The following is a 55,663-nucleotide window of genomic DNA, read 5'->3' as shown; positions in this document are numbered from 1 at the left end:
GGCGAAGTCCTTTGCGTCTAAAGATGAGAACGGTACGCGTTGCGCGTGTGAAACCGCGACATAATGCGAAAGATTTGCATTTTGTGCAAAGGGCCAGCGCGGCTATTTGTTCTTATAGGGCGTGCGCCAGTTCTGCTCTGCACGACGCGGTGCCGCTAGAATGCCGGCATCCTCAGTTCTTATGGAGAAGCCTGCATGAGCCTGACCAGCGTCGCGGTCTTGGTTGTTTTGTTCCTTCTCGCCGCTTATGCGGTGATTCTCTACAACGCCTTGGTGCGTCTGAAGCATGGGCTGAGCAAGGCCTGGGCGAACATCGAGGTACTGCTCAAGCAGCGCCACGATGAGCTGCCCAAGCTGGTGGAGACCTGCAAGCACTACATGCAGCACGAACGCGGCACCCTGGAACAGGTGATCCGCGCCCGTAACGCGGTGGCCAGCGCCCGCGAGCAGGGCGATGTGGGCGCCCTGGGGCTGGCGGAAAGCGGCCTGCGGGCCGGGCTCGGGCAGTTGTTCGCCTTGGCCGAGAACTATCCGCAGCTGAAAGCCAACGAGAGCTTCCAGTTTCTCCAGCAGCGCATCAGCGGCCTGGAGAACGGCATCGCCGACCGGCGTGAGCTGTACAACGAAGCGGTCAACCTGAACAACGTGCGCATCGAGCAGTTTCCCGACCTGATCATCGCCGGCCTGTTTGGCTTCAAGGCCGCCGAGTTGCTGGAGTTCAGCGAGGCCCAAAAGGCCGACATCGACCTCAAAGCCTTGTTCGGTTAAGTCGTGGAGATTCAAGAACTGGCGTTAAGCCTGGCGTTCAGCGTCGGCGCCTGCGCAGGCGGTGCCTGGTGGTGTTTGCGGCGCTTGGCCGAAGCCCGCCATTTGCTGGATACCCCGACCTCGAAGATCCGCTCGGCGGCGCAAGGCTATGTCGAGTTTTACGGTGTGCTGGAGCCGCTGCCGGAGGCACCGATCCATGGCCCGCTGACGGGTAAAGCTTGCCTGTGGTGGCGCTTCAAGATCGAGGAATACAGCAGCAACGGCAAGGGCCGCTCGTGGCGTCAGGTCGAGAGCGGTAGCAGTGAAGCTTGGCTGCGGATGGCCGATGCAACCGGTGACTGCCTGATCGATCCGCTAGGGGCGCAGGTGAGCCCGGCGACGCGTGAGGTCTGGAAGGGTAACCTGCGGCACCCCCGTAGCCTGACCCAAGGTGGGATATTCGGCTGGTTGGCCAGCGACAAGGATTACCGCTACACCGAGGAGCGCCTGCACGTGGGCGAGCCGTTGTATGCCATCGGCGACTTCTGCACCTCCGGCGGCGGCCGTCAGGGCTTCGATCCGAGTGCCGCGCAGAGCAGCGTGATCCGTGAATGGAAGGGCGACTTCGCCGGCCTCTTGCAGCGCTTCGATAGCGACCGCGACGGTCAGTTGGATGAGCATGAGTGGAATCGCGTGCGCCTGGCCGCGCAGTTGGAAGCCGAGGATCGGCATCGGCAGGTGAGCGTGCAACCGGCACAGAACCATCTGGCCCGGCCGCGGGAAGCGCAGCCGTTTATCCTGTCCAGCTATGGTGAGGACGACTTGGCCCGGCGCTTCTATTGGCAGGCCGCCGCGGCGGCTGTGCTGTGTCTGCTCGGCGCGCTGGCGACGGCGTATTTGCTGGGCATTGCCGCTTTATAAGCGCGAGCAGAACGCGCTCCCGCGCAAAGCCGTAAATAAAAAAACGCCGATTCAGACTGGGTGAAAACCTAGCAGTCTGAGCCGTGGATGAAGACAATGCCCGTCTCGAGCGATACGGGCATTGTCGTTTCTGGGCTATAGCCAGGGCGAAGCACGCAACCAAGGCCGTGTGTTTCCGATTTCACTGGACGAACTGATTCCCGCGGAGCATCTGGTGCGGGTGGATGATGGCCAGGCGGCGCGCCACCGTCGAACACCCCGTCGGCAAGCGGAAGCAGTGGCTGTTCGGCACCGGCCGCGTCCTGTTGCGCCAGTTAAAGGGCGCTCGCACCGAAAAGGCCTTGGCCGTGCCAGCCTACAACCTCAAATGGGCGGTCAAGGTGCTGGGGGAGCTGAACGCATCGCGCCGATGGGCTCAAACGCCGCTTTTCCCATCATCATCCGCACAAAAGCAAACGCCCCGAACAGGTCGGAGCGTTTGCTTGGCCCACTCTCAGCGAGTTTTCACAGGGTCTGAGTTAGCGGGTTTTTCTGGGCTTAGAGGCCGGTCTTAGGCGGCGTAGTTTTTCGCTACGAAGTCCCAGTTGACCAGGTTCCAGAACGCTTCGACATACTTCGGACGCAGGTTGCGGTAGTCGATGTAGTAGGCGTGTTCCCACACGTCGCAGGTCAGCAGCGGGGTGTCGCCGCTGGTCAGCGGGCAGCCGGCGCCGATGGTGCTGGCCAGGGCCAGGGAGCCGTCGGCCTTCTTCACCAGCCAGCCCCAGCCGGAGCCGAAGGTGCCGATGGAGGTCTTGCTGAACTCTTCCTTGAACTTGTCGAAGGAGCCGAACGCCGCGTTGATGGCCTCAGCCAGTGCACCAGTCGGTTGGCCGCCGGCGTTTGGCGCCATGCAGTTCCAGTAGAAGGTGTGGTTCCACACTTGCGCGGCGTTGTTGAAGATGCCGCCCGCAGAGGTCTTGACGATCTCTTCCAGGGTTTTGCCTTCGAACTCGGTGCCCGGCACCAGGTTGTTCAGGTTCACGACGTAGGTGTTGTGATGCTTGTCGTGGTGGTATTCGAGGGTTTCAGCAGAAATGTGCGGCTCGAGGGCGTTTTTCGCGTACGGCAGCGGTGGCAATTCGAAAGCCATGGTCTATCTCCTACTCAGGTCAGGTGCGGTCAGGTCAGGTGCGGTGAGCGCGAGGCCGTTCACGGGCGGCCAGATATACGGCGGGGAGTTTGTACTCTTTGCGCCGTGGACTCGGGATCATAGCACCGGGTCTGTGGCATAACCACGCAACAACTGTGTGGAAAAGGCCGTGCAGGCCGAGTGCAGAGGCCGATGCCAGGGCCATCGCCGCGGCGCAAGGGCCTTAGAGTGCCGGCTTGAGCTGACCCCTCAGTCAGTGATCAGTTGCCCGGCCACGGCAAACATCATCAGCGCGACGCTCAGGTCGAGCAGGCGCCAGGTCGTGGGGCGGGCCAGCCAGGGCGCGAGCCAGGCTGCGCCGAGGGCCAGGGTGAAAAACCAGAGCAAGGAGGCGCTGGCGGCGCCCAGGGCATAGGCGCCGGGGACGCTTTGCTGGGCGCCGAGCGAGCCGATCAGCAGCACGGTGTCCAGGTACACATGGGGATTGAGCAGGGTCACCGCCAGGGCTGTCAGCAGCACCGCACGACGCGAACGCGGGCCGGCTTTGGTGGCTTCGCTCAAGGCCTGTGGGTTGAGGGCGCGGCGCAAGGCTTTGACCCCATACCAGAGCAGGAAGGCTGCACCGCCCCAGCGGGCGCCCCCTAGCAGCACGGGATTTTGCGCGAGCAGGGTGGCCAGGCCGAATACCCCGGCGGCGACCAGCAGCGCATCACAGAGTACACAAAGCGCCGCCACCGGCAGGTGATGCTCGCGGCGCAGGCTCTGGGCCAGGACAAACGCATTTTGCGCACCTAGGGCGACGATCAGCCCGGCGGCCACCAGCAAACCATTCAGATAACTTTGCCACATGAGGCATCTCCTCTTCGATGCTGGCGAGTCTGCTGTTGCTGGCTGTATAAGGAAAACAAATCCTGCTGATCGCTCATTAGGAGAATTGATTTTGTTCGATTACAAACTGTTGTCTGCCTTGGCCGCCGTGGTGGAGCAGGCCGGGTTTGAACGGGCCGCGCAGGTGCTGGGCTTGTCGCAGTCGGCGGTGTCGCAGCGGATCAAGTTGCTCGAGGCGCGCGTCGGCCAGCCGGTGCTGGTACGGGCCACGCCGCCGGCACCGACGGAAATCGGCCGGCGGCTGCTTAACCATGTGCAGCAGGTGCGGCTGCTCGAGCGCGACTTGCAGGGCCAGGTGCCGGCGCTGGACGAAGGCGGTCTGCCGGAGCGCCTGCGCATCGCCTTGAATGCCGACAGCCTGGCGACCTGGTGGGCGCAGGCGGTCGCTGAGTTTTGCGCGAGCCATCGGGTGCTGCTGGATCTGGTGGTGGAGGACCAGGACGTCGGCCTCAAGCGCATGCGCGCCGGTGAGGTGGCCGCCTGTGTCTGCGCCAGTGACCGCCCGGTCTCCGGGGCGCGCAGCCTGGCGTTGGGGGCGATGCGTTATCGAGCCTTGGCCAGCCCGGGGTTTCTCGCCCGGCATTTTCCTACCGAGGTGACGCCGGCGGCCCTGGCGCGGGCGCCGGCCATCGTCTTCGGCCCGGACGATCTGTTGCAGCATCGCTATCTGGCGGCGCTCGGTGTCGAGGGCGGTTTTATCCACCACCTCTGCCCCTCCTCGGAGGGGTTTATCCGCCTGGCCGAAGCCGGGCTGGGCTGGGGGCTGGTGCCAGAGCTACAGGTGCAGCGGGAACTGGCGCGGGGCGAGTTGGTTGAGCTGTTGCCGCAGCAGCCGATCGATGTGCCGCTGTATTGGCACCACTGGCGTAATGGCGGTGAATTGCTCGGCGAACTCACCGCCCATCTGCTCCGCACGGCCGCCCGGACTCTGGTGCCGGCCGCTGTGTAGGCTGGGTAGAGCCTGCGCAAGCCAGCTCCTGTCGCTGCTGGGTTTCGCCTAAAAACGGCGCTACCCAGCCTACGAAACCAGGCTCTTGCCCGAGCCCTGCATACTCCAGCAGATGCCGCACGGCCATGCCTGGCGCCAAGTCGAATGCACAAGGCTGCTGCCCCATGTTCGGCGTCGTAAGTCAGAGGCTTGGCTCGCGACGCCACGGCACAAGGCTGCGGCTCCTTGCTACAGTCGTGGGCATAATCACCACGACAACCACGGGGGCGGGTAATGAAGATTCTGGTGACCGGCGCGAGCGGCTTTATCGGTGGGCGCTTCGCCCGTTTCGCCCTGGAGCAGGGGCTGACGGTGCGGATCAACGGCCGGCGGCCGGAGGCGGTGGAGCATCTGGTCAAGCGGGGTGCCGAGTTTGTCCAGGGCGATCTGGCCGACCCTCTGTTGGTCCAGCGGCTCTGTCAGGGTGTCGAGGCCGTGGTGCATTGCGCCGGTGCCGTGGGCGTCTGGGGTGACTACCAGCACTTCTATCAGGCGAATGTCGCGGTCACCGAAAACGTCGTCGAGGGCTGCCTGAAACAGCAGGTGCGGCGGTTGCTGCATCTGTCCTCGCCGTCGATCTATTTCGATGGCCAGGCGCATGTCGGGATCAAGGAAGAGCAGGTACCCAAGCGCTTTTCCGATCATTACGGCGCGACCAAGTATCTGGCCGAGCAAAAGGTCTTCGGCGCCGAGGAGTTTGGCCTGGAGGTGATTGCCTACCGCCCGCGCTTCGTCACCGGCGCCGGCGACACCAGCATCTTCCCGCGGTTGATCGAGATGCAGCGCAAGGGCCGGTTGTCGATCATCGGCAACGGCCTGAACCGGGTCGACTTCACCAGCATGCAAAACCTCAACGATGCGCTGTTCAGTGGCCTGCTGGCCGCCGGGCCGGCGCTGGGCAAGGTCTACAACATCAGCAACGGCGCGCCGGTGCCACTCTGGGATGTGGTCAATTACGTGCTGCGCCAACTCGAGCTGCCGCCCGTCACCCGGCATCTACCCTATGGCGTGGCGTACGCGGCGGCAGCGCTGAACGAAGCGTTCTGCAAGGTGTTGCCGGGGCGTCCGGAACCCAGCCTGTTCCGCCTCGGGGTGGCGGTGATGGCCAAGGACTTCTCGCTGGATATCGGCCGCGCGCAACAGTACTTGGACTATGACCCGCAGGTCAGTGTATGGGCCGCGTTGGACGAGTTCTGCCAATGGTGGAAAGCGCTGCAGCAACCCTGAGTGAGCCCGCGAGTCAGCCGCGCAGCGGGCCGGCGTACTGGGTGTATTTGGCGATCAACTCCGCTTCGCTCAGCACCGGCGGCGGAGGTGGCGCCAAGCGCAGGCCGCTGAGTTGGCTCAGGCGCGCGCCCAGCTCCCGGGTTTCATCGACTGTCGAGTCGGCGCAGGCCGTCAGCATGCTGATTATTGCGCCAGGCTGGCTCAGGCGGATATCCAGCGCCTGTTCCTGGCGTATGCGGCGGCGCAGCAGTTGCATGCAGTCGAGTACAGCCTTGGTCAGTTCCATGCGATCTCTCCCCCAATGACGTGAGCTCCAGCGAGCTCGAAGCCGGCTGACTCGGTGACCGGCAGCTCTTTGGCCGGTAACGCCTGGCCCGGCAAAGAGGCGGCGTAGACACTTTGTCAGCTCCCCTACGGGATTTAGCAAATGCTGTACCAGTTCACCGAATGAGGAACTGCGCGGCCTGGGGATGGTCACTGGACAGGTTCGCGCGCCTCGTCGGTGCGCCGCGCACTGGCTTGGCGCGCCGCTGAAGCGCTGCGCGCGAACCGGTATACTGCGCGTCATCCCGCCCTCTTTGTGTGCCCCTGAAGGTTTACCCATGCGTAACGATGCCCTCGACGAACTGGATAGCGTGCCCAGCCTGACCACCGATGCTCGCGATCGAGACTTCGCTCATGAGCCGGAGCCGGCCGAGCGCAGCCCCGCCTATGGCCGCGGCAATGGGCCGGTGGTGGTGAAAGGTGCCAGTACCGGACCGTTATGGGCGCTGGTGGGGGCTCTGGTGATAGCCCTGGGCGGCCTCGGTTGGTGGAGCCACCAGCAGATCGAGCTGATGAGCCAGCAACTGGTGGCCACCCAGGAAAGCTTCGCGCGGATCAGTGAGGAAGCGGCTGGGCGAATTCAGGACATCTCCGGCAAGGTGGTGGCCACCGAGTCCAGCGTGACCAGCGGCAGCGAAGCGCTCCGGCTCAAGGTCAAGCAGTTGGAGAACAAGGTGGCTGAGCTGAGCAAGCAGCAGCAAAGCGTCAGCACCCAGCAAAACGGGCAAGGCAAGCGTGTCGAGCAACTGGCCGTCGACCTGAAGGCTCAGCAGGACTCCGCCAGCCAGTTGGACGGCAAGCTGAAAAGCCTGGCCGGCGAGCAGATTGCGCTGAAGGCCGCGCAAGACGAGCAAGCCAAGCTGGACAGCCAGCTCAAGAGCCTGGGCGGCGAGGTTGCGGCGCTGAAAAAGCTCGGTAACCCGAACCCGGCCATCAGCCGCCTGGAGCAGGATCTGCTGGTGCTCAAGAGCGAGCAGGAAAACCGTCCGGCAGCCAACAGCACCAGCGAGTTCGATGCCTTCCGCGCGCAGATGACGCGCAACATCAGCACCCTGCAGAGCCAGGTGCTGAACCTGCAGCAGCAGCTCAACGCACGGTAGGTTGGTGCTGAGCACCGCGATGCCCAACCTGTAGGAGCGGATTTATCCGCGAACAGGAGCGACTCGGTGCTGCCCCCATCGCAAATAAATTCGCTCCTACAGTCGCGGGTAGTCGAGGTAGCCGACCGGGCCGGTGCCGTAGAAGCTCTCCGGGCGCGGCTCGTTCAGCGGCGCGTCCTGCGCCAGGCGCGCCGGCAGGTCCGGGTTGGCGATGAAAGGAATGCCGAAGGCCACGGCATCCGCCGCGCCGCTGGCCAGCAGGGCATTGGCGCTGTCCTTGGTGAAGCGTTCGTTGGCGATAAACACGCCGCCAAAGGCTTCTTTCAGTTCGGCGCTGATGCTGTCTTCGCCTTGCTTCTCGCGGGTGCAGATAAAGGCGATGCCGCGCTTGCCCAGCTCGCGTGCCACGTAGCCGAAGGTCGCCGAGCGATTGGAGTCGCCCATATCGTGACTATCGGCACGCGGCGCCAGGTGCATGCCCACGCGGCCGGCGTCCCACACCGAGAGCACGGCGTCGGTCACTTCCAGCAGCAAGCGGGCACGGTTCTCCAGCGAGCCACCGTACTGGTCGCTGCGCCGGTTGGTGCTGTCCTGCAGGAACTGGTCGAGCAGGTAGCCGTTGGCGCCGTGGATTTCCACGCCGTCGAAGCCGGCGGCCTTGGCATTCTCGGCAGCGTGGCGGTAGGCCTCGACTATGTCGGCGATTTCCTCGGTCTCCAGGGCACGCGGGGTGGGGTACTCACGCAATGGCCGTAGCAGGCTGACATGGCCTTTGGCGGCGATGGCGCTGGGTGCGACCGGGGCTTCACCGTCGAGGAACGACGGGTCGGAGATCCGCCCGACGTGCCACAGCTGCAGGAAGATCCGCCCGCCGTTGGCATGCACGGCCTTGGTGATGTTGCTCCAGCCGCGCACCTGCGCAGCGGACCAGATGCCGGGGGTGTTGGGGTAGCCGACACCCATGGGCGTCACCGAGGTGGCTTCGCTGAGGATCAGCCCGGCCGATGCGCGTTGGGCGTAGTACTCGGCCATCAAGGCATTTGGCACGCGGCCTTCGTCGGCGCGGCAGCGGGTCAGCGGCGCCATGATGATGCGGTTTTTCAGTTGCAGATCGCCAATAGTTATGGGGTCGAAAAGGCTAGTCATGGGGTGGATCCTCCGGTCTGGGTACTGCATGAAGTCATAGGTCGAGTAGCGGTTCGAGCTCGGTTCTTTGCCCGGCCGCGAAGCCCAGTAGGCTGGGGCTCAGGGCCAGTACGGCCAGCACAGCGGCGGCCACCTCGGGCAGCAGGCCCAGGATCACGAATGCCGTGGTGCCGATGGCCAGCGCGGACACAGCGCGGACGAGAAGCGCAGTAGGCATGTGCCTGCTCCTTGAATCGGCTGGCTATGGCGGGAGGCCGTGAGTTACAGCTCTTCGCTCAGCTGGCGAAGGAATTCGGTGATGAGCGCTTCATTGCGTTTGAAGAAACTCCATTGGCCGACTTTGTGGCTGGTCACCAGCCCGGCGCGCTGCAAGGTCGCCAGATGCGCCGAGACGGTGGACTGCGAGAGGCCGGTGCGCTGGTCGAACTTGCCGGCGCAGACGCCGATCTCGAACGGATGCTCCTGCTCGACGAAGTACTTCTCCGGGTCCTTCAGCCAATGCAGCATGTCGCGGCGCACCGGGTGCGCCAGGGCTTTGATGATTTCGTCGAGGTCGATGGTCATGTTCGGGCACCTGTGCGGCTGTACCGCTAAATCGCAATGGAGCGGACTGTATATCGTCACTTCACGATATACAGATTGTTTGCGCCGATACTGACTATCGATGGCTTCGATGCCGGGCAACCTGGGACTCACCGGCCATGGCCGGCCGCCGATACCCAGGATGGCCGTCCGGCAGTAAGCTGGATGCCATGAACTATCTCGCACACCTTCATCTCGGCGGTTCGCAACCGGCGCAATTGCTCGGCAGCCTGTACGGCGACTTCGTCAAAGGCCCCTTGGTTGGGCACTATCCGGCGGATATCGAGGCGGCGATCCGTCTGCATCGGCGCATCGATGTATTTACCGACAGTCATCCGCGTGTGTTGCAGGCCAAGGCGCGCTTCCCTGCGGAGCGGCGGCGTACGGCGGGGATTCTGCTCGACCTGTTCTTCGATCATTGCCTGGCGCAGCACTGGCAAGATTATGCCGACGAGCCGTTGCCGTGCTTTACCTCGCGGGTTTATCGGGTGCTGGCGGCGGAGCCGGCGTTGCCTGCGCGGCTGGCGCGCATCGCCCCGCGCATGGCGGCGCAGGACTGGCTGGGCAGCTATCAGGAGTTTGCGGTGCTCGAGCAGGTGCTGCAGGGGATGCGTCGGCGGCTGTCACGGCCGCAGCTGCTGGATGGCGCGCTGGATGAACTGGCAGCCTTGTACCAGCCGCTCAGCGAGGACTTCCGGCAGTTTTACCCGGATGTGCAGGCGTTTGCGCGCAGGCAAATCGATGCGCCATGATGCGCCGAATCTGACCCTTTCCAAGCGCAGTTCAAGCGGCGCTGCGCAACGGTTCGGCTTCACCGTAGAGCGCGTTGCCGACGGCCAGATGCGCCTGTTTGGCCAGCTCGCTGCGCGACAGTCCGGCGGTCGCGATGGGTGTCAGCAGCTGCACCTGGACGGCGGCCAAGTCGCTGGAAAGCAGGCGAATCAGGTGCGAGAGCAGGTCATCCTCGCCGATAAAGGGCGCAATCGCGCAGTCCAGCTGGCCGTCGCGCAGGTAACGAATCGCCACCGGTTGCAAGGGCACGCCGGCCTCGATGGCACTGTTCAATAACCGCCCGTGAAAGTTGCGCAACGCGCTGCCATCGGTGGTGGTGCCTTCCGGAAAGATCAGCAGGTCGCGGCCTTGCTGCAGATGCTCCGCCAGTTGCCGGTTGAGCAGGCCGCTATCGCCCGAGCCGCGGCGGATGAACAAGGTGCCGGCCTTCTTCGCCAGCCAGCCCGCCACCGGCCAGCTACGCACTTCGGCCTTGGACAGGAAGGACAGCGGCGCCAACATCCCCAGCAGCGGGATATCGGTCCAGGACACATGGTTGCTGAGCCAGAGCATCGGCTGGCGCGGCAGTTCGCCCTGGACCTCGACCTGGAAGGGCAGCGCCGCGCTCAGCCGCAGCAGATACCAGCGGGTCAGGCGTTGCCGGGTGTGGCGCAGATCGCGCAGTTTCAGGCGCTCCAGCAGGCTCATCCAACTGGCCAGCAGCAGGCCCAGTCCGATCACCGCCAGCAGACGGGCGATGCGCAGCCACAGCCGCAGCTTGCCCATCACACGGCGGCCTTGAAGTGGCGGGCGTAGCGCGGGCACAGCTCGTCGCGCTTGAGCAGGATGAACACGTCGGCGACCTGGAAGTCCGGGTCCCAGCAGGGCTCGCCGCAGATCTTCGCGCCCAGGCGCATATAGGCCTTGAGCAGCGGCGGCATCTCGGCGATGACGTTGCCCGGTAGATCCAGCGCCGGCAGCGGGGTTTTCGGCTCGGCACGCAGGTGTTCGGTGCACAGGTAACGCTCGCGCAGGCGCTGCATGATCGCCTGGGCCTGGATGCCGCCGTCCTGCATGGAGATGCTGGCGCAGCCCATCAGGTAGCTGTAGCCGCCCTCATTCAAGACTTCGGCCAGCTCGCCCCAGAGCACGGCGATGGTGCCGCCGTTGCGGTAAGCCGGGTCGACACAGGTGCGGCCGATCTCCAGCACCGGGCCTTGCAGATGGGCGAGGCCGTGCAGGCTGAACTCCTCTTCGCTGTAGAAGCGACCGAGGCTGCGGGCGGCCTGATGATCGAGCAGACGGGTGGTGGCGACCAGGCGCCCGCTGTTCAGGTCGCGCACGCCGATGTGCGCGCAGTGGCTGTCGTAGTCATCCATGTCCAGGCCGAGTTCGGCGCCTTTCAGTTTGGCGTCGAACTCTGTGCTGAATACGCTGAAGCGCAGTGCCTGGGCTTCCCGTAGTGCGCGCGGGCCAATCAGGCGTTCGGCCTGCAGGCGGCGTTCCTGGGTGTTGTGGTCACGAGTGCGGGCAATCTGGGTCATCTATGAGCCTCCGTTACAGGCCGTGTGAAACCTACTGCGGGCTTCGCGCGTTATACGGCCTGGTTAGCCAGCCTTATGCGGGTTGCGGCCAAGCGACTTTGTTGTGCAAGCTCACCTTAGGTAGCCCCGGTGTCACCTCCATTAAGCTTTGGTGATGCTTGTATGACAGCGAACAAGGAACCCCCCATGCACTGGCAACGACTGCTCGAAACCCGCGAGCGCCTGCCCGCACTGCCCGCCCTGGAAGATTGGTACGCCGCGCTGCTGGCGCAGCTCGAGGAGGGCGTCAGCCCGTTCGAGTTGGCGCTGCTCGGCGGGCGCTTGGCGGCCACGCCGGGCTTGGCCTTTCTCGCGGGCTATCAGGGGGCGCTGCGGGCATTGTGGCCGTCGGCGCCTTGGACCCTCGGCGCACTGTGCGTGACCGAGAACAAAAGCGTGCGCCCGGCGGATATGCACACGCGCCTGGACGGGCTGACGCTGCACGGGCGCAAGGATTTCGTCACCGCCGCCGAGGCCGCCGACTGGTTGCTGGTGGCCGCGCGCAGCGAGATGAACGGTGCCGCGCCGCAGTTGGCCTTATGCGTGACCCACAGCGGCGCGCCGGGCGTGCGTATCGAGCCCTTGCCGGCGCTGTCTTTGATGCCGGATATCGGCCACGCCCGTTTGCATCTGGACGGCGCCCAGTGCGAACGCCTGGCGGGCGATGGCTGGGCTGCTTACGTGAAACCTTTCCGCAGCCTCGAAGACCTGCACGTGCTCAGTGCCATCGGCGCCTGGCTGTATGGCATAGGTCAGGAGCACGGCTGGCCACTGGCGCTCAGATTGCGCTTGCTCGGTGTGCTCGGCGGTTGCGCCGAAGTGGCGCGGCAGGGCGCCACGGCGCCGGCCAGCCATCTGTTGTTGGCCGGCGTATTCGCTCAGTTCGGCGCGCTGAAAACCGAACTGACGGCGGCATTTGCCGCTGGCCCGGCGGAGTTGGCGGCACTCTGGCAGCGCGATAGCACGCTGTTGGAAATCGCCCGGGGGCCAAGGCTCAAGCGCTTGGAAAACGCGCTGGCGGCGTTGGCGCTGGCTTGAGTCCCGCGCCTGTTTGAGTACGTGCGCGCGTGGATGAACATTTAGGCTGCGTGCGGGTCGCTCTGGCCGCTGACAAAGCGCGCCGAATGCCCCGCATATGCGGCGTGTTAGGCGCTGTTTTCCGTCATCTGGCCCGTGCTAGGGTTTGCTTCTTCTGCCAATCAGAGGCCGCTCAATGCCCGCTCACCTGTTCCGCCGCCTATGCCTCGCCAGCTGCCTGAGTGCCACGGCCAGCCTGGTTCACGCCGAAACCTGGCCCGCCGCCGATTGGGCGAGCGCACCCAGCGCGCCCAGCCCGGCCATCGAGGCCCTGGAGGCCTACGCCTTTCCCGTCCGCGATGACGCGACCCGAAAGGGTGTCCGCACCGATGCGCTGCTGGTGATCCGCGACGGGGAAATCGTCTACGAGCGCTATGCCAGCCCGACCAAGGCCGAGACTCCGCACCTGACCTGGTCGGTGAGCAAGAGCCTGATGGCCGCCACCCTGGGTACGGCCTATGGCAACGGGCGCTTCAAGCTGGATGACCCGGTGGCCAAGTTCTACCCGCCGTTCGCCGGGCATCCGGACGTCAAGCTCGGCCATCTGCTGAACTGGGCCTCCGGTCTGGCCTGGGAGGAGGGGTACGAATATGCGCCGCTGAAATCCACCGTGGTGGCGATGCTCTACACCCGTGGCCGCGCCGATATGGCGGCGTATGCGGCGAGCATCGATCAGGAAGTCACGCCCGGCACCCGCTTTCGCTACTCCAGTGGCGACAGCAACCTGCTCTCGGCCGCCTTGAAGGGTGCGGTCGGCGAGCCGGCGTACAAGCATTACCCCTGGACCGCGCTGTTCGAGCCGCTTGGAATCACCAGTGCGGTATGGGAAGCCGATGCCAGCGGCACCTTCGTCGCGTCCTCCTACGCGTATATGACCGCCCGCGATCTGGGCCGGGTCGGCCTGCTGATGCAGCGCGACGGGCGTTGGGGCGAGCGCCAGCTGTTGCCGAAGGCCTGGATTGCGTTCAACCGCACGCCGTTCGCCAATTACCAGCCGTCTGCCGAGACCGCCGGTGACGCGGTGCCGGGTGGTCAGTGGTGGCTGAACGCGGCGCTGGCGGGTGCCGCCAAGCCTTGGCCCGATGTGCCGGAAGATACCTTCGCCGCGCTCGGCCACTGGGGGCAGGCGCTCTATGTGTTGCCGAGCGAGAAACTGGTGATAGTCCGCTATGGCGATGATCGCGACACAAGCTACCAGCACAACCAACTGCTGAAACTCGCGCAGGCGGCTTTCGCTGTGGAGGTCAACCCATGAGCGCCTTTATCAGACGTCGCCCGTTCACCAGCCTGTTGCTGCTGATCGTCATCGGGCTGGCCTTGCTCGGCTGGCAGAATCGCGTTCATCTCGTGGCGTTCCCCGGCATCATCGGGGCTTACTCGGCCAAGGAATACTGTTCCTGTCGCTATGTGATGGATAACCCGGCGGACTACTGTCTGGGCTACGTCAAACAGTATGTGCCCACCAGCGGCTTCTTCGATGATGCGGCCCACAAGCGGGTCACCGCGCGTGGCCTCGGTAGCAGCCAAACGGCCGCCTGGCTCGGCCCGCGCCAGGGGTGCCAGTTGCTGCCGGTCGCGGCGGCGCTGCCAGAGTCCTGAGAAGCTGTTCATGATCTGCTGCGCGTCGGCCATGCCGCGTTGAAATCGGGCTCAAAATGCGCATTTACTACTCGTGAACTGCGCTTCTTCGCCTGTCTTGACTCGCTGGCGCTCGTCCTTCGGGCCAGCCTGCGGCTGTTACTCCGGTTCGCTGCGTTGCGCCTTGCCTGATCTTCGCTCGGCGACTTTCCGCACGGAACCTCGCAACATTGCTGGTGTAGGCCAGGGAATAGGGAGAAATGTTTGGCCAGTGCAACTGAACAACGACTAGTGCCGCAATGCGCCGCCTTCTTGCGCGGGAAGTCCGCCTGATGGCCGGCGCGGTCTTCCCGTGGCGCAGTGCTAATCGCTTCGACCTCTTGATCGACGGCCCGGCGTTCTTTTCGCGCATGTTCGAGGTGATTGCGCGGGCCGAGCGGCAGGTCGAACTGGAGTTGTATCTGCTCGAGGCGGGGGCCTGTGTCGAGGCGCTGGTGCAGGTGCTCTGCGCGGCCGCCGAGCGCGGCGTGCAGGTGCGCTGCCTGTTCGATGACTATGGCAGCCTGGGGCTTCTCGCGCGTGAGCGTGGGCGCCTGCTCAAGGCCGGGGTACAGCTGCGTTTCTACAACCCGATCAGCCTGCGCCGGGGCCTGCGCAATCTGTACCGGGACCATCGCAAGCTGCTGTTGGTGGATGGTCAGCGGGCGTTTGTCGGCGGCACCGGGGTCACCGACGAGTTTTGGACGCCCGGCCAAGACAGCAGCGCCTGGCATGAGGTCATGGTGGAAATGGCCGGGCCGCTGGTGGCCGACTGGCAGCGCTTGTTCGACCGGCAATGGCAGGCCTGTCTGACACGTTTTGCCTGGAAATCACCCCAGGAGGCCGGGCTGGCGCGTTTGCCGCCGTGCCCGCCCGTGGGCGCAGGCCTGGGCCGTGTGGCTTATGCCAATGCCCGGCAGCATCGGGACATTGTGCAATCGCTGGTGCGTGCGCTACAGGGCGCGCGACAACGGGTCTGGCTGGCGACGCCGTATTTCCTGCCGACCTGGAAAGTCCGCCGCGCGCTGCGCAAGGCCGCCGCGCGGGGCGTGGAGGTGCACTTGTTGCTGACCGGGCGGCGCACCGATCACCCCCCGGTGCGTTTCGCCGGTCAGCGTTACTACCCGCGCTTGCTCAAGGCCGGGGTACGGATCTTCGAGTACCAGCCAGGCTTCCTACATTTGAAGATGGTGCTGATCGACGATTGGGTCAGTCTGGGTTCCTGCAACTTCGATCATTGGGGCCTGCGGTTTAACCTCGAGGCTAATCTCGAGGCGCTGGATCCGGCGCTGGCCAAGGCGGTCGCCGCCAGCTTTGTCACGGACTTTGCCCGTAGCCGTGAAATCACCCTGGAGCTCTGGAAGGCGCGGCCCTGGTGGCGGCGCGTGCAACAGCGGGTGTGGGGCTGGTTGGATCGGCTGGTGGTGAACCTGCTCGATAAGCGCCGCTAAGCCACAAGGCCGGTGCTGCCCAGCCTTTTGTCGGGTGCTGCGCGCCAGCCAGCTGGCTATGCTCGGCCAATAACCACCAGAGGGATGCGCGCATGCGCCGCCACCAACACCTGTTCGTCCTGATGCTGCTGGCCGCCCTGGCTGGTTGCTCCACGCCTGGCGCGTTCTTCGGCGCCAGCGCTGGCGCGGCGTTCAGCAAACACGCGATGAGCGACGAGAACCACGCCCTGGTCTACCTCTACCGTCCGCAAAGCGACTGGGCCGATCAGGAATTGGAGGCGCCGGGCCTGTTCCTCAACCATCAACTGATCGGCAGCCTGCCGAGTAACGCTTATCTGCTGCTGGAGTTCGAGATCGCCAGTTATCAGTTGGAAATGCGCCGGCCGCTATTCGGCAGCTACTGGACGCTATTGGCCGACGGGCCGTTGGACTTCACCCGTATCGCCAGCTTCGCCCTGGATGCGCAGGCCGGCGGTATTTACTACCTGCGTTACGACGAATTGAATCCTCCGCCCGCCAGCAATGGCGCGCCGAGCGCGGGGGATGGGCCGCTGCAACTGGTCCCGCAAAGCCTGGCGCAAGAGGAAATCGGCGCCACCCGTGAAGTGCAGCCGTTCGCGCAGATTGCCGCGAGTGGCGAGCGTGTCCGAGCCCAGCGGGGCTTCTGGCGTGGGGTGGGTAGAGCACTGGATAAAATCGGCATCTAAAGTGCTGCGGGCCTGTTGCCAAGACCGGCTTTCAGCCGGCGACCCTTGGGTGCGGCCACTCGCACGAAGCTCTGGTCATCTCTGCCAAGGTGGGTAGAATGCGCGCCCCTTTTCAGTCGCAGGAGTGCTCGATGAGCTTCAACTTGGCCAATAAACCCGGTGACGCGCGGTCCTCCATCGAGGAGCAGAAGTCGCGTCTGTACGAGATGTGGCAGGCCAACCTGTCGCGCTCGAAGATCGAGGCTGGACGAATTTTCGGCGAAAAGGCGAAGCGAAAAGGCAAGTGGGACGAGTGGATGCGTGCTCAGCTCAGCACGCTGTCACCGCCCGAGTACGCCAGCATGGTACGCAGTGAGCTCAAACGGTTGGCGAAGTGATCCATGGCTGTAGTGGCTTTTTCGCGCTAGCACTCACGAGAGGTCTAGGGGCCGACGCAGTGGCGCGCTCAAAGCGTGCAGGTAGTACTAGCCTATTACCTGTGCGCTCTGGACCGGCGGGATACTTAGCCGGCCCCCAACCTTAGCCAGGAGAAACCCGATGGCCGCGAAAAAGATTCTGATGCTGGTCGGCGACTATGTCGAAGATTACGAAGCCATGGTGCCTTTCCAGGCGCTGCAGATGGTTGGTCATACCGTGCATGCGGTCTGCCCGGACAAGATCGCCGGGCAGACGGTGCGCACCGCGATCCATGATTTCGACGGCGATCAGACCTACAGCGAAAAACCGGGGCATAACTTCGCCCTGAATTTCGACTTCGCCAAGGTCAAGGCGAAAGACTATGACGGCCTGGTCATTCCCGGTGGCCGCTCGCCGGAATACCTGCGCTTGAACAAGAAAGTGCTGGAGCTGGTAAAAGCCTTCGATAAGGCCAAAAAGCCGATTGCCTCGGTCTGCCATGGGGCGCAATTGCTGGCGGCGGCGGGCCTGCTCAAGGGGCGTGAGTGCAGCGCCTATCCGGCCTGCGCGCCGGAAGTACGGTTGGCCGGTGGCGAGTATGTCGATATCGAAGTCAGCCATGCGCATGTCGAGGGTAACCTGGTTAGCGCCCCGGCCTGGCCGGCACACCCGAACTGGCTGGCCGGGTTCCTGATGCTGCTGGGCACCACGATCAGTCCCTAGGTTGTCCGAATACCGCATCACACAGGACTTCAGCATGTGCGAGCTCTACGTCAAAGCCGACCCGATTCTCTACGAGTCGCGTTCACGCTCGCTGCGCATCTGTGGCGTGGTCACCACCCTGAGGTTGGAAAACCAGTTCTGGGACCTCCTCGCGGAAATCGCCGCAGTCGACGGCATGACCACCAACCAGCTGATCGGCAAGCTGTACGAGGAGGTCATGGACTACCGCGGCGAGGTGGTCAACTTCGCCTCCTTCCTGCGGGTGAGCTGTACCCGCTTCCTCGCCCAGCGCCGCGATAGGGTCGGCGAATTGAGCCTGGTGCCGGGGCGCGTCTCCTAGGGCGGACCTAGCGCGGCAGCGGTTGCGCTGTGTTGCTGGACAAGCTGCGCCCGTCCACCCAACAAGAAGCCCGGCACTGGTCCGGGCCCACCACTTCGTCGCCGACCGGATCGACCGGGCCGACGTAGTAGATAAAGCGGCCTTTGAGATCGACCGGGAGCGGCTCGCCCTTGTTCAGCATCTCGACCATGCGTTTGTGCGCGGCGTCGCGGCCGGTGAGCATCTTGCCGTTGAGCAGGATGGTTTCGCCGGGCTGCCAGCTCTGCACGTCTTCCGCGGTCAGGCTGTCGAGGTCGACGCGGCGGGCCGACGGGCCGGCCTCCCAGACGATCTCCGGGTAGGCATCCAGCGGCGGCGCTTCCAGGCTGGCCGGGCCAGTACCGTCGAGGACGAAGTGGGCGTGACGGGTGGCGGCGCAGTTGGGGATCATGCACACCGGCAGGGAGGCGGCGTGGGTCGGGTAGTCCATGATCTTGACGTCGAGCACGGTGGTCAGACCACCCAGGCCCTGGGCGCCGATGCCCAGCTGGTTAACCTTCTCGAACAGCTCCAGACGCAGCTCTTCGATACGGTTCTGCGGGCCGCGGGCTTTCAGCTCGTGGATGTCGATGGACGCCATCAACACTTCCTTGGCCATCAGCGCGGCTTTCTCGGCGGTGCCGCCGATGCCGATGCCGAGCATGCCCGGCGGGCACCAGCCGGCGCCCATTTCCGGCACGGTCTTGAGCACCCAGTCGACGATCGAGTCGGAGGGGTTGAGCATGGCCATCTTCGATTTGTTCTCGGAGCCGCCGCCCTTGGCCGCCACGTCCACCTCGACCTTGTCGCCGGGGACGATGCTGTAGTCACCCGGCGGGACTGGTCGGAGCAGTTCGCGGCGGGACGTCTGCGGCTGCTCTGAAAAGCGGCGCGCTGGCCTGCCGTCAGTACTCGATGGTCACCGCCCCCGTCACCCGGGAGCAGCAGCTCAGCACGTAGCCCTCGTCGATATCTTCCTCGCTGATGCCGCCGTTGTGCTCCATGGCCGCCGCGCCGTTCACGACACGCACCCTGCAGGTGCCGCAGATGCCCATGCCACAGGCCTTGGGAATGGTCAGGCCGGCACTGGCGGCGGCTTCATAGAGGGTCGTGCCCAGTTCGACCTGGACCGACTTGCCGGACTCGCTGAAGGTCACCCAGTGGCTGGCGTGTGGCTCCTCTGCCTGGGCCACCGCGGCCTGTTCTTTCGCTGCGGCGATGTCCTCTTCCGGCGTCGCGCCGAAGGATTCCTCGTGGTAGCGCGACATATCGTAGCCGGCCTCGCCGAGGATGCGCCGCACCGCGCGCATATAGGGTGTCGGGCCGCAGCAGAACACCTCGCGTTCGAGGAAGTCCGGGGCGATCAGCTGCAGCATCGCGCGGCTGAGAAAGCCCCGGTAGCCGCCCCAGATCTGCCCGGTTTCGCTGCGCTCGCAGATCAGGTGCAGCTTGAAGTTGTCGATGCGCGTGGACATGTAGTCCAGTTCGGCGCGGTAGATGATGTCCGCCGGGGTGCGCGCGCTGTGGGCGAACACCATGTCGACCTCGGTGTTGGTGTTGAAGTACCAGCGGGCCATGGACATCACCGGGGTGATGCCGACGCCGCCGGACAGCAGCAATACCTTGTCGGCCGGAAAGTCGATGCAGTTGAACTGGCCGACCGGGCCGTGCACGGCGATCAGCTCGCCCTCCTTGAGGTGCTCGTGCAGCCAGTTGGAGACCCTTCCGCCGGGTACGCGCTTGACCGTGATGGAGAAGCTGTAGGGAATCGAGGGTGCGCTGGAGATGGTGTAGGAGCGCATTACCTGCTCGCCGTCGATCTCCAGTTCCAGGGTGACGAATTGCCCCGGTTTGAAGAAGAACAGCACCGGCTCCTGCATGCTGAAACAGTAGGTTATGACATCCGCGGTTTCCCGGATGACCTTGAGGCAGCGCACCAGGTGGCGGCCGTTGGCCCAGGTCTGGGTGTTGACCGGATTGAGGTATTCGCTGCTGCTGATGCTGCTCATGGTTGTTCTCTGTATCAGGGACGCGGCCCGACAGTTGTCGGCCGGACCGGGTCGGACTCAGGACAGCTGAATCCAGGTGGTCTTCAGCTCGCAGTACTGGTCATGGGCATAGACCGACTTGTCGCGGCCGCCGAAGCCAGACTGCTTGTAGCCGCCGAACGGGGTGCTGATGTCGCCCTCGGAGAAGCAGTTGACCGACACGGTGCCGGCGCGGATCGCAGCGGCCATGCGGTGGGCGCAGTTGATGTTGTCGGTCCACAGCGAGGCGGCCAGGCCGTAGCAGGTGTCGTTGGCGATGGCGATGGCTTGTTCCTCTGTGTCGAAGGCGATCACCGCCAGCACCGGGCCGAAGATCTCCTCGCGGGCCACCGAGGCGGCGTTGGAGGTGGCCTCGAAGATGGTCGGTGCGACGAAATAGCCGCCACTCTGTGCATGCAGACGCACGCCGCCGGTGACCAGCTTGCAGCCTTCGGCCTTGGCCTGCTCGATATGCGCCAGGACTTTTTCCATGTGCGCCTGTTCGATCAGCGCGCCGAGGCGCACGGCCGGGTCCAGCGGGTCGCCGGTGGCCCAGTCCTCGAGCTGGCGTAGCATTTCCTCGAGCAGGGCATCCTTGATCGAACGATGGACGATCAGCCGCGAGCCGGCCGAGCAGTTCTCGCCCATGTTCCAGAACGCCGCGCTGAGCACGTTGCTGGCCACCGCCTGGAGGTCGCCGGCATCGCCCATGACCACCTGCGGGTTTTTGCCGCCGCATTCGAGCACCACGCGCTTGAGGTTGCTCTTGGCCGAGTATTCGAGGAACAGCCGGCCGACCTCGGTGGAGCCGGTGAAGGCCGCCATGTCGATGTCCGGGTGCAGGCCGATGGCCTTGCCGGCGGTGTGGCCCAGGCCCGGCACCACGTTGAGCACGCCAGCCGGGATGCCGGCCTCGAAGGCCAGCTCGGCCAGGCGCAGGGTGGCCAGCGAAGTCAGCTCGGCGGGCTTGAGGATCACGCTGTTGCCGGTGATCAGCGCCGGGCCCAGCTTCCAGCCGGCCATCATGCAGGGGAAGTTCCACGGCAGCACGGCACCGACCACGCCGATCGGCTCGCGCCTGATCATGCCGATGTTGCGCGGGTTGGACGGCGACAGGCTGTCGTACAGCTTGTCGCCGGCCTCGGCGTGCCAGCGGATGGTCGCGGCGGTGTCGGGGATGTCGATGCCGTAGCACTCACCGACCGGCTTGCCGGCCTCCAGCGATTCCAGCACCGCCAGCTCCAGACGGCTGGCGTCGATCAGGTCGGCGAAACGCAGCATGATCGCCTTGCGCGCGGCCGGCGCCAGTCCAGACCAGACCCCGGCGTCGAAGGCGGAGCGAGCGGCCTGCACGGCCAGGTCGATGTCTTCGGCGTCACAGGCGGCCACCTCGGTCAGTACCTGGCCGGTGGCCGGGTTGAGGGTGCTGAAGGTGGCGCCCGAGTGGGCAGCCACGAAGCGGCCGTTGATAAAGGCCTGGTTGCGGTATTCCAGGCGCTCGAGCTGTTGGTCGATGGCGCTGCGGGTGAGGGTGTCAGTCATGGGGGTTCTCCTGAAGGTTGAGGCAATCTCAGAGTTCTACGCCGGCGGTCCACTCTTTCCAGGCGATGGATGAGCGCACACCGAGACCCAAAAAGGGCTCCGGCGGATTGCTGCAGGGTTTCGGTTGTTCCAGCATGATGCGCAGCAGGTCGCTGTCCATGCCCAGGGCGTACTCGGCGATCAACTTGCCGGAGATGGTGCCGCGGGTCAGGCCCAGGCCGTTGCAGCACACGGCGCTGAACACGCCGGGGGCGATCTGGCCGAATACCGAGCCTGAGTTGCGCGAGATGCACAGGGCGCCGCCCCAGGTGTATTCGAACTCGACGCCAGGGAGCATCGGGAAACGGTTGTCGAATGAGTGGCGGTGCGCCCGCTTGACCCGCTCCAGGGTGCTGGCACTGGCCTGGACCCGGGGGTTGTAGGTAAAGGAGTTGCGCACGCAGATGCGCCCGTTGGCCAGGCGGCGCACGGTGGAACCCAGCGGATCGGCCGGAATCAGTCCCCAGCTTTCCTCGCCGCCCAGGCGCGCCAGTTCCTCTGCGGTCAGTTGGCGGGTCATGCTGGCGTAGGTGTAGATCGGCAGCAGGCGGCCCTTGAGGCCGAGTTGGCCGAAGTTCGAGGCATAGGCGTTGTTGGCCAGTACCAGGCGCGGCGCCTGCACACAGCCCTGGGCGGTGGTCAGGGTATGCACCTTGCCAATTTCGATATTCAGCACCGGGCTGTCTTCGAACAGCCGCACGTTCTCCGGCAGGGTCTGCCCCAGCCCGCGCGTCAGCGCCGCCGGCTGTACCAGCACCGCGCCGGGCGCATGCAGGCCGGCCCGGTAGAAGTCGCTGCCGGTGACGGCCTTCATCTCCTGGGCGCTGAGCAGGCGATAGGGCTCGCCGAGCGAGGAGAGGCCCTTGGCGAATGACTCCAGGGCGTGGATACCCCGGGCATTGGCCGCGCCATGCAGCTTGCCCTGCTCGCGCCAGTCGCAGTCGATGCCATGGCGCTGGACGATCTCACGGGTGTAATCGATCGCGCCGCGGCTGAGGCGGATGATCTTGTGATCGGCCTCGTGGCTGCTGGTATAGCTGTGCGAGGTCAGATCATGGGGCAGGTCGACCATGAACCCGGAGTTGCGCCCGGCGGCACCGAAACCGACGCGTTTGGCATCGATCAGCGCGACCGAGGCGTCCGGCTGCAGTTCGGCCAGGCGCCGGGCGGCGGCCAGGCCGGCCAGGCCGGCTCCGAGTACCACCCAGTCGGCCTGCACAGTGCCGCGCAACGGCGTACTCGGCGGCGCGGGCGGCAGGATTTCATACCAACCGCAGCGACCATCGTCCTGGGGCAGGAAGTTGCATTGCAGTTGCATAGAAGGTGCCTCCACGCCAGGTGGTTTAGCCACGGTGGGCGATCAACTGCTCGTAGGTCTGCTTGAAGGCGGCCTGTTCGGCCGGGCTCAGTGGCAGCAGCGGACGACGGGTCGGGCCCACTGGCATACCGGCCAGCTCGCAGCCGGCCTTGATGTACTGGCAGAACTTGCCGCCACCTTCCAGCAGGTTGAGCATCGGCAGCAGGCGCTGGGCCAGCTGGCGGCCTTTGAGCATGTCCTGCTCGACCACGCAGGCCTGATACAAGGCGACGTGCTCGGGGGCGAGGAAGTTGGAGGCACCACAGACCCAGCTGCGCGCGCCCCAGGCGAAGAACTCCAGCACCTGGTCATCCATGCCGCAGCTGACCTGCAGCTGGTCGGCATAGTCCTGGGTCAGGTGATGCATGCGCTCGATCGAGCCGGTACTTTCCTTGATCGCCTGGAAGTTCGGCCGCCCCTTGAGCGCATCGATGAACTCGAAGCTCATCGGCGTGCCGGTACGTGCGGGGAAGTTGTAGAGCATGATCGGCAGGTTCAGGGCGTCGTCCACGCACAGGGCATGGGCGAGCAGTTCGTCCTGGGTCGGCTGGCAGTAGTAGGGGGCGGCCAGGAGGATGCAGTCGAAGCCGACGGCCTTGGCGTAGCGGCCCAGGTCGAGGCTTTCCTCGGTGCTGGTGGCGTTGATACCCGCCATCAGTGGAATGCGGCCCTTGGCCTGCTCGGCGACGGCGTCAAATAACTGCTTACGCTCGGCGTTGCTCTGGGCATAGTACTCGCCGGTGGTACCACCGATGATCAGGCCGTTGACGCCTTGACCGATCAGCGTGTCGACGACCTTGGCCAAGGCCTCGAAGTCAATAGCGCCAGCGGCGTTGAAGGGCGTTACCACGGGAGTCCAAATGCCATCGAAATTCATGTGTTCACCTGATTGTAAGAGGTTGAATGTGTGGTGGATTTGAATAAAAGGGTAAGAGCCTTTTCCCTTGGGTAATAAGCAACATTTACGGCCGTTAATTAATAATCAATGGTTATGGATTGGTGTCAGAGGCAAATTGCGGGCATAAAAAAACCTACCGACGGTAGGTTTATTGATAAGCAATCTTGCAAGTGTGCAAGGCGTAATTAGCGGCTATTCAACTATGCATAACTGGAAGTGCCGGAAAACAATAACCCTGGGTAATCAAAACTGCTGCATCAGCCAATCGCGCAGGCTGCAGCAGGCCTCATCGCCTTCCTTGTCCTCGCTGAACGTCAGGTAGTGCAGGCTCTCTCGATGCACGACTTCCTCGGCGACCGGGCGCACCAGCAGCCCTTGTTCGACCAGATGGCCGACCAAGTGCTGCCAGCCCAGCGCCACGCCCTGATGGCTGAGCACCATCTGGATCAGCATGTTGTAGTCATTGGCGTTGAAGAAGTGTGGGCTGTCATGGGCGCGGGTCGCGATATCGACATTATGGAAGGCCAGCCAGACGCCCCAGTCGACGTGCTCGGCGACCTGGGAGCGGCCATAGGGGCTGAGGTTGAGCAGCACGCTGTCGCGCAGACCTTCCAGGCTGCTCAGCTCCGGGTGCTGCGCGAGATACTGTGGCGTACAGACCGGATAGATGACGTCATGGAACAGCGGCGTACTGCGGTAGCCCTCGCGCACCTTGGCCATCTTGGTGATGAAGATGTCGGGGCGCACGCCCGGCTCCATCGACAGGAAGTTCTGCGTGGTGATCAGGTTGAGGTCGATACCCGGGTTGGCGCTGAAGAAGCTCGGCAGACGATGCGCCAGCCAGAGCGCGGAAAACGCTGGCGAGCAGCACAGCGTCAGTATCCGCTTGCCGGCGTTGTGGCTGCGAATACGTTCGGCCGCCTGGGCGATGTTGACGAAGGACAGCTGCACCGCATCGAAGAAAATCGAGCCGGCGACGGTCAGCTCCACCGCACGGCCCGCGCGGGTGAACAGCTCGGCGCCGAGGTAGGTTTCCAGTTCGCGAATCTGCCGGCTGATGGCCGCCTGGGTCACGCACAAGGCTTCGGCAGCGCGAGTGAAATTCTGGTATTTGGCGGCCGCCACGAAAGATTTAACGGCGCGCAGCGACGGCATCTTGATCAGCGTTTGATCGGGTTCGGTATGTATAACCATAACAACAGGTATTCAATATCCTGAATAAAAAGTCGGTTCTGTCGACTATAGCTGCGCAATAGACTTCCAGTGTCGGCGATTGCATTGATACGGTCTGACGCTCGAGCTCGGAGAGTAGTCGAAAGCGCCACCGAACAATAGCCCTGTCGCCTAGGTCGAACCTGTGGGTTCCCGTAGATTTGTGCAGTTCGAATAATGCCTGCGCAATTAACTGGATAACTGTTGGAGTGCATATAAGCGTGAACAAAAAAGCAGCGGTGGCAGGCTTCATCCAGCAACGTAAACCGCGACATGCGCTGCCGAGTGCGCTCTATGGCGATGTCGAGGTGTATCGCCAGGATCTCCAACAGATCTGGCACAAAGAGTGGATCTTTGCCGGGCACACCTTCGAGCTGGAAAAGCCGGGCCAGTACCTGACCCTGCAGATCGGCGACTACCCGGTGATCGTGGTGCGCGGCGCCGACGGTCAGGTTCGCGCCCTGCACAACGCCTGCCGCCATCGCGGCTCCAAGGTCTGCACCGAGCACAGCGGCAAGGTCGCCAAGCTGGTCTGCCCCTACCACAAGTGGACCTTCGAGCTGGACGGCAAGCTGCTGTTCGCCGGCAACATGGGCGAGGACTTCGACAAGGCCGACTACGGCCTCAGGCCGGCCCACTGCCAGGTGGTCAACAGCTATATCTATGTCTGCGTGGCCGAGCAGGCCCCGGACTTCGAGAAGTTCCGCGCTGCCGTGTCGCCCTTCATCGCCCCGCACAACCTCGAAGACTGCAAGGTGGCGTTCGAGTCCAACCTGGTGGAGAAGGGCAACTGGAAGCTGGTGTTCGAGAACAACCGCGAGTGCTACCACTGCGACGGCACCCACCCGGAGCTGCTCAACTCCTACGTCGAGAACCTCTCGGTGGCGGGGGTCGGCGGTGCCGAGGACCCCGAGCTGGTCGCTCACTGGGATCGCTGCGAGGCCGCCGGCCTGCCCAGTCGCCTGGTGATGGACGAGGCCGGGCAGTTCCGCATGACCCGTATTCCGCTGTCGGCCGGTGCCGTCAGCTACACCATGAACGGCAAGCCGGCGGTGGCGCGGCGCCTGGACAAGAGTGGCGAGGAGAACATCGGCGCACTGCTCTACTTCAACTACCCCTCGACCTGGAACCACTTCCTCGGCGACCACGCCCTGAGTTTCCGCGTGCTGCCGCAGGGGCCGAACGAAACCCTGGTGACCACCAAGTGGCTGGTGCCCAAGGATGCCCAGGAAGGCCTCGACTACGACCTGGAAACCCTGACCAGGGTGTGGTTGGCGACCAACGACCAGGACCGCCGTCTGGTCGAGGGCACCCAGGCCGGGGTCAACTCGCCGGCCTATCAGCCGGGACCCTACTCGGACATCGCCGAGAACGGTGTCTGCCAGTTCGATGACTGGTATTGCGCGACCATGGTGCGCAAGCTCGCCGACTAGCTGTGATCTCTCAGTAGCGGAAGAATCGCCCCGTATGACCGCTGATGGTCATGCGGGGTTTGCGTGTCAGCGCAATCCTCATGGCAGGTATCTAAATCATGCACAGTGCGCCTCCTCTTGTCCGGCACAGCGGCTACGCCAGAGGCTTCATCTTGGTGTTGCTGGCGGGTTTTTGTTATGGCCTGCAGCCGCTCTTCGCCCAGTATGCCTATGCCGGCGGTGCGGACCCGGTAGGGCTGCTGCTGGCGCGTTTTCTGATCGCCGCGTCGATCCTGCTGCTGTTTCTGCGCCTGCGCGGGATCGCCTTGCCCGGCTGGAAGCTGACCGGGCAGAATTTGCTGCTGGGGATCGGCTATGGCTTGTCCGCGCTGGGCTACTACAGCGCCAGCCATTCCACCTCGGTGAGCCTGGCGGTGATCCTGACGTTTTCCTTCCCGGCCTTCGTCACCGCCCTGTCGATCGTCTATCTGGGCGAACGCACCAGTCCGTTGAAATTGCTCAGCCTGGTGCTGGCGCTGGCGGGCGTGCTGCTGGCCACCGGGTTGAGTTTTCATGGCGAGGTCAGTGGCGTGCTCTGGGCGTTGTTCTCTGCCTTGGCCTACGGCACGGCGATTCTCTACGGCACTCATCGGGTTCGTCACGTGCAGCCGCTGGCCTCGGCGGCCATTCTCCTGCTGGGCTGCGCCCTGACCTTCGCCGTGGCCGCGCTCTATTGGGGCGCGGCACTGCCTTCCGGCTATTCCGCCTGGTGGGCGACCCTGGGCCTGGCGCTGTTCGCCACCATCCTGCCGGTGGCCGCCTTCCTCGCCGGCTCGCCGCGTATAGGTTCGTCCTCGGCGGCGACCCTGTCGACCCTGGAACCGGTGGTGGCGGTGAGCATCGCCGTGCTGGTGATCGGCGAGCCTATGAGTGCCGGCATGCTGGGCGGCGGTCTGCTGGTGGTGGTCGCCACGATCATTCTGGCACGGCAGGACCACGGGCAGCCGGGGGTGGCAGTGGTGGAGCCGGTGACGGTCAAGCTGGACGCGAACGAGGGGGCATAGGAGCCTGTCGGACTTAACACTGTCCTACTGCGGAAAAGCCGGATTCGGCCATTTTTGCCGCTCTTTCTCGTTAAATAGCTAGCTATTCGCCTCGAAAGATCAACAAAACTGACTCGAACCGGACTTTTCCTCGCTACGGACGGTCAAGTCCGACAGGCTCCTAGGGGCCCGTCGCCAGGTCGGGGGGCGAGGTTTATCAGATGCAAGATTTTATATGCACATGGCATCAACGCCGACCTGGCCGCGCCCGGCTCAGCCTCCAACCGCATTTATGAAACATCCGGGTTAGGTATCGCGTCGATACAATAGGGCCCGGCATACATAACAAGACTCTAGCCTATGCTTTTATCGTTTCCTTAAGCAGAGGAAATGGCCACCATGCCAATACAGTCGCATCAGTGTGATACAAAACGCGTTGGGTTTGTTCTGGTACCCGGGTTTGCCCTGACTTCTTTTTCTTTGGCTATCGAAGCGCTTAGCGTCGCAAATTTCCTTTGGGGGGCAGCGGCATATGAATACCGCTTGTACAGCGGTGATGTCGATCCAGCGGCTACTGAGGTCTGTACCTCAAACGGCGTTTCCATCAAGGTCTCTGGGCACTGTAGTGAAATCGAAGACAGTAACTTGTTATTTATTTGTGCTTACAAGAATGCGGCTGTTTATGATGGTGCGGCGCTTTTCTCAAAGTTGAAGGCTCTGAAAAAGAAAGGCTGCAGATTTGCGTCTTTGTCAAGTGGCAGCTTTATCTTGGCCAAGGCGGGCGTTTTGGGGGCAAATCCCTGTACGCTGCTTAGTGAACAAATGACGACGTTCAAGGAGCTCTATCCTACTGTCACGGTCGATGAGAGTATCTATACCGTGGGGGATGGTGTTTTTACCTGTCAGGGCGGAACTACCGCGCTCGATATGTTGCTTTATATCGTCGGTCAAGACCATGGCGCCGAATTCGCATTAAAAGTTTCGCATCAGTTTTGTCAGGACAGAATCAGAACGCGGGATGAAATACAAAATAGTCGCCGCTATCTTGAATTAAGAATGAAGTCGCTTTGTTTGGGGGCGGCAATTGAGGTGATGGAAAACAATATAGATGCGCCCTATCCCATCGAAGTGTTGGCCGGAAAAATTGGCACGACGGTGCGCACGCTGGAGCATGTCTTCCGGGTTCATGAAAATACCACTCCAGTTAATTACTATCTTCAGCTTCGACTGAGGCGCGCCAGGACCATGATTGAGGATACCCTGCTACCCATTGCGACTGTTGCTCAGGCGACGGGGTTCGCGTCACAGAGTTACTTCACCAAGCGTTTCAGGGAGGCCTATGGCTTTTCCCCGAGTCGGTTGCGAAACGACAAAAAATTATAAATTTCTTCGGTTTTGTTATATCTCTGAACCGCCGGTGAGCAGAGGCTAATGGCTAACTTCACTCCACCGAAATTGAGGTACAGAGCATGACGCAAGTAATCGAAAACTGCCTTTCCAGCAAATCAACCTCTTTCAGTGAGATCCCTATTGTTGATATCGGTCCGTTGTTGGACGGCAGAGATGCGAATTCGGTGGCTCGCGAAATTGGAAATATTTGTGAGAATGTTGGGTTTCTATATATTAAAAATCATGGGGTCCCCGCTTCTCTAATAAGTGATGTGTATCGGCTCTCTCGGAAGTTTTTTGATTTGCCCTTCGAAGTCAAGAACCAGCTGAATATCGTCAATTCCGGTCCGACGTTGCGCGGCTATATTCCAATGTACGGCGAAAATGTTGACCCAAAAAACACCAAGGATTTTAAAGAGTGTTTTGATTATGGCGAGTACGAAGAGGAAGTTTCACCTTTTTTCGGCCCTAACCTGATGCCGGAGGATTTTCAAGAGTTCAAGCAAGTCATGGAGACTTATCATGCCGTAATGCTAGGGCTTGCACGTAAATTAATCAGTGCGATTGCCTTGAGTCTGAATCTGCCGGCAGGTTATTTTGAGAAATTGCAGAAGAGGCCGATTACGATTCAGCGCTTGCTGCATTATCCACCCCAGTTCGGCCATATAACTTTGAAAGAAATTGGTATTGGTGCTCACACCGATTATGGCTTTCTGACCATCCTCTCGCAGGATTCGAATGGCGGCTTGCAAGTGCAGAATAGAAACGGCGAATGGGTCAGCGCGCCACCCGTGGCGGATACCTTTGTTGTCAATATTGGCGACTTGGTACAGACATTCACCAATGACCGCTATATCTCCACCATGCACCGCGTGATCAATACCAGCGGTGTGGATCGTTACTCGGTTCCGTTCTTCATCGACCTTGATTTCGATGCGGTGGTTGATGTGGTTCCTACCTGCATCAGTGCAGACAAACCCAGTAAATACCAGCCATACACCAGTGGTCAGCACAAATATAAGCGTTTCGTAGACAGCTACACCCACTTGCAGGATGTGGTCATCGGCGGGTAGAGCAGGGCCTGGGCAACAATTGGGTGCATGACCACTCCCTCTTGTCGTCTGGCGCCCCAGAATGGGGCTTGCGCCCCTTGACTGATTGCTCCTAGCTCCAAAGCGTTACCTACGGAGAGCACCACCATTCGACCCTGAGCAAACCTCAGGGCTAGGTGTGTAAACCCAGTACGTTGTTCAGTGAAGGCGGAACACGACTGATGGGTGGTTTGTAGCCGAGGCTGGCGTGCGGTCGGTGCCAATTGTAGTGATGCAGCCAAGGCATCAGATGCTGCACTCGCTGCTCGGAGCTTGCGTAGCTACGGACATAGGCCCACTCACGTAGGCTGGTCTGCATGAAGCGCTCGGCCTTGCCGTTAGTACGTGGCGTGCAAGGCTTGGTGCGCAGATGACGCAGCCCCAATCGCCCGACCAGGCGCCGAAACGTGCGGGAACGATAGCCACTGCCGTTGTCGGTCATGATGCGGGTGAAACGGATGCCCAGGCTGCGGTAGTAGCGCAGCGTCTGGAGCAAGACCTGACAAGCACTGGGGCCACGCTCATCGGGATGCAAACTGCTGAAGGCGATTCGGCTGGCATCATCGATGGCCACATGGACGAGTTCCCAGCCGTCGCCGTCGGAGTGTTGCTGGCGATCGCCGGTGACCCGCGGGTGCACCGCGATCCGGTGCCGGTGGTGTTCGTGACCGGCCTGGGCGACAGGGCGGTCGACCTGTCGCTGCGGGTGTGGGTGGACACGGCGGACTACTGGCCGGTGACCTTCGCGTTCACCGAACCGGCCAAGGAACGCCTGACCGAAGCCGGCATCGGCATCCCCTTCCCGCAATGGGTGGTGCATCTGGTGCAAGCCAGCTAAGGCGCGCAATGCAACCGCCGGCCTGAAGAATCCCAAGCACGCTGAGCTCATCGCGGCGTTCAACAAAGGACTGCAGACCATCAAGGCGAATGGCACCTTCGATGAAATCCTGCAACGTAACGGGATCAAGTAGAGGCTAGCCGCAAGGCATGGACGACAGGCACGCCCGGCACCAAGGCTGTGCCTGTCTGGCGCAGGCGCTAACGGCATTGACCTAACGGGGCCACGACGCCAACACCCGCAAATGGCCGGCTTGTGCCCCAGGTGTTCCCCAGGGGTGAGGCGGCGAGGGCCGTTTCTATGGATCGACCACCTCGTGCTGCCACGATGCTGTGACCCCGATGTGCTAGCAAGCTCTCCGGGCTGGCGGCGAACAAGACCGTCGGTTGCCTCTGCGCACGTACCCCCGCGACGTACTCGGCGACCTCGTCCTGCGTGAGGCCGGCCATGTTTAGCGCGACTCCGCAAACCACCGCCTGTTGATGGCCAAGGTGGTGCATGCTCGCCCGGACCCCCGCAGGCGTTGCGGTAGTCAATTGCCTACCAATTGGCAGGAATGGCCAGCCCCGCTCGCCCCTTTGCTAGAGGTCCTTGACCAGGCGCAGGGCGTCAAACAAGCCATCGACGCTGGGCTGGAAGCTGCCGAAGCCGCCGCGCAGCGGATGAAAAGCCGCTATTCGCAGGACTCGAACTAAACAACTGGCAGATGGGTTCGATAGGGTCTGCTGGCAATGCTCTCAGTATTCAATCCGGCGGGGCCGCCGGCCGCCCCGTCTGTTCGCCCAGTTGGTCAACAGATTCGCCTGCCTCTCGATCCCCTTGCAGGCCGTCATAACCCTTCTATTGCAAGCTTTCTGGCCCAGGCACCGAACCCGGATCGGTCGCCTTCAGCTCGTCGCCCGCCCGTGAGTCCCCGGCTCAACCAATAACATCAAGTTATGGTTTGGGCCGAACAAATGTCGTTGGACGCTATAACCGCCAATCTCTACTTTTATTCCATAGGAAAGCGGCACTTGCAGCGTGTGTGCCGAGTGGGATTTAGGCGGTACAGCGGCTAATCGAGTGCCTGCCGCCGTTCATTAAATAGTCCAGTTTTCGAAAGGCGTGGTCGCCGACAGTCATGGCTTGAGTTCGACCGCTCGCCGATTGATCACAGATATAAGAAGAGGACGCTATGACCCAGGCTGACGAGATACTCTCGGTCAAGCATGTATTCAAGGTATTCGGTGCGCAGCCGCACCTTGCCATGGATATGCTGCGCAAAGGCGCGGACAAGGACGAGATTTTCCGGAAGACCGGCCAGGTAGTGGGTGTGTTCGACGCCAGCTTCTCGGTCAGGCGTGGCGAGATCTTCGTCATCATGGGCCTGTCCGGTTCGGGCAAGTCGACCATGGTGCGCCTGTTCAATCGCTTGATCGAGCCCACTTCCGGCAGCATCCACCTCAATGGCCGGGAAATCACCGGGTTGTCCGACAAGGATCTGCTCAATGTGCGGCGCAAGGAAATGGGCATGGTGTTCCAGTCCTTCGCCTTGATGCCGCACATGAGCGTGCTGGAGAACGCCGCGTTCGGCCTGGAAATTTCCGGGGTCGGCGAGCAGGAGCGCAAGGCCCGGGCGATCGAGGCGTTGCGCCAGGTGGGTCTGGCCGGGCACGAGAACAGCTACCCGCACCAGTTGTCCGGCGGCATGCAGCAGCGTGTCGGGCTGGCCCGGGCGCTGGCCAACGACCCGACCATCCTGCTGATGGACGAGGCCTTCTCCGCCCTCGACCCGCTGATCCGCAGCGAGATGCAGGGCGAGCTGATCCGCCTGCAGGCCGAGCAGCAGCGCACCATCATCTTCATCTCCCACGATATCGAAGAGGCGATCCGCATCGGTCACCGCATCGCGATCATGGAGGGCGGCCGGGTGGTGCAGATCGGCACGCCCCAGGAGTTGCTGTGCAATCCGGCCAACGAGTACGTCGAGAACTTCTTTCACGGCTTCGACAGTTCCCGGGTGCTCAATGCCGGCGATGTGGCGCAGTTGGACCCCGCTGCTGTGTGCCGGGTCAACGGCCAGGTGCCGGGCTTCCAAGCGGGCGTGCCCTTCGGCTACCTGATCGGCGAGGGCGATCGGCTGCTCGGCGTGGTCGAGCCAGATGCGCTTAACGGCAGTGCCGCCGGGTTGCAGCGGCTGGAGCAGATACGCCTGGATCACCATCAACCGATCTATGTCGATACACCGCTACACGACGTGCTCGATTTGGTGGCCTCAGTGCCTTACCCGGTGCCGGTGCTGGATCATGGCGGTGCCTTCAAGGGCACCATTTCCAAGAATCTGCTGCTGCAGACCCTGAGTCGCCACTGAGTGGCTAGCCAGCCCTAGCAGCATCCCTTCCAGCAGAATCGAAGAGCAGGTATCCACATGTCAGAGTTCAGTTTCCTCGACCCCTTCCAGACCTTGGCCATTCCCCTAGGGGATTGGGTAGAAAGCACCCTGAATTATCTGGTGCACAACTTCCGTGGATTCTTCCGCGCCATCCGCTGGCCGATCGATCAGGTGCTCAACGGCTTCGAGTTTATTTTGCAGAGCATTCCGCCATCGATCGGCATTCTCTTGTCCTCGTTGCTCGGCTGGCAGGTGGCCGGCGCGCGCATGGGCTGGTTGTGCGCCATTACCCTGACCCTGCTGGGGATGATTGGGGTCTGGTCGGAGGCCATGACCACCTTGTCGCTGGTGCTCACCTCGGTGTTCTTCTGTGCGCTGATCGGCGTGCCGCTGGGCATTCTCTCGGCCCGTAGCGACCATATGGAGCGAATCGTACGGCCGATTCTGGATGCCATGCAGACCCTGCCGGCGTTCGTCTATCTGGTGCCGGTGGTGATGTTGTTCGGCATCGGCAACGTCCCGGGCGTGCTGGTCACCATCGTCTTCGCCGTACCGCCGCTGGTACGTCTGACCAATCTGGGCATACGCCAGGTGCCGGAAGACAAGATCGAAGCGGCCCGGGCGTTCGGCTGTACCCCGCGGCAGATGCTGATGCGCGTGCAGTTGCCGTTGGCCGGGCCGACCATCATGGCGGGTGTCAACCAGACCCTGATGCTCTCGCTGTCGATGGTGGTGATCGCCTCGATGATCTCGGTCGGTGGCCTGGGGCAGATGGTGTTGCGCGGCATCGGCCGCCTGGACATGGGCCTGGCCACGGTCGGCGGTGTCGGTCTGGTACTGCTGGCGATCTTCCTCGACCGCCTGACTCAGGCGATGGGCGAGCTCGGCAGGGCCGACCCGAGTACGCGCTGGTATCACAGCGGTCCCGTAGGCCTGTTGCTGCGCCTCTTCGGTAGCCGCCCGCAGACGGCCAAGGCCAGCTCCTGAAATCTGTCCACCCGTTAAACCGACAAGAAAACCACAAGAGGTAGATGACGATGACGTTGCACAAGCGTGGATTCACCCAGAAGCTGTTGCACTGCGCCGCAGTTGCATCCCTTGGCCTGCTGCCGCTCTACGGCCAGGCCGCCTCGGCCGAGAAGCCGGGGCAGGGGGTGGCGGTGACGCCGATCTTCCCGAGCATCGCCGAGGAGCGTTTCCGCGGCGAGCTGGCCATGGCCGGCCTGCGCGAGCTGGGCTACGAGGTCAAGGAGCCCAAGGAAACCGAATACGCCACCATGATGCTGGCGTTGTCCTACGGCGATGCGGATTTCAGCGTGCACCTGTGGGACAAGCTGCACGACACCTTCTATAAGAAGGCCGGCGGCGATGACACCATGGTCAAGGCCGGCGATGTGATCCCCGGCGTGCTGCAGGGCTACCTGATCGACAAGAAGACCGCCGATGCGCACAACATCAAGTACCTCACCGACCTGAAGAAGCCGGAGATCGCCAAGCTGTTCGACACCAATGGCGACGGCAAGGCCGACCTCACCGGTTGCAACCCGGGCTGGGGCTGCGAGCTGGTGATCGACCATCACATGAAGGCCTATGACCTGGAGAAGAGCGTCAGCCACAACCGCGGCTCCTACTTCGCCCTGATGGCCGACACCATCGCCCGCTACAAGGAGGGCCAGCCGATTCTCTACTTCACCTGGGTGCCGCAGTGGATCGCCGGCGTGCTGGTCGAAGGCCAGGATGTGGTCTGGCTGGAGGTGCCGCATACCGACCTGCCGGGCGGCGACAATACCGTCAACACCAGCTTCAACGGCAAGAACCTGGGCTTCGCCGTGGATACCGTGAAGGCCGTGCTGAACAAGGACTTCGCCGAAGAGAATCCGGCGGCCCTGAAGTTCCTCTCCCTGGTGCAGATCACCACCGACGACGAGAGCGCACAGAACCTGAAGATGCAGAACGGCGAGAACAGCACCGCCGATATCGAGCGGCATGCCGCCGAGTGGGTCGCCGCGCACCGCGAGCAGTTCGATGCCTGGCTGGCTGCTTCCCGCGCCGCCGCCAACTGAGTCCTAGGCTCAGGCTACAAACCTTTTTGGCGCCCCTGATGGGCGCCTTTTTTTCTGTTGATTCGAGCCTCGTCTGTGGAGTAGCCGCATGTCGCTCTATTCATTCGTCCGTGATTTCAATTTCAGCCAGGCGCCACGGCATACCCGCGAGCTGCTGCAGACCTGTCTGCTGGATATCCTCGGGGTCGCCGCCGGCGCCCGCGACAACCAGACCAGCCAGATTCTCAGGCAGTACGCCGTCGACCACTACCCGGCCGGCGCCCTGGCCAGCCGCCTGTTGTTCGACGGCCGCCCGGTGCATCCGCTGGGCGCGGGCTGGGCCGGCGGCTTCAGCGTGGATAGCCTGGATGCCCATGAGGGCCACTTCACCTCCAAGGGCCATGCCGGCGCCACCGTGGTGCCGGCGGTGCTGGCATTGGTCGACGCCTGTCGCCAGCAGGGTCGGGCCATCAGTGGCGAGGAGCTGCTCGGTGCGCTGTGCATCGGCTACGAGACGGCGCTGCGCGCCGGGGCCGCGCTGATGGCCACGGCGCCCGAGTACCATGCCTCCGGTTCCTTCTCCGGGCTTGGCGTGGTCTGTGCCGGCGCCCGCTTGCTGGGGCTGGACGAGCAGACCTTTCGCCATGCCCTGGGCATCGCCGAGTACTTCGGTCCGCGCTGCCCGATGATGCGCCTGGTCGATCACCCCTCGATGCTGCGCGATGCCCACGGCGCCGGCGCCTATGCCGGGCTCAACGCCCTGCTGTTGGCCCAGGCCGGGGTCACCGGCGCGCCGGCCGAAACCGTCGAAAGCACGGCCGTGGCCGCCCAGTGGCACGACCTCGGCCAGCGCTGGGAGATCGACGCGCAGTACTTCAAGCCCTGGCCGGTGTGCCGCTGGGCGCAGCCGGCGCTGACCGCTATGACCTTGCTGTTGGCCGAGCACCCGCAGATTGGCGGCGCGGCCGTCGAACGCATTCGGGTCGAGACCTTCCACGAGTCCATGCGCCTGCAGGGCCACACCCCGGCCAACGCCGACGAGGCGCAGTACGCCCTGGCCTTTCCGCTGGCGGCGCTGGTGGCCCGGGGCCAGGTCGGTCCGCTGGAGGTCACCGGTGCGGCGATCCAGGCCGCCGACATCCTCGCCGTCAGCCGGCGCATCGAGATCGTCGAGGCCGACGATCTGTCGGCGCGCTTCCCCAACGAGATCCTCTCGCGGGTTTCGCTGTGGCTCAAGGACGACCAGCACTTCGTGAGTCCGATCACCGCGGCCAAGGGCGACCCGGCCACGGCCATGAGCCGGGCCGAATTTAGCGCCAAGTTCCATTTGCTGGCCGGCGTCAGCCTGAGCGAGCCGCAGCGCCAGGCCATCGAGCGAGCAGTTGCCGAGCTGGCTGCCAGCCCCAGCTGTGAAGCCTTGTTCGACTTGTTGTTCGTTGCTCCAGGTACCGCGCTGGTGCCTGGTCAATCCCGGCAGAAGGAGTCAGTCCAATGAAGTTCGCGCAGAAAGTAACCCTGATCACCGGCGCCGCCGGTGGCGTCGGCCAGGCCTTGGCCCTGCTGTTTGCCCGCGAGGGCGCACGGCTGATGCTCTCCGATCGAGAAGAGGCTGGCTGTGCGCGAATCGCCGAACAGGCCCGTGCCCTGGGCGCCGAGGTCGGCTACCTGGCCGGCGACCTGCGCGAGAAGAGCTATTGCGAGACCCTGGTGAGCACCGCCGTGGAATCCTTTGGAGGCCTCGACATAGTGCTGAACAACGCCGGCATCATCCCGCGCGGCACCATCGAGGAGACCACCGACGAGATGTGGTTCGACGCCATGGGCGTGAACCTCAATGCGGTCTTCTACATCTGCCGCGCGGCCATCCCGCATATGAAGGGGCGGCCGGGCGCTGCCATCGTTAATACGTCCTCAGTGTGGGGCGTGTATCCGGGGCCGGGGCATGTCGCCTATTGCACCAGCAAGGGCGCGGTGGCAGCACTAAGTAAGAACCTCGGTCGTGACTGCGCGCCCCTGGGCATCCGCGTCAACGCCGTGTGCCCGCACGAGATCAATACGCCGATGATCCGCACCGGCTTCATCCGCCGCGGCCTGGACCCGGACAAGGCGGTCGAGGAACTGAACAAGAGCGTGCCCCTGGGGCGTATCGCCGAGCCGGAAGACATCGCCGACGTGATCGCCTTCCTGGCCTCGGACGAGGCCCGTTACATCGCCGGTGAAACCCTCGAGGTCACTGGTGCCAAGCCGGTATCGGGTTGAGGAGACGATTATGTTACTGACTGGAAAAAATGCACTGGTAACCGGTGGCGGCCGTGGCATCGGCCGTGGCATCACCGAGAAACTCCTGGCCGCCGGCGCGCGAGTACTGGTGGCCCAGCGTCAGGCACTGGACACCGAGCTGGCGGCCCATCCCGATGTGTTCTTCGTCGAGGCGGATCTGGCTGAGTCCGGCGCCCCGCGCCGGATCGCCCAGGCCGCGGCCGAGTTGCTCGGCGGCATCGATGTGCTGGTGAACAACGCCGGCTTCATGTTCGAACAGCCGATCGAGGCGATGAGCGAGCAGGACTGGGACTGCATGATGGCGGTCAACCTGCGCGCGCCGGTATTCCTCGCTCGCGAACTGCTGGCGCAGATGCGCCAACGTGGCGGTGGCAGCATCATCAATATCGGCTCGATCGAGGGCCTCGGCGCCAACCCCGAGCATGCCGCCTACTGCGCGTCCAAGGCCGGGATACATGGCTTGACCCGGGCGCTGGCGGTGGATCTGGGGCGTGACGGGGTGCGCTGCAATGCCATTGCCCCGGGCTGGATCGACTCCGACCTGAGCGACGCCTACATCGATGCCCAGGACGATCCTATCGGCGCCCGCAAGGGGCTGCTGGCCATGCACCCGGCGGGCCGTACCGGCACCCCCCGGGACGTCGGCGGAGCGGTGGTGTTCCTCGCCTCTGACGAAGCGGCGTTCATCACGGGCCAGGTATTGGTGGTCGACGGTGGGCGCACCGCCAAGCTGCCCTTGCCGTTCTGAGTCATCGGCCGCGACGGCGCGCTGCTTTGCACCGCCATCGCCGGCCGTCCAGGCTTTACCATGGGTTGGAATCTTCCCGCTTGAGAGTTGCCAGATGAGATCGTCGTTCGAGAGCGTCCTGAAGGACAAGAACCGACTGCACCTCGACCGGGTGCTGCGTGACGAGCCGGCCATGGCTGTGCACCGGGTTGCCTTCGTGCTGCTGGATAATTTCTCGATGATGGCGTTTACCGGCGCCGTGGATGCCCTGGTCACGGCCAACCTGATGAGCGCCGTGCCGCTCTATGAAATACTGGTAGTCGGTGGTCGCGAGGACGCGGTTGTCAGCGACCTGGGTATCGCCATCTCGGCGGGCTGTCGCCTGGTCGATCTGGAGGAGCGCCGGCAACACCTGATCGTGGTCTGTGGCGGCTTTCGCGTGCAGTTGCAGGCCGACCCGCTGCTCAGGGCCAAGCTGCGCTCGGCCGACAGCACCGGTGCCATGCTCGGCGGGCTGTGGAACGGTGCCTATTTTCTGGCCGAAGCGGGGCTGCTGGATGGCTACGACTGTGCCTTTCACCCCGACGGCCGGGCAATGATGGCCGAGCTGTTTCCCAAAGTCAGGTTGTCCAGCCACGCCTTCGTGCTGGACCGCGAGCGGATAGGTTGCGCCGGGGCGAACAGTTCGCTGGGCATGATGCTGGAGGTGGTCAAGCGCGATTGCGGCGACAGCCTGGTCCACGCGGTAGAGGAGGTGCTGAGCTGCGACAAGATGCAGGAGGTCATGGACGTGTCGGTGGTGGCAGTCGACTGCGACCCGACCCTGCCGCAGCCCCTTAAGCTGGCGCTGGAGCTGATGCACAACAATATCGACGAGCCGCTGACGGCCGATGAGATCGCCGCTTGCGCGGATATCTCCCGGCGCCAGCTCGAGCGCCAATTCTGTCGTCACGTCAAAGCCACGCCTTCGCGCTATTACCTGGAGTTGCGCCTGACTCGCGCACGCCAACTGCTGCAGCAGACCAACAAATCCCTCGCCGATATTGCCGTAGCCTGTGGCTTCGTCAGCATCTCGCACTTTTATCGCTGCTTTCGCGAGTTCTTCGACGTGGCCCCGGGGCGCTTTCGTACCGGCGTGCGCAAGGGGCGCTGAAGCGCTCGCGACCGCTTGCCTGCCTCCCGAAAACGCAGAAGCCCGGCACAGGGCCGGGCTTCTGCAGTGACGCGACAGCGCTTACTTCACTTCCACCGCCAGGCTGTCATGGATCTTCTTCTGCCAGATCGCCGGGCCGGTGATATGCACCGACTCGCCCTTGGCATCGACCGCGACGGTCACCGGCATGTCCTTCACTTCGAACTCGTAGATGGCTTCCATACCCAGTTCGGCGAAGGCCAGCACCTTGGACTTCTTGATCGCCTGGGCGACCAGGTAGGCGGCGCCGCCGACGGCCATCAGGTAGACGGCCTTGTTGTCCTTGATCGCCTCGATGGCGATCGGCCCGCGTTCGGACTTGCCGATCATGCCCAGCAGGCCGGTCTGCTCGAGGATCTGCCGGGTGAACTTGTCCATCCGCGTCGCGGTGGTCGGGCCGGCCGGGCCAACCACCTCGTCGCCTACCGGGTCGACCGGGCCGACGTAGTAGATGAAGCGACCCTTGAGGTCCACCGGCAAGGTTTCGCCCTGGTTCAGCATCTCGACCATGCGCTTGTGCGCGGCGTCGCGGCCGGTGAGCATCTTGCCGTTGAGCAGGATGGTCTCGCCCGGCTGCCAACTCTGCACGTCTTCCGGGGTGATGCTGTCGAGGTCGACACGGCGGGCCGAGGGGCCGGCTTCCCAGACGATCTCCGGGTAGGCATCCAGCGGCGGCGCTTCCAGGCTGGCCGGGCCAGTACCGTCGAGCACGAAGTGGGCGTGACGAGTGGCGGCGCAGTTGGGGATCATGCACACCGGCAGGGAGGCGGCGTGGGTCGGGTAGTCCATGATCTTGACGTCGAGCACGGTGGTCAGACCGCCCAGGCCCTGGGCGCCGATGCCCAACTGGTTGACCTTGTCGAACAGCTCGAGGCGCATTTCCTCGATCTTGTTCTGCGGGCCGCGGGCCTTCAGCTCGTGGATGTCGATGGATTCCATCAACACTTCCTTGGCCATCACCGCGGCTTTCTCGGCGGTGCCGCCGATGCCGATGCCGAGCATGCCCGGCGGGCACCAGCCGGCGCCCATCTCCGGCACGGTCTTGAGCACCCAGTCGACGATCGAGTCGGACGGGTTGAGCATGGCCATCTTCGATTTGTTTTCGGAGCCGCCGCCCTTGGCCGCGACGTCCACCTCGACCTTATCGCCGGGGACGATGCTGTAGTGGATCACCGCCGGGGTGTTGTCCTTGGTGTTCTTGCGGGCGCCGGCCGGGTCGGCCAGGATCGAGGCGCGCAGGACGTTTTCCGGCAGGTTGTAGGCGCGCCGTACGCCTTCGTTGATCATGTCGTCGAGACCCATGGTGGCGCCATCCCAGCGCACGTCCATGCCGACCCGAACGAAGACGGTGACTATGCCGGTGTCCTGGCAGATCGGCCGATGGCCGGTGGCGCACATGCGCGAGTTGATCAGGATCTGCGCCATGGAGTCGCGTGCGGCCGGCGACTCTTCACGCAGATAGGCCTCATGCATGGCTTGAATAAAATCTACCGGGTGGTAGTAGGAGATAAACTGTAAGGCGTCGGCGACGCTCTGAATTAGGTCGTCTTGCTTGATCACGGTCATGCGGCGCGCTCCTCTATAAACACGGGAACATCAAGGCGCGCCGGACCACGACCCGGCGCAGGCTCTCAAGGTAAAAAGGCAAGGCAAAAAAGGCGCGGCAGTATAACGCGGCGTTTGCCCCCGGCGCACCCGCCGACAATAGACCTTGGTCGGTTAATGCAGCAGTCAGCGTACTAGGCATTCTGTGATCACAGCGGTAGAGTGGCGGCAAGATGCCAGTACGGGATGAAACCCATGAGCACCGCGAGTGAAAGGGTCACGCATAGAGCCCTGCAAAGCCTGTTGCTGAAGCGTTTCGGCATGGCGGTAGCGACCTACGGCCTCAGCTTGTTGTTGTTCTGGATCACGCTGCTCAGCGATCTGTACCGTGCGCCATTGTCCACCGCGCTGATCGGCTGCGCTCTGGTGGTACTCAGCCAGGTCGTGCTGTTTGTCGTGTTTATCAGTGGCTACAACCTGCGGTTCCGCGACCCCAGCCTGACCGAGCCGCAGGTGCTGTTAGCCCTGGTTTGGCAGACCTACCTGCTTTCCCAGCTCGATAGCGCCCGTGGCACCCTGCTGGTGATCTATGTGCTGATTCTGCTGTTTGGCGTATTTCAGCTGCAGCCCCGGGTCTTTGCCCGCTGCGCGGCCCTGGCTTTTTTCGGCTTCGCCGGTATCAACCTCTGGGAGGCCTACCAGCTGCGCCTGGCCGAGCCGGGGCTGGTGTTGTTGCAAGTCTGTGCCTTGTTGTTTGTGCTGGTTTGGTTGAGCCTGTTTGCCGGTTATATGCAGGCGCTGCGCCAGCGCATGCGCCAGCGGCGCTTCGCGTTGCAGGCGCACCAGGACACCCTGCGCGGCATGATGCGCCAACTGGAAGATCTGGTCGCAACCGATGAACTGACCGGCCTGTTCAATCGCCGGCATTTCCTCCGGCTTGCCGCGCGGGAGCTGGATAGCCTTCGACCGGGGCGCCAGCATGGTCTGGCGCTGATCGACCTGGATCACTTCAAACGGATCAATGATGTTTATGGCCATGCGGTCGGCGATCGCGTGCTGCAGACCTTGGCCGCGGTGGCGCGCGCCTGCCTGCGCGATGGCGATGTATTGGCGCGCTATGGCGGCGAGGAGTTTGTGTTGTTGTTACCCAATACCGATGCCGATCAGTTCACCGCCTGCTGCGAGCGCCTGCGTGAAGCCTTTGCCAGTGCCGAGCCGGTCGGGGTGCAGGTGGATAGCATCAGTTTGTCGGCCGGCCTGACCTTGCTGGCCATGGGCGACGATCTCGACGAGGCGCTGCAACGGGCCGACCAGGCACTCTACCGGGCCAAGCGTGGCGGGCGTAACCGCTGCGATGCGGCGTGGGCGGGCAGCGGTGCCTGAGCTCTGTGTCGCCGGCCGGCGTTGCACTGTGGCCCCGGCCAGTAACCTATTGGATGCCCTGCACGGCGCGGGTATCGCGGTGCCCTACAGCTGCCGCGCGGGTAGTTGTCATGCCTGCCTGGTGCGTTGTGTGCGTGGCGAACCGCTGGATGCCAAACCCGAGGCGCTGGCGGCGCAGCGGCGTGAGGAGGGCTGGCGTCTGGCGTGCCAATGCCGCGTGGTCGAAGACCTGAGCGTCGAGGTGTTCGACCCCCTGCGCGATGGCTTGCCGGCACGGGTCGAGAGTTGTACCTGGCTCAGCCCCAGTGTGCTGCGTCTGCGCTTGCTGCCCGAGCGGCCGTTGCGCTATCAGGCGGGTCAGCACCTGGTGTTGTGGAGCGCGACGGGCGTGGCGCGGCCCTATTCCCTGGCCAGCCTGCCGGATGAAGATCCCTGGCTGGAATTTCATCTGGATTGCCGCCACAGCGGCGCCTTTAGCGATGCGGCGCGCCAGCTCAAGGCCGGGGCTGGGCTGCGCCTAGGCGAGTTGCGTGGTGGCGCCCTGCATTACGACCCGGACTGGCAGGTGCGGCCGCTCTGGCTGCTGGCCGCCGGCACCGGTTTGGCGCCGCTGTACGGGGTGCTGCGCGAAGCCTTGCGGCAGGATCATCGGGGCGCTATTCGGCTGATCCATCTGGCTCACGACGCGTCCGAGCATTACCTCGCCGCCGAACTCAGCGAGTTGGCCCGCCGCAACCCGCAACTGCAGGTCGAACTGCTCGACGCGGCCGAGTTGCCAGCGGCTTTGGCCGAACTGCGCCTTGTTTCAAGGCAAACCCTCGCCTTACTCTGCGGCCACCCGGCCCGCGTCGAAACTTTCGCCCGCCGGCTGTATTTGGCCGGTCTGCCGCGCAACCAGATGCTCGCTGACCTGTTTTTGCCCCACGCGCGCTAAAAACCTGTTCAGGCTCCGATCGAGCGCTGCCCAGGCAGATGTTGAACAGGTTCTGAGCCCGTGCGCTACCCGAGGATCGATATGAGCGAGCATGTAGTCGTTGAGCGCGAAGAGGGCCTGCTGACCCTGCGCCTGAATCGCCTGGATAAGAAGAATGCACTGACCCGCGCAATGTACAGCCGCATGGCCGAGGAGCTGGAAGCCGCCGATGCCGACCCGAGCGTGCGCGCGGTGCTGATCAGCGGCGGCAGTGAGTGTTTCACCAGTGGCAACGATGTCGCCGACTTTCTCCAGGCGCCGCCAACCGGGCTGGATAGCCCGGTGTTCTGCTTTATGCGCGCCTTGTTCGAGCTGAACAAGCCGGTAGTCGCAGCCGTCGCTGGTGCCGCAGTCGGCATCGGCACCACGCTGCTGCTGCATTGTGATCTGGTCTATGTCAGTCGCGATGCCAGGCTGAAAATGCCTTTCGTCAGCCTCGGCCTGTGCCCGGAGTTCGGCTCCAGCCTGATCCTGCCGCAGCTGCTCGGCCAAGCCAAAGCGGCTGAGCTGCTGCTGCTGGGTGAAGCCTTCAATGGCGAGCAGGCGGCTGCCTGGGGTATCGCCACTGCGGCTTTGGCGGATGGCGCGGCCACCTTGGCCAAAGCCCGGGAGATGGCGCTGCGCTTCCTGCAATTGCCGCCCTCGGCAGTGGAGGTCAGCAAGCGCTTGATGAAGGCCCCGGGCCGCGAAGCGCTACGGCGGGTGATTGCCGAAGAGGCCGAGTTGTTCGGTCAGCGCCTGCGTTCGCCGGAGGCCGTCGAGGCGTTGTCGGCCTTTATGCAGCGGCGCAAAGCGGTTTTCTCGTAGGGTGGATTAGTGCAGCGTAATCCACCAATGCCGCCATAGGCGGCACCTTGCGGTGTCGATGGCGGGCTTCTCCCAACCAATGCAAAAGGCCGCTCACTGAGCGGCCTTTTGCATTAACGGCTGCGCTTAAACCAGCGGATCGCCGACATGCAGGATCTTCATGGTGTTGGTGCCGCCGGTGGTGTGATAGCTGTCGCCCTTGGTCAGGATCACCCAGTCGCCTTTCTGCACCACGCCACGCTTGAGCAGTTCGTCGACCGCCGCCTGGCTGACCTTGTCCGCCGGCAGTGCCGCGGGGTCGAAGGGCACGGTGTAGACGCCGCGGAACAGGGCGACACGGGCCTGGGTTGCGCGGTGCGGGGAGAAGGCGAAAATCGGGATCTCGGAACGGATGCGCGACATGATCAGCGGGCTGTAGCCGCTTTCGGTCAGGCTGATGATCGCCTTCACGCCGGGGAAGTGGTTGGCGGTGTACATCGCCGCCAGGGCGACGCTTTCATCGCAGCGCTCGAAGGTCTGGCCCAGGCGATGGCTGGAGCGTTTGTTGGTCGGGTGCTTTTCGGCACCGACACAAATGCGTGCCATGGCGGTCACCGCTTCGACCGGGTACAGGCCGGCGGCACTTTCGGCCGAGAGCATCACCGCATCGGTGAAGTCCAGCGCGGCGTTGGCGACGTCGGAGACTTCCGCGCGAGTCGGCATCGGGCTACTGATCATCGACTCCATCATCTGCGTCGCGGTGATCACCGCTTTGTTGAGGCGGCGCGCGTGGAGGATGATTTTCTTCTGGATGCCGACCAGTTCGGCGTCGCCAATTTCCACGCCGAGATCGCCGCGGGCGACCATCACCGCGTCGCTGGCGCGAATCAGCCCGTCCAGGGTTTCGTCGTCGGCCACCGCCTCGGCGCGCTCGATCTTCGCCACCAGCCAGGCAGTACCACCGGCCTCGTCGCGCAGGCGGCGGGCCAGTTGCATATCGGCGGCATCGCGCGGAAAGGACACCGCCAGGTAGTCCAGCTCCATCTCCGCGGCGAGCTTGATGTCGGCCTTGTCTTTGGCGGTCAGCGCTGGCGCCGTGAGGCCACCGCCACGGCGGTTGATGCCCTTATGGTCGGACAGCGGTCCGCCGATCAGGACCTTGCAATGCAGTTCGTCGGCAGTCGTCGACTCGACGCGCATCACCACGCGGCCATCGTCGAGCAACAGTTCGTCGCCGGTTTTGCAGTCCTTGATCAGGTCCGGGTAGTCGATACCGACCACGTCCTGGGTGCCGGCATCGCGCGGATGGGTGACGGAGAAACGAAAGCTGTCGCCTTCCTTCAGCTCGATGCGTTTATCGGCAAATTTGGCGATGCGAATCTTCGGTCCTTGCAGGTCGCCGAGCAGCGCGACGAAGCGGCCATGCTTGGCGGCGATCTCGCGAACCAGGCGCGCACGCGCCTTGTGCTCGTCCGGGGAACCGTGGGAGAAGTTCAGGCGGGCGACGTCCAGGCCAGCGAGGATCAGCTGTTCCAGCACTTCGGGGGAGTTGCTGGACGGGCCGAGGGTGGCGACGATTTTAGTGCGACGGAAGGTCATGCGGGGGACTCCAGGGTTCGAGCAGAGTGCGAGGCTACTATGCTGCGGCGCTGTAGTCATTGTTCCGCTGCACTACCTAACGCAACGGTTCGCAGTTCCGGCAGGACGTCGCATTTCGCCGCAAAAGTGCGTCGCGAGCTTGCCGATTGGTTTTCTGCAAAGGCTTGAGTTCGCTTGCCTCGGTGCGCAAGAAGGTGACGGCTTAGGGGCTCGCCTGGTTCAGCGCCTGATCCAAATGGCGCGCCGCTTGGCTGGCCTGCGCGCTGCTCGGGAACTGCGCCAGCAACTGCCGCAGGTAGGCGATGGCCTTGTCGCGATCGGCGTGGGGGTTGTCGGCGGCGAGGTACATCAAGGCTAACTGGTAGAGCGCCTTTGCCTTGATGTCCGCCTGTACGCCGCTATCGCTGAGGGCCAGTCGGTAGAAGTCTTCGGCTTCGGCAACCCGATCCTTGAGCACCGCGCGACGTGACAGCAGGGTCATGTCCGGGTCGAGACTGGCTTGGTAGAGGTCGAGACTTTGGCTGGGTTGCCAATGGGCCAGCAGCTCGCGCGAGGTTTTCTGCACCGGCTCCTGGGTGCGCTGGCGGATCAACTGGATGCGCGCGTCGCTGCGGGTCGCGGCGCGCGTCCCCGGAAATTCGTTCTGTATCTGATAGAAGTCGTTGAGCGCCTTAGGGTCGTTGCGCTCATCGTTGTAGCGGCTCATATAGATCAGGCCAATCTGGTACAGCGCTATGGCGCGTACTTCTGGGCTGAGTTTTTTGTCGTGGTAACCGGCCAGGTAGGTGTGCTCGGCCTGGGCGCTTTTCGCATCGCGGATGGCCATGGCGCTGTAAGTCAGCAGGTCGCCTTCCTCTTCTACCGCCGCCGTCATGCGGTTGCTCTTCAGCGTCTTGTACTCGACCACCTCTTGGGTGGTGACTTGGGCAATAAACAAGGGCGTGGTAGGCGCGCAGGCGACCAGTAAGGCCGAGCAGAGCAACAGCGCGAGGCGAGTGGGCATGAGGTTTCCTTGGCTCCTGGGCCGGGTGCGGCCAGTCTAGTCAGCGCCAGTGCTGCGAGCCAAGCGCTGCGGTGCAGTTCCAATCGGAGGATATGCTGCAGTCTGGAATTTGCAGTTTTTGCCGTGACAGTCGATAAACTGCACCGCGGAGGATACGCCCAGGCGAATTTTACCGGTGCCGGCCTTGGCCCTGAGTGCCGCCGGCTGCACCCGGTGGTCGCTCGATTAGCATCTGAATAACGCCTAAACTCAAGTTTCATTTCAGGGAGGAAAGCCATGCGTTACCTGTTGTGCTCTGTGCTGTTGTGGTCGGGATTGGCCGCAGCGGAGATCTACCGTTGGATCGATGCCCAGGGGCAGGTGCACTTCGACCAGCGCCCGGCTGCGGGTGCCGAACAGATCGAGGTCAAGCCGCAGGTGGTCGAGCGCGATGCCGCCACCCGCGAGCGGGAGGCGCGCACCGAGAAGTTTTACGAGGCGCGTCGGCAGGAGCAGGAACAGGCTTCGACCCAAGCGGCAGAGCGCCAGAGCAAGCGTGAACAAGAGTGCCGCGAGCTACGCAATAGGCTGGCGCAGCTAGCCGATGGCGGGCGTTACTACTCAACCGATGCACAGGGCCAGCGGGTCTATTACAGCGATACCCAGATAGACACCGCTCGTCGCCAACTGACCGAGCGCGTGGCCGAACGCTGTGGTTGAGGCTGGCTTGGTGGTGAGAGTGCGACCATACTCAGTCGTCATTTGTAGCGATTTGCCATCATGCGAATTGAACGCCGAATCGAACGCCATCAGTTGCCTTACTACCTGAAGGTCTTCAACCGCATCACCGATAAGCCGATGGGTTACCTCGGCAACGTCTCGTTGGATGGTTTGCTGCTGATCAGCCAACTGCCGATGCTGGTGGGCGCGCGTTTCGAGATGTGCTTGAAGATTCCCGGGCAGGATGGCCAACGCCTCATCGACTTCTCGGCCACCTGCCAGTGGTGCCGCGAAGATGTCACACCGGGCGGCTACGACTCCGGTTTCGCCTTGGTCGCGCCACCGGCGGACTATGTCGAGATGGTCGATGCCCTACGTCAGTATTTCAGCTTCCGCTCGTTGGCCGCGTCGCTGTAACGCTGCGCTGGCTCTTCGTAGGAGCGGGCCTGGCCCACTCCTACGGGTTTTGTGCTGCGGTTCTCGATCAAAACACCCCAGCCTTCTTCCACGCGAGATAACGCCCGACCAGCTGCGGGCCGAGTTCGCTTGGCCGTGCATCCAGGACCGGCACCCCGTGGGCGGCCAGGCGTTCGTGCAGACCGGCGCGGGCATTCAGGTAATCCACCGTGCCGCAGTAGGTCAAGGCATTCTCGTAGCCTTGCACCGGCACCTGACGCAGCTTGTCGAGGACTTCTTCGCGCAGGCTGGTGAGCAGTACGCGATGCTGGCGACCCAGGCGTTTGAGCGCAGCGAGCAACTCCTCGTCGTCTTCGTCGCGCAAATTGCTCACCAGTACGACGAGCGCGCGGCGGCGTTGGCGGGCGAGCAGGCTGTCCACGGCAGCGGCGAAATCGGCCGGGCGCTGGCTGCTCTCCAGGTCGTAGACGGCGTTGAGCAAGACGCTGAGCTGTGCCGGGCCTTTGACCGGGGCCACGAAACGCGGCTGCTCGCCGGCAAAGGTCGCCAGCCCCACCGCATCGCCCTGGCGCAGGGCCACATAGCTGAGCAGCAGGCAGGCGTTGAGGGCGTGGTCGAAGTGCGAGAGATCGCCATCCTGGCTGCGCATCCGCCGACCGCAGTCGAGCAGGAAGATGATCTGCTGGTCGCGTTCGTCCTGGTACTCACGGGCGATCGGCGTGCGTTTGCGCGCGGTGGCTTTCCAGTCGATCTGCCGCAGCGTGTCGCCGTCGCGGAACTCGCGCAGTTGATGGAATTCTAGACCCAGGCCGCGGCGTGGGCGCTGGCGCACCCCGAGCTGGCTGAGCCAGTCGTCCACCGCCAGCAACTGGGCGCCGTAGAGGCGGGCGAAGTCCGGATAGACGCGGGTCTCGGCGGCGAGTTCGAGGTGGCGTCGGCCCTGCCACAGGCGCAGTGGGCTGGGCAGGCTGAGTTCGCAGCGGGGAAAGCTGAAGTGTCCGCGCACCAGTGGGCGCACGCGGTAGCTGAATTGCGTCCGCTCGCCGGGGTGCAGTTCGATGCGTTGCGGCAGCTGCTCGAACTCCATGCCGGCGGGCACGTGGTCGAACACCTCCAGCCTTTGCACCTGGTTGAAGCGGTGGTGGGCCGTCAGCTGGACCTCGCCCCAGCGGCCCAGCGACAGCTTGCCCGGTAGTTGACGTTCCAGCTGCGGTGAAGGCAGGCGCCGCAGCCAGAACGCGTCCGTCGCGGCGATCAGCGCCAGGGCCAGCAGCAGGCCCCACCAGAGTGGCTGCAGAGTCGCGGGCAGCTTGATTCCCAGCGCCGCTAAAGCGCCGAGCAGGATGGCTGCGCCGAGCAGGCCGCCGAGCAGCACTAACAGCATGCGGGACGGTTTCATGCGGGGCGCTTCATAGGCGCGGCGCCGCGACCTGCTCGAGCAACTGCTGGAGCACCTGATCGACCGACAGGCCTTCGATATCCAGTTCCGGCGAGAGCCGCACGCGGTGGCGCAACACGGCCAGGGCGCAGCCCTTGATATCGTCCGGGAGCACGAAGTCGCCACCGCGCAACAGCGCCCGCGCCCGACCGCCGCGCACCAGGGCGATCGAGGCGCGCGGCCCCGCGCCTATGGCCAGGCCCGGCCAACTACGGGTGGCGCGGGCCAGGCGCACGGCGTAGTCGAGCACCTGCTCATCCAGCGACAGCTCACTGGCGATCCTCTGCAGGGCCTGCACATCTTTGGCTTGCAGCAGGGTGCGTAGCGCCGTGACTTCCAGCATGTCGGCCTTGGATGAGCGGCTCACCTGGCGAACCAGGCTCAGCTCCTCATCGACCGCTGGGTAGTCCATGCGTAGCTTGAGCATAAAGCGGTCGAGTTCGGCTTCCGGCAGCGGGTAAGTGCCTTCCTGCTCGATGGGATTCTGCGTGGCCAGCACCATGAAGGGTTGCGGCACCGGCAGCGGACGACCCTCCAGGGTCACCTGACGCTCCTGCATGACTTCCAGCAGCGCCGCCTGGGTTTTTGCCGGGGCGCGGTTGATCTCATCGGCCAGCAGCAGGTTGGTGAACACCGGGCCCTTGCGCAGCTTGAACTGCTCGGACTGCAGGTCGTACACGGCATGGCCGGTGACGTCGCTGGGCATCAGATCCGGGGTGAACTGAATGCGTGAGAACTCGCCGCCGAAGCAGCGCGCGAGGGCGCGTACCAGCAGGGTTTTGCCGAGCCCGGGCACGCCCTCGACCAGCACGTGGCCGCCGGCGATCAGGGCGGTCAGCACGTCGTCGATCACTGCACTCTGGCCGATCACGGCCTTTTGCAGTTCATGGCGCAGGGCCTGGGCCAGCTGGCTGGCGCGTTGCCGTTGCACTGCCGGGTTGGCGGTGGGGGCAGCGGCTGGGCTGGCCGCCGCGCTTGCAGTGGTTTCGGTTATTGGCTGTTCGGGCGTCTGTTCGCTCTCAAGTTCCGGAGCCTTACTAACTGTTACTTGTGATTTATCTTCCATAAATCAACCGCTTACCTAATTTAATTATTTTCGGGTTTTTTACGTGCGAAAAGAGTGACTGCCAATCCTCGCAATTGCAATTTCATTCTCGAGGCCTTCACGTCCCCTAGCTCGTGTCGATGCCGAGATACGTATCCCTTCACAAACTCCGGTTAAAGGTTGACGCAGCCAGTGGCATTGCATGGTTTGATCATATTTCTGGCGCGTTGAATTGGACGAAGCGCCGCGATGACGCGATCGTCAGTGTTTGGGTGGCTCTGGAAATAGCGACATAGAAGAGCTTTGCCTGAGCGTGGCGCTCGTTGGCAAAGTGTGTGGCGTCGGGGATGACCACATGGTCAAACTCGAGTCCCTTCAATAGCAGTGGGGTTGAAACGGTGCGTTTAGGCATCTTTCGGCCAGAATTGCTTACTCGCTGGCGGACGCTGAGGGTTGCCGCAACCATTGTTTCGGCGCGGCCAGCCGCTACCTCTGTCGCCGCTCGATCGGCGTCGCGCCAAAGCTCATTGCGGTAAAGCTTCCACAGGGGGCGCTTGCGAGCTAGGGAGAACAACTGGGCGGCTGCTTCTGCCCCGTTGCCTGCTTCTAAACCGGGAACCAAATCGCGCATGGCTTGCTGAACCGCCACGTCTTCCAGATCAGGTTGTTCTCCCTCAGCTAGTTTCCTTTTGTGGAAGCAGTCGTTGCTTAGGTCAACGAACGCTTGCAGCCTGCCCCCTTTATCAACCGCCCGATCCCATGCTGATGCGAACTCCCGTAAGCGATTGGCTGCCACTTCCTCAATGGCCTGGTATCCGCCATTCGCCGCCTTGGCCAGCCTATAGCAGATGGTCTTGTTGCAATGGATGGCGGCGAAACTACCTTCCTTGCCGTCGATGCCTTCGAACAGCGTTCCCATGTCGAAGACGTCGTTGGATTCGCGATAGGTGATGCGCGGGTCGGCTAAGTCGATGGCTTCGCCTCGCATGAGTTTCTCACGCGTTTCGGCGATCCATTGCCCAAGCTCGGGGTTCTTGCCGGCCCAGCGATGCGGCGTTTCAAGTGTTCCAGCCAGCGGGAAGCGCGGATGGATCTCGCGCTCCCAGCTCAGTGTCGCCCCGGCAAACTCAAAGATGCCCTGCATCGGATCGCCGAAGATCAAGGTGGGTACAATGCCCGAGAGCGCGATCGCGAGTTCGTGTTGCAGTCCGTGGCAATCCTGATACTCGTCGATCAGAATGCGGTCGTAGGAGGCAGCGATGACTTCGCGGACGGCTTGCACGCCAAGGGCCCACGACGCACCTTGGTAGAGTTGATTCCATTGCTCACCGGTTTGCGGCAGACCGTCAGGTGGTTGGGCTACACCGGGAAAGGCGTGGGCGTAGCGCATGCACCATCCAGCGATGGTGTCCACGGCCACCCGGGCATGCGGAATTCCCAAGCGCTTCAACCTGGAGCGGATTGCATGCACGCCGGCATGCGTGTGGGTGAGAATCAACGCGCGGCGCCCTATAGCTGCCACGTTTGCGATGATCTCCGTCTTGCCGTGGCCGGCAGGAGCGACGACCGCTGCATTGCCGAGTTCGAATAGGTCGGCTGCGTCAGGCATACAGCCACGCCTCGACTTGGCCCAGAACTGTCGCCAGAGGAGAGGCGGCATTTTCTGTGGTGATACGCCAGACCAAAGGGGCGAGGCCTCGGCCGATGCGCTGGTCCTTGAACCACTTTTTCCGGGCTGCGACCTCGGAAATGGCTTCGCGAAGCTGCGTGTCGTCCTGCATGGACAGTATCTTCCAGTCCGCGAAGTTGTCGCGAATCAAAGCAAGGCCCAAGTCCGGAATCTGGATGTTGATGTTGTCATCGATGGCAGCATCTCCGCGCTCCTCGCGTGCATAGGCGAGCAGCGCCTGGACAAGTTCATCGCTTGCGGCCGAGAAGATCGCCTGCTCGGTGTTCAGGCCGCCTCCATATTCGAAAACAGGGACGCCCGCCATCGTCAACGCAGTAATATTGGCTGGCGTCAGGACCGTGTCGGAGTCACGGTAGATGGCTATCTCGTAGCCGAGTCCGGCCAATGCCAATGCTAAGGAGCAGGCTTGGTCTCCGTTGCCATCGGCGATGGCTGCTCCCAGTTGTTCGATGGGGCGATTGTCATGGCGCGCTGGCCAGTTCTCACGCAGACCCAGCAGCAACCCCAGCTCGGTATTGCCTTCGGACACAAGGATTCGGCGGGCGAACATCGCGCGGGGCGTGAAGCGCATCAGCGGCCTGATGGGATCAGGCGACTTCGGACGGGAGACGGTTGTCGCTCGGCCAGGCCGGACAATTTGGACTACCCGTAGGCTTTCTGCCCCGGCTTCGCCCAAAGCGACATCTGAATGCGTCGTCATCAGAATCTGGCCGGTGGGTCTGTGAGCCTCTAACGCTTTGGCCTGATCGGCTTTGAGCTGGGCGATCGCGCCGATGATTCGGTGTGGCTCGAGCCCGTGCTCGATTTCGTCGATCAATACGATCGCGCCTTCTGTGATCGCGGACTTCTGAATCGCGAGCGTCGCAAGGCGCCTGGTGCCCAGCCCAGCCAGCCGAAGCGGAACGCCACTGTCATGTAGGGCAATCGAGCCGGACGATAAGCCGGAGCGCCCCAGCTCCAGCCCGGGCTCGTAAACGCCTTCTACATAGGCCCCGAGTCCCTTTGCGAACCGCTCGGCCAAAGCCGCCGCGTCGGCCAGCGATTTGATGTCACTCAGATTGGCACTCGCGCGCGCCGTACGGTAGGCCTCGGCCAAACGCGCTGCAGCTTCCTTATTGTCGCCCGTCAGTCGAGCGAGCACCGAACCTTGTCCCCAGGCGAGGTGGCGAGCATCCTCTCCTGCGAGCCGAACCAACCCAAATAGCGCGCGGTCTCGGTTTGACAGAGTACGTGGCTCATCGAGCCGGTCGCACACCAGTTCCCAGGAGGGCTCCATGCTGGCGTCGACGGTGAGGCGGACTGTCAAGACAGGCTCATCATCGCCCTCTGGCTCGTCGCGTAGTTCATCCCCTGCCGTCCAACCTCGGATGTATAGACCAAGGCGCTCATCAGATTTCAGGGCTTTGGATAGCTCTCCGACCGTGGCCTCGATCACAATGGGGTTCGAGGTGTCGCAATCCAGGAAGTCCGGCTCGGTGAACGAGAACCACCGTGAAGAAAGGGCGGCTTCGGCTGCATCGAGCAGCGTCGACTTGCCCGAGTCGCCCGCGCCGATCAGACAACAGAAGGGAGAGCCTGGTGTCCAGTCCAGCGCAGAAATTCCCCGGAAATTCGAGACCTTGAGCTGCCTAATCTGCATGAATCGCTCCGCTAACTTGTTGTATGCCCGCCCCGCTCACATGAGGCAGGTGGTCACGCCCTTGGTCTAACTCTACTTTCAGCGAACGAACAAAGCGACGTTACCGCAGTCGCTATGACGTCGCTAACCTGGAGATGCAGCAGGGGTCTTGGCTGACCATCAGCGGCCTCCATTTTTGGCTTTTCCCATACATCATGATGAAAGAAAAACTCTGGCACGTGCGTCTATCAGACACTCATCCGCAGTACCAGCATGTCAGTTTTCGCCGCAGACCGGGTCACGATAATTATGTGGTCGTCGTTGTGGATGCGCAGAGACTCATCCGGTACTCCGATCAGCACATGCATTCGCACTTCGTGATTGCACCAGCGAACACATGGGCTGAGGGCAAGCGCAAAGGAATGTTCGACTTCTTGGCCCCGCCAAACGCTAATGAGCGACATGTGGAAATGCCGATCGTGTCGTTCAACGAGGTTATCTTGGAGTATCGGGAGCCAGTTTTGAAGTTTCTCAGTCGCCGCCGTGTGCGGCTGTTGCGCTACGTTGGTTACATGAATGGTCGCCATCGCACACGTTATCTGTACTTTGCTGGAGCTCAGGAAATTCCCGTGATGTGCCACGAAGGCCAAGCGAAAGCCCTACTGCACTACTGTGGTACAGAGCCAGTCCAGGGCAATGAAAGAGTGACTAGCTCTTGAGTAGGTACACTTCATCACACATACGATGCCTGCTTGGGTATAGGGGCATCCCTGTCTTCCACAGGGATGTAGAAGCCTTTTCCAATTCTAACCACAAAACCTTTCTGTTTGAACGTGCCAAATGCATTTGCAAGAATCGCACGCCATTCTGTTGAAGAAACTCTTCCCAGCAATTTAAAGCGATTATAAATTTCGTCAGCCAATTCATTAATAGGCATAGTCGTCTTTGCCGGATGGGTCGCGATCCTAGATTGCGCAAACACGAAGGCCGCCAAATATAAAAGGCGCCCTGATGGTAGCGGAGCAAGCAACACATTACTGCGCAATTTATGTTTATTTGCTCGTAATAGTGCTCCCACCGCGGCTATTTCAATGGGAAGCTGGGTCTGCACTTGCAGCGTGTGCGTTTTGGAGAGTTGCGAGGTAATGGCCGCGTCATACAACCTGATTTTCTCTACAGCGTCTTCATTAGGAGGTAATGATCTGCTGTCCGTCGTGACACACAATGCGCATTCGCTCTTGGAATCATCAGTGTGCGGGGTGAGACGATTACATGCCTTACAATGTTCCATTATCATTGTTTTGCGGAAGCACGATTCATTATCGCCGCTCAAGTCAGGCTTGATGCGATAAAATTTTGTTAGTGTATCCCCGTACCATATAAATATTGGATGTGCGAGACTGATACAGAGATACTCAAGCCAAAGTAGCATTTGAGTTTCATGTGATTGCATTTCAACAAGCCAAGCCTTCCAGTCCTCGGCCCACCTAATATCCAGGCTCTTCAAGCCCAAAGATTTGCTGGTTGTGCTGCTGGCGATCAAGTTCTGTATGCGCAAAGGCACCTGTTCTCGTCGCAGAGTTGCAGCGCTATTAGGTTTTTTTTGTAAGCGCGATTGAAAGTCCAAGTGGCCTTTCCAGGATCGATTGTGGGCATTGTATAGCGCAATAAATTTCGTGGTCGCACGTGAATACGCACTAAACAGCTCAGCTGTATCTAGCGCCTCAGCACCGATGACGATGACTACTGGGGCTTCCAGTCCACGGAACTTTGCAATCGTTTCAGTGAGTATCTTCTGGGCTCGTAAAAACTCGATGTACGCTTTGTCTATGATTGAGCCTGTCAAGACAACGATATCATCATTGTCCACGCCTCCTTCGAGCAGCGTGCTCTTGATACGAAGCAGCTCTTCGCAAGGCGAGAGCGTAATGACTTCAAGGGCAGTGTCTGGTTCCACTGCTCTTGGCGAGGAATGCTGAAGCTTTGGAGGAACTACCTCTGCAAGAATCTCGGTAACCGCCTTCGGCATGCGCAAGATGATCGTAAGCGGGAAGGTCTCAACGCCTAGGATGCCTTTCAACCCCTCCAGAGATAAGGCGTTTCGCTCAAACTTGAAGACCTGGGTTTCGTCACAGAAGAAAGCCTTAGGTTTTCCATCAAACCAACTAACAAGTGCCTCACACCACGAATAAGCCAAGGCTTGAGATTCATCGACCACAAGAACATCGTATTCGTTCATTAGCTTGCTTTGAACAGCAGCTTTCAAATC

General features: G+C 62.8%; 51 protein-coding genes and 5 pseudogenes (1 of these 56 running past the window's edge). 33 read left to right on the top strand and 23 right to left on the bottom strand.

Annotation, left to right across the window (positions count from 1 at the left end; genetic code table 11):
- Window positions 1–195 precede the first annotated feature (195 nt).
- The 3 genes and pseudogenes from FFS13_RS15195 to FFS13_RS15185 form a co-directional block, all read left to right on the top strand.
- Window positions 196–768, top strand: coding sequence for a LemA family protein (locus tag FFS13_RS15195; RefSeq protein ID WP_137819921.1), 573 nt, complete (start codon window positions 196–198; stop codon window positions 766–768).
- 9 nt (window positions 769–777) lie between these two features.
- The gene (locus FFS13_RS15190) at window positions 778–1,668 is read left to right on the top strand and encodes a GIDE domain-containing protein (protein WP_137819960.1); all 891 of its coding nucleotides are present in this window, start codon (window positions 778–780) and stop codon (window positions 1,666–1,668) included.
- Between the two features lie 224 nt (window positions 1,669–1,892).
- Window positions 1,893–2,057, top strand: a pseudogene (locus FFS13_RS15185) (IS5/IS1182 family transposase); the annotation flags it as partial.
- A gap of 161 nt (window positions 2,058–2,218) precedes the next feature.
- On the opposite strand, the gene sodB reads toward FFS13_RS15185, so the two are convergent.
- A complete protein-coding gene (sodB, locus tag FFS13_RS15180) occupies window positions 2,219–2,800 on the bottom strand; it encodes a superoxide dismutase [Fe] (RefSeq protein WP_137819920.1) in 582 nt (193 codons plus the stop codon).
- A gap of 249 nt (window positions 2,801–3,049) precedes the next feature.
- Window positions 3,050–3,649 carry a LysE/ArgO family amino acid transporter gene (locus FFS13_RS15175; protein ID WP_137819919.1) on the bottom strand — a complete coding sequence of 200 codons (600 nt, stop codon included), beginning with the start codon at window positions 3,647–3,649 and terminating at the stop codon, window positions 3,050–3,052.
- Between the two features lie 85 nt (window positions 3,650–3,734).
- Here FFS13_RS15175 and FFS13_RS15170 point away from each other — a divergent pair, with 85 nt between their 5' ends.
- Complete coding sequence (locus FFS13_RS15170) at window positions 3,735–4,637, top strand: LysR family transcriptional regulator ArgP (RefSeq protein ID WP_171006498.1); 903 nt, start codon at window positions 3,735–3,737, stop codon at window positions 4,635–4,637.
- Window positions 4,638–4,910: 273 nt separating this feature from the next.
- Window positions 4,911–5,903, top strand: a complete 993-nt coding sequence (locus tag FFS13_RS15165; protein WP_137819917.1) for an NAD(P)-dependent oxidoreductase — start codon at window positions 4,911–4,913, stop codon at window positions 5,901–5,903.
- Between the two features lie 13 nt (window positions 5,904–5,916).
- Here the strand turns inward: FFS13_RS15165 and FFS13_RS15160 are convergent, their stop codons facing one another.
- Window positions 5,917–6,189 carry a hypothetical protein gene (locus tag FFS13_RS15160; RefSeq protein WP_137819916.1) on the bottom strand — a complete coding sequence of 91 codons (273 nt, stop codon included), beginning with the start codon at window positions 6,187–6,189 and terminating at the stop codon, window positions 5,917–5,919.
- Window positions 6,190–6,505: 316 nt separating this feature from the next.
- On the opposite strand from FFS13_RS15160, the gene FFS13_RS15155 reads away from it, so the two are divergent.
- Entirely contained in the window at window positions 6,506–7,327 is an 822-nt protein-coding gene (locus FFS13_RS15155; RefSeq protein WP_137819915.1) for an ATPase, read from the top strand.
- Window positions 7,328–7,423: 96 nt separating this feature from the next.
- Here FFS13_RS15155 and FFS13_RS15150 read toward each other — a convergent pair whose 3' ends face one another.
- The 3 genes and pseudogenes from FFS13_RS15150 to FFS13_RS15140 all read right to left on the bottom strand — a co-directional run bounded on the left by FFS13_RS15150 (window position 7,424) and on the right by FFS13_RS15140 (window position 9,037).
- Window positions 7,424–8,473 (bottom strand): alkene reductase, encoded by a 1,050-nt coding sequence (locus tag FFS13_RS15150; protein ID WP_137819914.1) that lies wholly within the window; start codon window positions 8,471–8,473, stop codon window positions 7,424–7,426.
- Window positions 8,474–8,597: 124 nt separating this feature from the next.
- Window positions 8,598–8,690, bottom strand: a pseudogene (locus tag FFS13_RS20390) (hypothetical protein); the annotation flags it as partial.
- Window positions 8,691–8,734: 44 nt separating this feature from the next.
- The gene (locus FFS13_RS15140) at window positions 8,735–9,037 is read right to left on the bottom strand and encodes a helix-turn-helix transcriptional regulator (RefSeq protein WP_137819912.1); all 303 of its coding nucleotides are present in this window, start codon (window positions 9,035–9,037) and stop codon (window positions 8,735–8,737) included.
- Window positions 9,038–9,225: 188 nt separating this feature from the next.
- Between FFS13_RS15140 and FFS13_RS15135 the strand changes: the two genes are divergently transcribed.
- A complete protein-coding gene (locus tag FFS13_RS15135) occupies window positions 9,226–9,807 on the top strand; it encodes an ACP phosphodiesterase (RefSeq protein WP_137819911.1) in 582 nt (193 codons plus the stop codon).
- Between the two features lie 31 nt (window positions 9,808–9,838).
- Here the strand turns inward: FFS13_RS15135 and FFS13_RS15130 are convergent, their stop codons facing one another.
- Together FFS13_RS15130 and olsB are read right to left on the bottom strand one after the other, a co-directional pair.
- The gene (locus tag FFS13_RS15130; RefSeq protein ID WP_137819910.1) at window positions 9,839–10,612 is read right to left on the bottom strand and encodes a 1-acyl-sn-glycerol-3-phosphate acyltransferase; all 774 of its coding nucleotides are present in this window, start codon (window positions 10,610–10,612) and stop codon (window positions 9,839–9,841) included.
- Window positions 10,612–11,370 carry an L-ornithine N(alpha)-acyltransferase gene (gene olsB / locus FFS13_RS15125; RefSeq protein WP_137819909.1) on the bottom strand — a complete coding sequence of 253 codons (759 nt, stop codon included), beginning with the start codon at window positions 11,368–11,370 and terminating at the stop codon, window positions 10,612–10,614. Before olsB ends, FFS13_RS15130 begins: the two co-directional genes overlap by 1 nt.
- A 186-nt stretch (window positions 11,371–11,556) precedes the next feature.
- On the opposite strand from olsB, the gene FFS13_RS15120 reads away from it, so the two are divergent.
- From FFS13_RS15120 to FFS13_RS15085, 8 genes are all read left to right on the top strand, one after another.
- On the top strand, window positions 11,557–12,447 hold the full coding sequence (locus tag FFS13_RS15120) for an acyl-CoA dehydrogenase family protein (protein WP_137819908.1): 891 nt from the start codon (window positions 11,557–11,559) through the stop codon (window positions 12,445–12,447).
- A 175-nt stretch (window positions 12,448–12,622) separates the two neighbouring features.
- Window positions 12,623–13,741, top strand: coding sequence for a serine hydrolase (locus FFS13_RS15115; RefSeq protein ID WP_137819907.1), 1,119 nt, complete (start codon window positions 12,623–12,625; stop codon window positions 13,739–13,741).
- A complete protein-coding gene (locus tag FFS13_RS15110) occupies window positions 13,738–14,085 on the top strand; it encodes an amidase (RefSeq protein WP_137819906.1) in 348 nt (115 codons plus the stop codon). Before FFS13_RS15115 ends, FFS13_RS15110 begins: the two co-directional genes overlap by 4 nt.
- Before the next feature lie 311 nt (window positions 14,086–14,396).
- A complete protein-coding gene (locus FFS13_RS15105) occupies window positions 14,397–15,554 on the top strand; it encodes a phosphatidylserine/phosphatidylglycerophosphate/cardiolipin synthase family protein (RefSeq protein ID WP_137819959.1) in 1,158 nt (385 codons plus the stop codon).
- Between the two features lie 92 nt (window positions 15,555–15,646).
- The gene (locus FFS13_RS15100) at window positions 15,647–16,261 is read left to right on the top strand and encodes a DUF2846 domain-containing protein (RefSeq protein ID WP_137819905.1); all 615 of its coding nucleotides are present in this window, start codon (window positions 15,647–15,649) and stop codon (window positions 16,259–16,261) included.
- Between the two features lie 131 nt (window positions 16,262–16,392).
- Window positions 16,393–16,638 (top strand): hypothetical protein, encoded by a 246-nt coding sequence (locus FFS13_RS15095; RefSeq protein ID WP_137819904.1) that lies wholly within the window; start codon window positions 16,393–16,395, stop codon window positions 16,636–16,638.
- A 160-nt stretch (window positions 16,639–16,798) separates the two neighbouring features.
- On the top strand, window positions 16,799–17,380 hold the full coding sequence (locus FFS13_RS15090; protein WP_137819903.1) for a DJ-1/PfpI family protein: 582 nt from the start codon (window positions 16,799–16,801) through the stop codon (window positions 17,378–17,380).
- A gap of 34 nt (window positions 17,381–17,414) precedes the next feature.
- Window positions 17,415–17,720: a ribbon-helix-helix domain-containing protein gene (locus tag FFS13_RS15085; RefSeq protein WP_137819902.1), complete on the top strand. Its 306-nt coding sequence runs from the start codon at window positions 17,415–17,417 to the stop codon at window positions 17,718–17,720.
- 82 nt (window positions 17,721–17,802) lie between these two features.
- Here FFS13_RS15085 and FFS13_RS15080 read toward each other — a convergent pair.
- The 6 genes and pseudogenes from FFS13_RS15080 to FFS13_RS15055 all read right to left on the bottom strand — a co-directional run.
- Window positions 17,803–18,564, bottom strand: a pseudogene (locus FFS13_RS15080) (fumarate hydratase); the annotation flags it as partial.
- A gap of 79 nt (window positions 18,565–18,643) precedes the next feature.
- Window positions 18,644–19,747: a hybrid-cluster NAD(P)-dependent oxidoreductase gene (locus FFS13_RS15075; protein ID WP_137819901.1), complete on the bottom strand. Its 1,104-nt coding sequence runs from the start codon at window positions 19,745–19,747 to the stop codon at window positions 18,644–18,646.
- A gap of 57 nt (window positions 19,748–19,804) precedes the next feature.
- On the bottom strand, window positions 19,805–21,307 hold the full coding sequence (locus tag FFS13_RS15070) for an aldehyde dehydrogenase (RefSeq protein ID WP_137819900.1): 1,503 nt from the start codon (window positions 21,305–21,307) through the stop codon (window positions 19,805–19,807).
- A 28-nt stretch (window positions 21,308–21,335) separates the two neighbouring features.
- The gene (locus FFS13_RS15065) at window positions 21,336–22,664 is read right to left on the bottom strand and encodes an FAD-binding oxidoreductase (protein WP_137819899.1); all 1,329 of its coding nucleotides are present in this window, start codon (window positions 22,662–22,664) and stop codon (window positions 21,336–21,338) included.
- 25 nt (window positions 22,665–22,689) lie between these two features.
- On the bottom strand, window positions 22,690–23,580 hold the full coding sequence (locus tag FFS13_RS15060; RefSeq protein WP_137819898.1) for a dihydrodipicolinate synthase family protein: 891 nt from the start codon (window positions 23,578–23,580) through the stop codon (window positions 22,690–22,692).
- Between the two features lie 264 nt (window positions 23,581–23,844).
- A complete protein-coding gene (locus tag FFS13_RS15055) occupies window positions 23,845–24,795 on the bottom strand; it encodes a LysR substrate-binding domain-containing protein (RefSeq protein WP_137819897.1) in 951 nt (316 codons plus the stop codon).
- 239 nt (window positions 24,796–25,034) lie between these two features.
- Between FFS13_RS15055 and FFS13_RS15050 the strand changes: the two genes are divergently transcribed.
- From FFS13_RS15050 to FFS13_RS15035, 4 genes are all read left to right on the top strand, one after another.
- Entirely contained in the window at window positions 25,035–26,246 is a 1,212-nt protein-coding gene (locus FFS13_RS15050) for an aromatic ring-hydroxylating dioxygenase subunit alpha (RefSeq protein WP_137819896.1), read from the top strand.
- A gap of 98 nt (window positions 26,247–26,344) precedes the next feature.
- Complete coding sequence (locus FFS13_RS15045) at window positions 26,345–27,289, top strand: DMT family transporter (protein ID WP_137819895.1); 945 nt, start codon at window positions 26,345–26,347, stop codon at window positions 27,287–27,289.
- A 369-nt stretch (window positions 27,290–27,658) separates the two neighbouring features.
- Window positions 27,659–28,651 (top strand): GlxA family transcriptional regulator, encoded by a 993-nt coding sequence (locus tag FFS13_RS15040; protein WP_218568628.1) that lies wholly within the window; start codon window positions 27,659–27,661, stop codon window positions 28,649–28,651.
- Between the two features lie 86 nt (window positions 28,652–28,737).
- Window positions 28,738–29,730, top strand: a complete 993-nt coding sequence (locus FFS13_RS15035) for an isopenicillin N synthase family oxygenase (RefSeq protein ID WP_137819894.1) — start codon at window positions 28,738–28,740, stop codon at window positions 29,728–29,730.
- Window positions 29,731–29,881: 151 nt separating this feature from the next.
- Here FFS13_RS15035 and FFS13_RS15030 read toward each other — a convergent pair.
- A pseudogene (locus FFS13_RS15030) lies at window positions 29,882–30,379 on the bottom strand (integrase core domain-containing protein); the annotation flags it as partial.
- Here FFS13_RS15030 and FFS13_RS15025 point away from each other — a divergent pair.
- The 8 genes and pseudogenes from FFS13_RS15025 to FFS13_RS14990 form a co-directional block, all read left to right on the top strand.
- A pseudogene (locus tag FFS13_RS15025) lies at window positions 30,353–30,586 on the top strand (mechanosensitive ion channel family protein); the annotation flags it as partial. The pseudogenes FFS13_RS15030 and FFS13_RS15025 overlap by 27 nt on opposite strands.
- A 1,174-nt stretch (window positions 30,587–31,760) precedes the next feature.
- Complete coding sequence (proV, locus tag FFS13_RS15020; protein ID WP_137819893.1) at window positions 31,761–32,936, top strand: glycine betaine/L-proline ABC transporter ATP-binding protein ProV; 1,176 nt, start codon at window positions 31,761–31,763, stop codon at window positions 32,934–32,936.
- Window positions 32,937–32,993: 57 nt separating this feature from the next.
- The gene (gene proW / locus FFS13_RS15015; RefSeq protein ID WP_137819892.1) at window positions 32,994–33,944 is read left to right on the top strand and encodes a glycine betaine/L-proline ABC transporter permease ProW; all 951 of its coding nucleotides are present in this window, start codon (window positions 32,994–32,996) and stop codon (window positions 33,942–33,944) included.
- A 50-nt stretch (window positions 33,945–33,994) separates the two neighbouring features.
- Complete coding sequence (proX, locus tag FFS13_RS15010; RefSeq protein ID WP_137819891.1) at window positions 33,995–35,020, top strand: glycine betaine/L-proline ABC transporter substrate-binding protein ProX; 1,026 nt, start codon at window positions 33,995–33,997, stop codon at window positions 35,018–35,020.
- A gap of 88 nt (window positions 35,021–35,108) precedes the next feature.
- Complete coding sequence (locus FFS13_RS15005; protein ID WP_137819890.1) at window positions 35,109–36,494, top strand: MmgE/PrpD family protein; 1,386 nt, start codon at window positions 35,109–35,111, stop codon at window positions 36,492–36,494.
- Window positions 36,491–37,258: an SDR family NAD(P)-dependent oxidoreductase gene (locus FFS13_RS15000; protein ID WP_137819889.1), complete on the top strand. Its 768-nt coding sequence runs from the start codon at window positions 36,491–36,493 to the stop codon at window positions 37,256–37,258. The genes FFS13_RS15005 and FFS13_RS15000 overlap by 4 nt, the downstream gene beginning before the upstream one ends.
- A gap of 10 nt (window positions 37,259–37,268) precedes the next feature.
- The gene (locus FFS13_RS14995) at window positions 37,269–38,027 is read left to right on the top strand and encodes an SDR family NAD(P)-dependent oxidoreductase (RefSeq protein WP_137819888.1); all 759 of its coding nucleotides are present in this window, start codon (window positions 37,269–37,271) and stop codon (window positions 38,025–38,027) included.
- Window positions 38,028–38,121: 94 nt separating this feature from the next.
- On the top strand, window positions 38,122–39,159 hold the full coding sequence (locus tag FFS13_RS14990; protein ID WP_137819887.1) for a GlxA family transcriptional regulator: 1,038 nt from the start codon (window positions 38,122–38,124) through the stop codon (window positions 39,157–39,159).
- 81 nt (window positions 39,160–39,240) lie between these two features.
- Here the strand turns inward: FFS13_RS14990 and FFS13_RS14985 are convergent, their stop codons facing one another.
- On the bottom strand, window positions 39,241–40,764 hold the full coding sequence (locus FFS13_RS14985; RefSeq protein WP_137819886.1) for a fumarate hydratase: 1,524 nt from the start codon (window positions 40,762–40,764) through the stop codon (window positions 39,241–39,243).
- Between the two features lie 234 nt (window positions 40,765–40,998).
- Between FFS13_RS14985 and FFS13_RS14980 the strand changes: the two genes are divergently transcribed.
- The 3 genes from FFS13_RS14980 to FFS13_RS14970 all read left to right on the top strand — a co-directional run bounded on the left by FFS13_RS14980 (window position 40,999) and on the right by FFS13_RS14970 (window position 43,906).
- Complete coding sequence (locus tag FFS13_RS14980) at window positions 40,999–42,126, top strand: diguanylate cyclase (protein ID WP_137819885.1); 1,128 nt, start codon at window positions 40,999–41,001, stop codon at window positions 42,124–42,126.
- Window positions 42,119–43,060 (top strand): iron-sulfur-binding ferredoxin reductase, encoded by a 942-nt coding sequence (locus FFS13_RS14975; RefSeq protein ID WP_137819884.1) that lies wholly within the window; start codon window positions 42,119–42,121, stop codon window positions 43,058–43,060. The genes FFS13_RS14980 and FFS13_RS14975 overlap by 8 nt, the downstream gene beginning before the upstream one ends.
- Window positions 43,061–43,141: 81 nt before the next feature.
- Window positions 43,142–43,906: an enoyl-CoA hydratase-related protein gene (locus FFS13_RS14970; RefSeq protein ID WP_137819883.1), complete on the top strand. Its 765-nt coding sequence runs from the start codon at window positions 43,142–43,144 to the stop codon at window positions 43,904–43,906.
- A gap of 126 nt (window positions 43,907–44,032) precedes the next feature.
- On the opposite strand, the gene pyk is transcribed toward FFS13_RS14970, so the two are convergent.
- Together pyk and FFS13_RS14960 are read right to left on the bottom strand one after the other, a co-directional pair.
- Window positions 44,033–45,484, bottom strand: coding sequence for a pyruvate kinase (gene pyk, locus FFS13_RS14965; RefSeq protein ID WP_137819882.1), 1,452 nt, complete (start codon window positions 45,482–45,484; stop codon window positions 44,033–44,035).
- Window positions 45,485–45,686: 202 nt separating this feature from the next.
- The gene (locus tag FFS13_RS14960; RefSeq protein WP_137819881.1) at window positions 45,687–46,487 is read right to left on the bottom strand and encodes a tetratricopeptide repeat protein; all 801 of its coding nucleotides are present in this window, start codon (window positions 46,485–46,487) and stop codon (window positions 45,687–45,689) included.
- Between the two features lie 276 nt (window positions 46,488–46,763).
- Between FFS13_RS14960 and FFS13_RS14955 the strand changes: the two genes are divergently transcribed.
- Both FFS13_RS14955 and FFS13_RS14950 read left to right on the top strand, forming a co-directional pair.
- Window positions 46,764–47,186, top strand: a complete 423-nt coding sequence (locus tag FFS13_RS14955; protein ID WP_137819880.1) for a DUF4124 domain-containing protein — start codon at window positions 46,764–46,766, stop codon at window positions 47,184–47,186.
- A gap of 60 nt (window positions 47,187–47,246) precedes the next feature.
- Window positions 47,247–47,603 (top strand): PilZ domain-containing protein, encoded by a 357-nt coding sequence (locus FFS13_RS14950; RefSeq protein WP_137819879.1) that lies wholly within the window; start codon window positions 47,247–47,249, stop codon window positions 47,601–47,603.
- A gap of 67 nt (window positions 47,604–47,670) precedes the next feature.
- Here FFS13_RS14950 and FFS13_RS14945 read toward each other — a convergent pair whose 3' ends face one another.
- The 4 genes from FFS13_RS14945 to FFS13_RS14930 form a co-directional block, all read right to left on the bottom strand.
- The gene (locus tag FFS13_RS14945; RefSeq protein WP_137819878.1) at window positions 47,671–49,002 is read right to left on the bottom strand and encodes a DUF58 domain-containing protein; all 1,332 of its coding nucleotides are present in this window, start codon (window positions 49,000–49,002) and stop codon (window positions 47,671–47,673) included.
- A gap of 10 nt (window positions 49,003–49,012) precedes the next feature.
- The gene (locus FFS13_RS14940) at window positions 49,013–50,107 is read right to left on the bottom strand and encodes a MoxR family ATPase (protein ID WP_137819877.1); all 1,095 of its coding nucleotides are present in this window, start codon (window positions 50,105–50,107) and stop codon (window positions 49,013–49,015) included.
- Window positions 50,108–50,297: 190 nt separating this feature from the next.
- On the bottom strand, window positions 50,298–51,695 hold the full coding sequence (locus FFS13_RS14935) for a UvrD-helicase domain-containing protein (RefSeq protein WP_137819876.1): 1,398 nt from the start codon (window positions 51,693–51,695) through the stop codon (window positions 50,298–50,300).
- On the bottom strand, window positions 51,688–53,415 hold the full coding sequence (locus tag FFS13_RS14930; protein ID WP_137819875.1) for an ATP-dependent endonuclease: 1,728 nt from the start codon (window positions 53,413–53,415) through the stop codon (window positions 51,688–51,690). The genes FFS13_RS14935 and FFS13_RS14930 overlap by 8 nt, the downstream gene beginning before the upstream one ends.
- A gap of 194 nt (window positions 53,416–53,609) precedes the next feature.
- Between FFS13_RS14930 and FFS13_RS14925 the strand changes: the two genes are divergently transcribed.
- The gene (locus FFS13_RS14925) at window positions 53,610–54,113 is read left to right on the top strand and encodes a hypothetical protein (protein ID WP_137819874.1); all 504 of its coding nucleotides are present in this window, start codon (window positions 53,610–53,612) and stop codon (window positions 54,111–54,113) included.
- A 14-nt stretch (window positions 54,114–54,127) separates the two neighbouring features.
- Here FFS13_RS14925 and FFS13_RS14920 read toward each other — a convergent pair whose 3' ends face one another.
- Window positions 54,128–55,663: the 3' portion of an NERD domain-containing protein/DEAD/DEAH box helicase gene (locus tag FFS13_RS14920; protein ID WP_137819873.1), read on the bottom strand. Its footprint extends 960 nt past the window's final position; 1,536 of the gene's 2,496 nt are visible here — the last part of the coding sequence; the start codon falls outside the window, past its right edge; it ends in the stop codon at window positions 54,128–54,130.

The sequence above is a fragment of the Pseudomonas sp. 2FG genome, from assembly GCF_005502935.1.
GTDB lineage: Bacteria > Pseudomonadota > Gammaproteobacteria > Pseudomonadales > Pseudomonadaceae > Aquipseudomonas.
The sequence above is the reverse complement of the archived record's forward strand: the minus strand, read 5'-3'. Positions and strand labels throughout refer to the sequence as shown.

Coding starts and splice junctions, on each gene's coding strand:
- FFS13_RS15195 (WP_137819921.1), top strand. CDS start 196: ATGAGCCTGACCAGCGTCGCGGTCTTGGTTGTTTTGTTCCTTCTCGCC.
- sodB (WP_137819920.1), bottom strand. CDS start 2,800: ATGGCTTTCGAATTGCCACCGCTGCCGTACGCGAAAAACGCCCTCGAG.
- FFS13_RS15175 (WP_137819919.1), bottom strand. CDS start 3,649: ATGTGGCAAAGTTATCTGAATGGTTTGCTGGTGGCCGCCGGGCTGATC.
- FFS13_RS15165 (WP_137819917.1), top strand. CDS start 4,911: ATGAAGATTCTGGTGACCGGCGCGAGCGGCTTTATCGGTGGGCGCTTC.
- FFS13_RS15160 (WP_137819916.1), bottom strand. CDS start 6,189: ATGGAACTGACCAAGGCTGTACTCGACTGCATGCAACTGCTGCGCCGC.
- FFS13_RS15155 (WP_137819915.1), top strand. CDS start 6,506: ATGCGTAACGATGCCCTCGACGAACTGGATAGCGTGCCCAGCCTGACC.
- FFS13_RS15150 (WP_137819914.1), bottom strand. CDS start 8,473: ATGACTAGCCTTTTCGACCCCATAACTATTGGCGATCTGCAACTGAAA.
- FFS13_RS15140 (WP_137819912.1), bottom strand. CDS start 9,037: ATGACCATCGACCTCGACGAAATCATCAAAGCCCTGGCGCACCCGGTG.
- FFS13_RS15135 (WP_137819911.1), top strand. CDS start 9,226: ATGAACTATCTCGCACACCTTCATCTCGGCGGTTCGCAACCGGCGCAA.
- FFS13_RS15130 (WP_137819910.1), bottom strand. CDS start 10,612: ATGGGCAAGCTGCGGCTGTGGCTGCGCATCGCCCGTCTGCTGGCGGTG.
- olsB (WP_137819909.1), bottom strand. CDS start 11,370: ATGACCCAGATTGCCCGCACTCGTGACCACAACACCCAGGAACGCCGC.
- FFS13_RS15120 (WP_137819908.1), top strand. CDS start 11,557: ATGCACTGGCAACGACTGCTCGAAACCCGCGAGCGCCTGCCCGCACTG.
- FFS13_RS15115 (WP_137819907.1), top strand. CDS start 12,623: ATGCCCGCTCACCTGTTCCGCCGCCTATGCCTCGCCAGCTGCCTGAGT.
- FFS13_RS15110 (WP_137819906.1), top strand. CDS start 13,738: ATGAGCGCCTTTATCAGACGTCGCCCGTTCACCAGCCTGTTGCTGCTG.
- FFS13_RS15105 (WP_137819959.1), top strand. CDS start 14,397: ATGGCCGGCGCGGTCTTCCCGTGGCGCAGTGCTAATCGCTTCGACCTC.
- FFS13_RS15100 (WP_137819905.1), top strand. CDS start 15,647: ATGCGCCGCCACCAACACCTGTTCGTCCTGATGCTGCTGGCCGCCCTG.
- FFS13_RS15095 (WP_137819904.1), top strand. CDS start 16,393: ATGAGCTTCAACTTGGCCAATAAACCCGGTGACGCGCGGTCCTCCATC.
- FFS13_RS15090 (WP_137819903.1), top strand. CDS start 16,799: ATGGCCGCGAAAAAGATTCTGATGCTGGTCGGCGACTATGTCGAAGAT.
- FFS13_RS15085 (WP_137819902.1), top strand. CDS start 17,415: ATGTGCGAGCTCTACGTCAAAGCCGACCCGATTCTCTACGAGTCGCGT.
- FFS13_RS15075 (WP_137819901.1), bottom strand. CDS start 19,747: ATGAGCAGCATCAGCAGCAGCGAATACCTCAATCCGGTCAACACCCAG.
- FFS13_RS15070 (WP_137819900.1), bottom strand. CDS start 21,307: ATGACTGACACCCTCACCCGCAGCGCCATCGACCAACAGCTCGAGCGC.
- FFS13_RS15065 (WP_137819899.1), bottom strand. CDS start 22,664: ATGCAACTGCAATGCAACTTCCTGCCCCAGGACGATGGTCGCTGCGGT.
- FFS13_RS15060 (WP_137819898.1), bottom strand. CDS start 23,580: ATGAATTTCGATGGCATTTGGACTCCCGTGGTAACGCCCTTCAACGCC.
- FFS13_RS15055 (WP_137819897.1), bottom strand. CDS start 24,795: ATGGTTATACATACCGAACCCGATCAAACGCTGATCAAGATGCCGTCG.
- FFS13_RS15045 (WP_137819895.1), top strand. CDS start 26,345: ATGCACAGTGCGCCTCCTCTTGTCCGGCACAGCGGCTACGCCAGAGGC.
- FFS13_RS15040 (WP_218568628.1), top strand. CDS start 27,659: ATGGCCACCATGCCAATACAGTCGCATCAGTGTGATACAAAACGCGTT.
- FFS13_RS15035 (WP_137819894.1), top strand. CDS start 28,738: ATGACGCAAGTAATCGAAAACTGCCTTTCCAGCAAATCAACCTCTTTC.
- proV (WP_137819893.1), top strand. CDS start 31,761: ATGACCCAGGCTGACGAGATACTCTCGGTCAAGCATGTATTCAAGGTA.
- proW (WP_137819892.1), top strand. CDS start 32,994: ATGTCAGAGTTCAGTTTCCTCGACCCCTTCCAGACCTTGGCCATTCCC.
- proX (WP_137819891.1), top strand. CDS start 33,995: ATGACGTTGCACAAGCGTGGATTCACCCAGAAGCTGTTGCACTGCGCC.
- FFS13_RS15005 (WP_137819890.1), top strand. CDS start 35,109: ATGTCGCTCTATTCATTCGTCCGTGATTTCAATTTCAGCCAGGCGCCA.
- FFS13_RS15000 (WP_137819889.1), top strand. CDS start 36,491: ATGAAGTTCGCGCAGAAAGTAACCCTGATCACCGGCGCCGCCGGTGGC.
- FFS13_RS14995 (WP_137819888.1), top strand. CDS start 37,269: ATGTTACTGACTGGAAAAAATGCACTGGTAACCGGTGGCGGCCGTGGC.
- FFS13_RS14990 (WP_137819887.1), top strand. CDS start 38,122: ATGAGATCGTCGTTCGAGAGCGTCCTGAAGGACAAGAACCGACTGCAC.
- FFS13_RS14985 (WP_137819886.1), bottom strand. CDS start 40,764: ATGACCGTGATCAAGCAAGACGACCTAATTCAGAGCGTCGCCGACGCC.
- FFS13_RS14980 (WP_137819885.1), top strand. CDS start 40,999: ATGAGCACCGCGAGTGAAAGGGTCACGCATAGAGCCCTGCAAAGCCTG.
- FFS13_RS14970 (WP_137819883.1), top strand. CDS start 43,142: ATGAGCGAGCATGTAGTCGTTGAGCGCGAAGAGGGCCTGCTGACCCTG.
- pyk (WP_137819882.1), bottom strand. CDS start 45,484: ATGACCTTCCGTCGCACTAAAATCGTCGCCACCCTCGGCCCGTCCAGC.
- FFS13_RS14960 (WP_137819881.1), bottom strand. CDS start 46,487: ATGCCCACTCGCCTCGCGCTGTTGCTCTGCTCGGCCTTACTGGTCGCC.
- FFS13_RS14955 (WP_137819880.1), top strand. CDS start 46,764: ATGCGTTACCTGTTGTGCTCTGTGCTGTTGTGGTCGGGATTGGCCGCA.
- FFS13_RS14950 (WP_137819879.1), top strand. CDS start 47,247: ATGCGAATTGAACGCCGAATCGAACGCCATCAGTTGCCTTACTACCTG.
- FFS13_RS14945 (WP_137819878.1), bottom strand. CDS start 49,002: ATGAAACCGTCCCGCATGCTGTTAGTGCTGCTCGGCGGCCTGCTCGGC.
- FFS13_RS14940 (WP_137819877.1), bottom strand. CDS start 50,107: ATGGAAGATAAATCACAAGTAACAGTTAGTAAGGCTCCGGAACTTGAG.
- FFS13_RS14935 (WP_137819876.1), bottom strand. CDS start 51,695: ATGCCTGACGCAGCCGACCTATTCGAACTCGGCAATGCAGCGGTCGTC.
- FFS13_RS14930 (WP_137819875.1), bottom strand. CDS start 53,415: ATGCAGATTAGGCAGCTCAAGGTCTCGAATTTCCGGGGAATTTCTGCG.
- FFS13_RS14925 (WP_137819874.1), top strand. CDS start 53,610: ATGATGAAAGAAAAACTCTGGCACGTGCGTCTATCAGACACTCATCCG.